The following is a 57,379-nucleotide window of genomic DNA, read 5'->3' as shown; positions in this document are numbered from 1 at the left end:
GGCGTGGACCCCGACCGTCGAGCGCACCGCCAACTACGTGCGCCCCGACGAGATGCACCAGGCGTTCAACTTCCAGTACCTCGGCACCGCCTGGGACGCCGCCGAACTGCGCGCCGTCATCGACACCTCGCTCGACGCGATGCGCCCGGTCGGCGCCCCCACCACCTGGGTGCTCTCCAACCACGACGTGACCCGGCACGCCACCCGCTTCGCCAACCCGCCCGGCCTCGGCACCCAGATCCGCACCCCCGGCGACCGCGAGCTCGGCCTGCGCCGCGCCCGCGCCGCCACCCTGCTGATGCTGGCCCTGCCCGGCTCCGCCTACGTCTACCAGGGTGAGGAACTCGGCCTGCCGGACGTCACCGACCTGCCCGACGAGGTGCGGCAGGACCCGTCGTTCTTCCGCGCCGAGGGCCAGGACGGCTTCCGCGACGGCTGCCGGGTGCCGATCCCGTGGACCCGTGAGGGCAGCTCGTACGGCTTCGGCGACGGCGGCAGCTGGCTGCCCCAGCCCGACGGCTGGGGCGGGCTGAGCGTCGAGGCGCAGACCGGCGTGGCCGGCTCCACCCTGGAGCTGTACCGGGCCGCGATCGCCGCCCGCCGGGCCCACCCCGGCCTCGGCGCCGGCGACGCGGTCCAGTGGCAGGACGCCCCCGAGGGGCTGCTGGCCTTCGCCCGCCCCGGCTTCGTCTGCACCGTCAACACCACCGGCCGCCCGGTACGCCTGCCGGCGCCCGGCGACGTCCTGCTGTCCAGCACCCCGGTCGCCGTCGACGGCGGCACGATCGAGCTGCCCGCGGACACCACGGTGTGGTGGACGGTGTGACCGTCCCCCCGCCCCGGAACGGCCCGGCGGCCGGCGGTGCGCCGAGACTCTCGGACATCGCCGGCCAGGCGGCGGTCAGCGAGGCGACCGTCAGCCGGGTGCTCAACGGGAAGCCGGGCGTCGCGGACCCCACCCGCCAGCGGGTGCTCGCGGCGCTCGACATCCTCGGCTACGAACGCCCCGTACGGCTGCGCAGGCGCAGCGCCGGGCTCGTCGGGCTGGTGACCCCCGAGCTCACCAACCCGATCTTCCCGGCGTTCGCGCAGGCCGTGGAGCAGATGCTGGCCGGGCACGGCTACACCCCGGTGCTCTGCACCCAGCTGCCCGGCGGCGCCACCGAGGACGAGCTGGTCGAACAGCTCGTGGAGCGCGGCGTCGACGGGATCGTCTTCCTCTCCGGGCTGCACGCCGACCTGTCGGCCGACCCGGGCCGGTACGCCGTGCTCGCCGACCGCGGTGTGCCGTTCGTCCTGATCAACGGCTACAACGAGCGGATCAGCGCCCCCTTCGTCTCGCCCGACGACGCCGCGGCCGTGCGGATGGCGGTCGGGCACCTCGCCGACCTCGGGCACAGCCGGGTCGGCCTGGCGATCGGGCCGCAGCGCTACGTTCCCTCCCGCCGCAAGCGCGAGGGCTTCCTCGACGCCTCGGTGAGCCTGCTGGGCCTGGACCGCGCCGAGGCCGAACTGCTCGTCTGCCCGACGCTGTTCAGCGTCGAGGGCGGTCAGGTCGCGGCGGGCGCGCTGCTCGACCGGGGCTGCACGGGCATCGTCTGCGGCAGCGACCTGATGGCGCTGGGCGTGGTGCGCGCGGCCCGGGAGCGCGGGCTCGGGGTGCCGCGCGACGTGTCCGTGGTGGGCTTCGACGACTCGCAGCTCATCGCGTTCACCGACCCGCCGCTGACGACGGTGCGCCAGCCGGTGCAGGCGATGGCGGCGGCCGCGGTCGGCGCCCTGCTGGAGGAGATCGGCGGCAGCCCCGTGCAGCGCACGGAGTACGTGTTCCAGCCGGAGCTGGTGGTACGGGGGTCCACCGCGGCGGTCCGGGGCGTCTGACGCCCCGGCGTACAGGAGAGGCACCGGGAGCCCCGGCCCTGGACGGGCCGCAGCGGGGAGATGGACGGCTCCGGGTGCCTCTCTTGCGCGTGACCGGCCCGGCCGGCCGGGCGCGTGGGGGTCCGGGGTCGCCGGAACCCCCCGGCCGACCGGACCGGAGTCGGGTGAAATGTAACAGCGCTGCAATGCCTTGCGTAAGTCCTTGCAGGCGGAAAACTGCTGCATTTCGTGGAAGTTAGCGGGATGTGTCCAAAGGGTTGACCGGAACCTGACGGGCTCGTACGGTCGTCGGCGCAGCAAGGTTTGCATTCTTGCAGCAAGAACCTTCAGGAGCCTTGAAGGCAGGGCGCGTTGCCGCGCGAGGCTGCACCGTCACCCGCATTTCCCCCCACAGCAGGAGGAAACATGGCACGCAGACCACTGTCCGCGCTGCTCGCCCTGGCGGCCGGAGCCGCCGTCCTGGTGGCCCCCGCCGCCACCACCGCCCAGGCCGCCGCCCCCGGGGAGAAGGACGTCACCGCCGTTCTCTTCGAGTGGAAGTTCGACTCCGTGGCCAAGGCCTGCACGGACTCGCTCGGCCCGGCCGGCTACGGCTACGTACAGGTCTCACCGCCCCAGGAGCACATCCAGGGGAGCCAGTGGTGGACCTCCTACCAGCCCGTCAGCTACAAGATCGCCGGACGGCTCGGCGACCGGTCCGCCTTCGCGGCCATGGTCAGCACCTGCCACGCCGCGGGCGTCAAGGTCGTCGCCGACTCCGTCATCAATCACATGTCGGCCGGATCGGGCACCGGCACCGGCGGCTCCCCGTACACCAAGTACGACTACCCCGGCGTGTACTCCGCCGCCGACATGGACGACTGCACCGCGCAGATCAGCAACTACCAGGACCGCGCCAACGTCCAGAACTGCGAACTCGTCGGCCTCGCCGACCTGGACACCGGCGAGGAGTACGTACGCGGCAGGATCGCCGCCTACCTGAACGACCTGCTCTCCCTGGGCGTCGACGGCTTCCGCGTCGACGCCGCCAAGCACATGCCCGCCGCCGACCTCGCCAACATCAAGTCCCGGCTGAACAAGCCCGGCGTGTACTGGAAGCAGGAGGCGATATACGGCGCAGGGGAGGCCGTCCAGCCCGACGAGTACACCGGCACCGGGGACGTCCAGGAGTTCCGCTACGCCCGCGGTCTCAAGCAGGTCTTCAACAACGAGAACCTCGCGTACCTCAAGAACTACGGCGAGGGCTGGGGCTTCCTCCCCTCGTCGAAGGCCGCCGTCTTCGTCGACAACCACGACACCGAGCGCGGCGGCGACACCCTGAACTACAAGGACGGCGCGAACTACACCCTCGCCAACGTCTTCATGCTCGCCTGGCCGTACGGATCGCCCGACGTGCACTCCGGCTACGAGTGGTCCGACAAGGACGCGGGTCCGCCCAACGGGGGCACGGTGAACTCCTGTTACAGCGACGGGTGGAAGTGCCAGCACGCCTGGCGCGAGATCTCCTCCATGGTCGGCCTCCGCAACACCGCGCGCGGCGAGGCCGTCACGAACTGGTGGGACAACGGCGGCGACCAGATCGCCTTCGGCCGCGGCTCCAAGGCGTACGTGGCCATCAACCACGAGGGCTCCGCGCTGACCCGTACGTTCCAGAGCTCGCTGCCCGCCGGTGACTACTGCGACATCCAGTCCGGCAAGGGCGTCACGGTGAACGGCTCCGGCCAGTTCACCGCGACCCTGGGCGCCAACACCGCCCTGGCCCTCCAGGTCAACGCCCGCACCTGCTCCGGCGGTGGCACCACCGAACCGGGCACCGGCACCTCCGGCGCCTCCTTCGGGGTGAACGCCACCACCCAGCCCGGCCAGAACATCTACGTCACCGGCGACCAGGGCGCCCTCGGCAACTGGAACACCGCCGCCGCCCTGAAGCTCGACCCGGCGGCGTACCCGGTCTGGAAGCTCGACGTGGCCCTGCCCGCGGGCACCTCGTTCGCGTACAAGTACCTGCGCAAGGACGCGAGCGGCAACGTCACCTGGGAGAGCGGGACGAACCGCACCGCGACGGTCCCCGCCACCGGCAGGGTCACGCTGACGAACGACGTCTGGCGCGGCTGACCCCGTCCGCCGGCCCGAACCGCCCCGCCCCGCGATCCACGCCGGGGCGGGGCGGTCCCACAGCCGAACCCACCCGCCTCCGAAACCCCGTACCCGTACGCAAGGAGAACCGCCCCGTGTCCCGTTCCGCCCTCCGGAGAGGAGCCGTCGCCGCACTCTGCGCGGCGCTCCTCCCCGTCGTCCCGGCGGCGTCCGCCTCCGCCGCGCCGAGACCGCCGGCCCCGCCCTCGGACGCGAAGCTCGCCAGGGAGCCCGCCCGCCACGACCTGACGCGGGAGCAGTTCTACTTCGTCATGCCGGACCGGTTCGCCAACGGCGACCGGGCCAACGACCGCGGCGGACTCACCGGCTCCCGCCTGGAGACCGGCTACGACCCCACGGACAAGGGCTTCTACCAGGGCGGCGACCTCAAGGGCCTCACCCGGCGCCTCGACTACATCAAGGGCCTCGGCACCACCGCCATCTGGCTCGCCCCGATCTTCAGGAACCGCCCCGTCCAGGGCACCGGCAAGGACGCCTCCGCCGGCTACCACGGCTACTGGATCACCGACTTCACCCGGGTCGACCCGCACTTCGGCACCAACGCCGACCTGACGAAGCTGATCGACAAGGCCCATGCCAAGGGCATGAAGGTCTTCTTCGACGTCATCACCAACCACACCGCCGACACCGTCGACTACGCCGAGCGGACCTACGGCTACCGCCCCAAGGGCGCCTACCCCTACCTGGACGAGGACGGCCGCCCCTTCGACGACGCCAAGGGCCTCGCGAAGGTGAACGCCGGCTCCTTCCCGTACACCCCGACCACCACCGAGAACGCCGGCGGCAAGGTCCCCGCCTGGCTCAACGACCCGACGATGTACCACAACCGCGGCGACTCCACCTACGCCGGCGAGTCCACCACGTACGGCGACTTCTCCGGGCTCGACGACCTGTGGACCGAACGCCCCGAGGTCGTCTCCGGCATGGAGAAGATCTACGAGAAGTGGGTCCGCGACTTCGGCATCGACGGGTTCCGGATCGACACCGTCAAACACGTCGACCTGGACTTCTGGACCCAGTGGGCCACCGCCCTCGACGCCTACGCGGCCAAGCGCGGACGCGAGGACTTCTTCATGTTCGGCGAGGTCTACTCCTCGGACACCGCCGTCACCTCGCCCTACGTCACCCGCGGCCGGCTCGACGCCACCCTCGACTTCCCGTTCCAGGAGGCCGCCCGCCAGTACGCCTCCCAGGGCGCCCCGGCGGCGAAGCTCGCCGCGGTGTTCGGCGAGGACTACCGCTACACCACCGACAAGGCCAACGCCTACGAGCAGGTCACCTTCCTCGGCAACCACGACATGGGCCGCATCGGGACGTTCCTGAAGCAGGACAACCCGAAGGCCGGCGACGCCGAGCTCCTCGCCCGCGCGAAGCTCGCCAACGAGCTGATGTTCCTCGGCCGCGGCAACCCCGTCGTCTACTACGGCGACGAACAGGGCTTCACCGGCGCGGGCGGCGACAAGGACGCCCGGCAGACCATGTTCGCCTCGAAGACCGCCGACTACCTCGACGACGACCAGCTCGGCACCGACCGCACCCACGCCCTTGACGCGTACGACACCGGCCACCCGCTGTACCGGAACATCGCCGCGCTCTCCGCGCTCACCCGGAACCACCCGGCCCTGCGCGACGGGGTCCAGACCGAGCGGTACGCCGAGGGCTCCGTGTACGCCTTCTCCCGCACCGACCCCGCCAAGCCGTACGAATACCTCGTCGCCTCCAACAACGGCACCGCCCCGCGCACCGTCGAACTGCCCACCGGCACGGCGAACACGGACTTCCGCACCTTGTACGGCGGCTCCGGCACCCTCCGCAGCGGCGCCGACAGGAAGCTCACCGTCACCGTCCCCGCCCTCTCCAGCATCGTGCTCCGCGCCGACAAGCCCCTGGGCGCCCCGGCCACCGGGCCCTCGGTCACCCTGAAGGCCCCGGCCGCCGGAGCCACCGGCACCGTCGAGATCACCGCCGACGTGGACGGCGGACAGCTCAACCGCGTCGTCCTCGCCGCTCAGACCGGCAACGGCAAGTGGGTCACCCTCGGCTCCGCCGACCACGCCCCGTACAAGGTCACCCAGTACCTCGACGACACCGTGCGGGCCGGTACGCCGCTGCGCTACAAGGCCGTCGTCGTCGACCGCACCGGCCGCACCGCGAGCGCCCTCGCCGCCACCACCGCCGGACAGGCCCCCGCCGCACCGAAGCCCGTGGCCGTCGAACGCGACTACGCCGTCGTCCACTACAAGCGCGCCGACGGCGACTACGACGGCTGGAAGCTCCGCTCCGGGGACACCACCGCCGCCTTCACCGGGCGCGACGCCTACGGCGCCTTCGCCTGGATCAAGCCCGGCGAGGGCGCGGCCGACCTCCCGTACACCGTCGAGAAGGACGGCACCGCCGACGGGCCGCAGCGCACCGTCGACCTCGCGCGGACCGGCGAGGTCTGGATCGAACAGGGCAAGGACGGCCAGGCCGACGAGGCCCCCGACGGCGCCCGCCCGCCGCAGGACACCACCAGGGCCGTGCTCCACTACTACCGGCCCGACGGCGACTACGACGGCTGGGGCCTGCACACCTGGACCGGCGCCAAGAACCCCACCGACTGGGCGAAGCCGCTCCAGCCGGTGAAGCGGGACGCCTCCGGCGCCACCTTCGAGGTCCCGCTCGCCGAGGGCGCCACCTCGCTCTCCTACATCCTGCACAAGGGCGACGAGAAGGACCTCCCCAGCGACCAGTCCCTCGACCTCGCCACCTACGGCAACGAGGTCTGGCTGCTCGGCGCCACCCCCGGCTACCTGCTGCCCCAGACCGGCGGCGTCCCCGCCCCCGACCTCTCCAAGGCCGAGGCGCAGTGGATCGACGCCGACACCGTCGTATGGAAGGTGAAGGCCACCGGAGCCACCAGCCAGCAGCTCGTCTACGCCAGGGACGGCGCCATCACCGTCGCCGACGGGGCGCTGAGCGACGAGGGCCAGTGGCTCCGGCTCACCCCCGCCGCGCTCACCGACGCGCAGAAGGCGAAGTACCCGCACCTCGAGGACTACCCGGCGTTCACCGTCGACACCCGCGACCGGGGCCGCGTCCGCGAGGCGCTGCGCGGTCAGCTGATCGCCACCCAGCGCGCCGCCAACGGCGCCCTGCTCGCCGCCACCGGAGTACAGAGCGCGGGCGTCCTGGACGACCTGTACGGGAAGAACGCGGCCGACGCCGCACTCGGCCCGGTCTTCGACACCAAGGGCCGCCCCACCCTCTCCGTCTGGGCCCCCACCGCCCGCACCGTCGCCCTCGAACTCGACGGCCGACGCGTCCCGATGCGCCGCGACGACCGCACCGGAGTCTGGTCCGCCACCGGCACCAGGGGCTGGACCGGCAAGCCCTACCGCTACCTGGTCGACGTCTGGGCCCCCACCGCCGGAGAGTTCGTCACCAACAAGGTCACCGACCCCTACTCCACCGCACTCACCACCGACTCCGCGCGCAGCCTCGTCGTCGACCTCGACGACCCGAAGCTCGCCCCCGCGGGCTGGTCCGGCCTGAAGAAGCCCGCCGCCACTCCGCTGCGCGACGCGCAGATCCAGGAACTGCACATCCGTGACTTCTCGATCGCGGACCGTACCTCGAAGCACCCCGGCGAGTACCTCGCCTTCACCGACACCGGCTCGAAGGGGATGAAGCACCTCAAGAAGCTCGCCGACGCCGGAACCGACTACGTCCACCTGCTGCCCGCCTTCGACATCGGGACGATCCCCGAGAAGAAGTCCGCCCAGCAGCGGCCCGCCTGCGACCTCTCCGTCTACGCCCCCGACTCCGAGGAGCAGCAGGCCTGCGTGACGAAGGCCGCCGCGAAGGACGGCTTCAACTGGGGCTACGACCCGCTGCACTACACCGTCCCCGAGGGCTCCTACGCCTCCGACCCCGAAGGCACCCGGCGCACCGTCGAGTTCCGGCGGATGGTGCAGGGCCTCAACGGCACCGGACTGCGCACGGTCATGGACGTCGTCTACAACCACACCGTCGCCTCCGGCCAGGACGACAAGTCCGTACTCGACCGGATCGTTCCCGGCTACTACCAGCGGCTCCTGGAGGACGGCACCGTCGCCACCTCCACCTGCTGCGCCAACACCGCCCCCGAGAACACCATGATGGGCAAGCTCGTCGTGGACTCGGTCGTCACCTGGGCCAGGGAGTACAAGGTCGACGGATTCCGCTTCGACCTGATGGGCCACCACCCCAAGGCCAACATCCTCGCCGTCCGCAAGGCGCTCGACGCACTCACCGTCGCGAAGGACGGCGTCGACGGGAAGAGCATCATCCTGTACGGGGAGGGCTGGAACTTCGGCGAGATCGCCGACGACGCCCGCTTCGTCCAGGCCACCCAGAAGAACATGGCCGGCACCGGCGTCGCGACCTTCTCCGACCGGGCCCGCGACGCCGTACGCGGCGGCAGCCCCTTCGACGAGGACCCCGGCGTCCAGGGCTTCGCCACCGGCCTCTACACCGACCCCAACACCTCGCCCGCCAACGGCACGAAGGCCGAGCAGAAGGCCCGGCTGCTGCACTACCAGGACCTGATCAAGGTCGGCCTCACCGGCAGCCTCGCCGACTACACCTTCACCGACACCACCGGCCGCACCGTCAAGGGCTCCGAGGTCGACTACAACGGCGCCCCCGCCGGATACGCGAAGGCCCCCGGCGACGCCCTCGCCTACGCGGACGCCCACGACAACGAGTCGCTGTACGACACGCTCGCCTTCAAACTCCCCGCGGGCACCCCGGCCGCCGACCTGGCCCGCATGCAGGTCCTGGCCATGGCCACGGCCACCCTCTCGCAGGGCCCCGCGCTCTCCCAGGCGGGCACCGACCTGCTGCGCTCCAAGTCCCTGGACCGCAACTCCTACGACAGCGGCGACTGGTTCAACGCCCTGCACTGGGACTGCCGCGACGGCAACGGCTTCGGCCGCGGACTGCCCCCGGCCGCCGACAACGCCGACAAGTGGCCCTACGCGAAGCCGCTGCTGGCCGACCCGGCGCTGCGGCCCGGCTGCGCGCAGATCGACGGCGCGTCCGCCGCGTACCGGGACCTGCTCACCATCCGCGCGACGGAGAGGGACTTCTCCCTCGCCACCGCCGGACAGGTGCGGTCCGCGCTGTCCTTCCCGCTCTCCGGGAAGGACGAGACACCCGGCGTGATCACCATGCGGCTCGGGAAACTGGTGGTCGTCCTCAACGCGACCCCCGCCACCACGGCCCAGACCGTTCCGGAACTGGCCGGCCGGCCGTACGCCCTGCACCCGGTCCAGGCGAACGGCGCGGATAGTACCGTCAAGAAGTCCGTGTATGGGAGGAGTTCGGGAAGTTTCACCGTTCCGGGTCGTACGGTGGCGGTTTTCTCCCTGAAGTAGGCCGGAACACCGCTACCTTGAGAGGCAGCACCGTCGGGGACTGCCGCAGTACCGCACCCCCGGCGTACGTCCTCCCACCCCCGGCCGGTCCCGGCCCCTCCCCGGTACGCCGGGCGTCCCCCACACGCCCGTGCCGCACCGGGGCAGGGGCCGGGGCCGGCCGGTCCACCTGTTTCGGCGACGGTGACCATGGCGAGCAACATCCCCGAGGAGACCAGCAGCTTTGTCGGACGGAAGGCGGAGCTCGCCAGGCTGGAGCACACCCTCGCCGCACACCGGCTGACCACGCTCACCGGCCCCGGCGGCGTCGGCAAGACCCGGCTCGCGGTCCGCGCGGCCCGGCAGGCCGCCGCCACGCACCGCGACGGCGCGTGGTGGGCCGACCTGTCCCCCCTCCACGACGACGGTCTGCTCATCGCCACCGTCTCCGACGCGGTCGGGCTCTCCGACCACACCCTGCGCATGCCCATCGACGCCCTGTGCGAATGGCTCGTCGACAAGGACCTGCTGCTCGTCCTCGACTCCTGCGAGCACCTGCGCCCGGCCTGCGCCCACCTGCTCGGCGAGATCCTCACCACCTCACCCGGCCTCACCGTGCTCACCACCAGCAGGGAACCCCTGGGCATCAAGGGCGAGCAGACCATCGAGGTCGATCCGCTCCCCGTGGAGGGCGCGGCCGACGCACTGGCCCTGTTCCGGGACCGGGCCTCGGCGGCCGCCCCCCGGCTCGCCCTTGACGAGCCGGGCAACGCGGAGGCCGCCACCGACATCTGCCGCCGCCTCGAAGGCATCCCGCTCGCCATCGAACTGGCCGCGGGAGCCCTCGGCCGGGAGACCGTCGAGCAGGTCGCCGTACGGATCAGGTCCCGTTTCGACCTGCCGGCCGACGGCTCGCTCTGGCCGCCGCGCCACCGCACCCTGCGCACCGCCATCGGCTGGAGCCACGAGCTGTGCGCCCCGCTGGAACGGCTGCTCTGGGCCCGGCTCACCGTCCTGCGCGGCCCCTTCGACGAGGCCACCGCCCGCCAGGTCTGCGCCGGAGGCCCCCTCACCCCCGACGGTGTGTCCCGGGCGCTGGCCGGGCTGGTCGCCAAGTCCGTCGTCCAGCGCGACGGCACGCGGCACCGCGTGCTCGACACCATCCGCGAGTACGGACGGATGTGGCTCGCCGAGCTCCACGAGGAACGGGCCGCCGCCGACCGGCACGCCGCCTGTTTCCTCGGCCTGGCCCGCGACGCCCACGCGGGCTGGACCGGCGACGACCAGATCAACTGGTACCACCGCATCGCCGAGTCCCACGCCGACCTCTGCGCCGCCCTCGACCACCTGCTGGTCCACGACACCGCGGCCGCCCAGGAACTGGCCGGGCGGATCGGCTTCTTCTGGTGCTGCTGCGGCCACCTCCCGCAGACCCGCGACTACGCCCGCCGCGCCCTGGACGCCGGACCCATCGTGGGCCCGCACCGCACCCGGGTGCTCTGGGTCCTCGGCATGACCCTGATGCTCCAGGGCGACTACCCGGCCGCCCGCCGGATCGGACGGCAGTGCACCAGGGAGGCCGAGCGCGACGGCACCGACGAGGGCGTCCTCGCCGCCGCCTACCTCAGCGGCTTCACCGACCTGATGACCGGCCGCCCCGAGTCGGGCCTGCGCGAGGCCGAAAGGGTGCTGCGGGTGACCGGCACCGACTCCCCGCTGGAGCGCGCCTACCGGCTGCGGTGCCGCCTCATCATCGTCTTCGCGCTGACCGGGCTGGGCCGGCTGGACGAGGCGGCACGGGCGGCGGCGGTGCTCCGCTCCGCCTGCGAGGCCCTGGACGAGTGCTGGACCCGCAGCTACGTCGACTACCAGCTCGCGCTGATCGCCCTGATGCGCGGCGAGGCCCGGGAATCCGCCGCCCACGCCCGCGCGATGCTCGCGGGCAAGCACCGCATGCGCGACCGCTTCGGCATCGCGCTGGGCCTGGACATCCTGGCCGCGGCGATCGCAGCCCAGGGCGCCGGGGCCAGGGCCGCCCGGGTCTACGGCACCGGACAGGTGTACTGGCGCATGGTCGGCCAGCCGCAGCGCGGCACGCCCGAGCTGGGCCCGCTGCGCGAGGCGTGCGAACGCCAGGCCCGCGAGGCCGTCGGTGACGCCGTCTTCCAGCGCGCCTTCGAGCGTGGCCGGAGGGACAACGCGGAGGCGGGCCTCGCGGCCGCGCTCCAGGGCGAACTGCTGCTGTAGACACGGCGGACGGGACGGACGGGACGGACGGGACGGACGGGACGGACGGGACGGACGGGACGGACGGGGCAGACAGGGCGGATGCGGCGCCGGGTCACGGCAGCCGCGGCGCCGGCACCCTCGGCACGGCGGGCACCAGCGCGGACAGCCGCTCCAGCAGCTCCCCGAACGGCCCGTCCGAGGGCTCCTGGCCGAGCACCCGCAGCACGATCCCGGCCATCTCCGGGTCGTACGCGGCGCTCACCGCGGCCAGCGCCGCGAAGTCGTGCACCAGTTGGCGCTCCAGCTCGGCGCGGGGGATCCTCCGGCCGTCCAGCCAGATCAGCGCCGTCGACTCGGCCAGCGACACCCAGGAACGCACCACCAGCTCCAGCCGGGCCGGCGGGTCGTCGACGCCCAGATGCTCCAGGATCTGCGTGCAGGCGGCCTGCCGCACCCCGTCGATCATGGCGTTCGTCGTCGAGGAACCCGCCGCCGGTCCGCCGCGCATCAGCGCCGAGAAGCCGGGGCCGTGCTCGTCGACGAAGTCGAAGAACCGCTCCATCACCCGCAGCAGCCGCGTCCCGAGCGGACCTTCCCTGGGCTCCACGAACCGGGCCGCCAGCTCGTCGGCGGCCCGCCGCAGCGCCGCCTCGTACAGACTCTGCTTCCCCGGGAAGTAGTGGTAGACCAGCGGCCGGGAGATCCCCGCCGCGGCCGCGATCTCATCGATCGACACCTCGTCCGGGGCGCGATGACTGAACAACTCCAGCGCGACACCGATCAATTGCTGTCTGCGCTCCTCGACGCCCATCCTGCGGCGCACCCCGGTCGTCATGGTGCACAGCGTACCGAGTGGGACAGCCGCCGGGCGGCGCCGGGACCGCTCACAGATCCAGCACCAGCCGCGGGCCCCGGCAGCGAGAGACGCAGATCAGCATGGTGTCCGCCCGCTCGGACTCCGTCAGGAGCTCGTCGCGGTGGTCGGCCTCGCCCTCCACGACCCGCTGGCGGCAGGTCCCGCAGAAGCCCTGCTCGCAGGAGTACGAGACGTACGGCACCTCCTCGCGCACCGCGGCCAGCACCGAACGGTCCGCGGGCACCTGGACCGTACGGCCCGAGCGGCGCAGCTCCACCTCGAAGGCCGTGGCGTCCGCCGACGGGCCGGACGCCGTGAAGCGCTCCAGGTGCAGGCTGCGGCCGGGCGGCAGGGCCGCGGCGACCGCGTCCATCAGGGGTTCCGGGCCGCAGCAGTACACCGCCGTGCCCGGTGCGGTGTCCGCCAGGGCGGCGGCGATGTCCGGGCGGCCCGCCTCGTCCTCGGCGACGACCGTCACCCGGCCGCCGTCCGCGTCCAGCCGCCCGATCTCGTCCAGGAACGGCATCGAGGCGCGGGACCGTCCCCCGTACAGCAGCCGCCAGTCGGCGCCCGAGGCGGCCAGGGCGCGCAGCATCGGCAGCACCGGGGTGATCCCGATGCCGCCCGCCACGAACAGGTAGGCGGGCGCCTCGGTCAGCGGGAAGCGGTTGCGCGGCTCGCGCACCTCCACCTCCTCGCCCTCCCGGAGCCGTTCGTGCACCTCGCGGGAGCCGCCCCGGCCGCCTTCCACCAGCCGGGTCGCGATGGTGTACGTGTCCGGGTCGGCCGGGTCGCCGCACAGCGAGTACTGCCGGACCAGACCCGAGGGCAGCAGCACGTCCAGGTGGGCGCCGGGCTGCCAGGCGGGCAGCCCCGAGCCCTTGAGGCGGAGCCGGACGACGCCCTCGGCCGGGGTGCTCCGCTCGGTGACCAGCAGTCGCCACGTGGTCGTGACGCGCCGCTCGGCGTGGCCGGAGACCGGCTCCTCCAGGGCGGGCAGCGGCCACAGGGGGGAGCGCTGGATGCGGCGGTGCAGGGCGCGCCTGGCCAGCAGGGCGGCGCCGGCGACCAGGACGACGGTGCGCAGGCGGGGCCGGGGGAGCGGCATGGTCAGCGGTTTCCCGTCGTACGGGCCTCGGCGGCGGTGGCCGCGGGCGAGTGGGCGAGGTAGTCGACGGCCTGGGCGGTGCTGCCCTCCTGGGAGGGGTGGTAGCCGCGGCTCAGATAGCGGGGGACCGAACGCAGCAGATCGCCGGTGGCGGGCAGGGTGCCGCGCTTGCCGCTCACGTAGAACTCCTTGAACGAGCCCTTGCCGTTCAGCAGGCTCGGGTCGTTCTCCATGAAGAAGCGGATGCCGCGCTGCCAGAGGAAGACCAGCGCGCTGAACGCCGTGGCCCAGGTGCGGGTCCGCCGCCGGTAGCTGCCGTCCACGTGCATGAACACCTCGAAGGCGACCGAGCGGTGCTCGACCTCCTCCGCGCCGTGCCAGCGCAGCAGGTCCAGCATCATCGGGTCGGCGCCCCGCCGGTCCAGCTCCCCGGCGTTCAGCACCCAGTCGCCGAGGAAGGCGGTGTAGTGCTCGATCGCCGCTATCAGCGCCACCCGCTCCATCAGCCACCAGGTGCGGGCCCGGCCCGGCGGCAGCGTCCGGTCGCCGAGCAGCTTCTCGAAGAACCAGTCGACCTGCGCGGTGTACGGCGTCGGGTCGAGCCCCAGCTCCTTCAGCCGGGGCAGCACGTCGTCGTGCGCCTGGGAGTGCACGGCCTCCTGGCCGATGAAGCCGATGACGTCCTGACGCAGCCGCTCGTCGTGGATGTACGGCAGGACCTGCCGGTACACGTGGATGAACCAGCGTTCCCCGGCGGGCAGCAGGAGATGGAGCACATTGATGGTGTGCGTGGTGAACGGATCGCCCGGCACCCAGTGCAGAGGCGTCTTCTCCCAGGAGAAGGAGACCTGACGGGCCTTGAGCGGAATCCGCTCCGACGTGACCGGCGCCGGCTGCGTGTTAGACATGGTGTCAATGTACTGAGAGGTAAGCCCCGGGAACAGGGGCGTGCGAGGAATTCCTGACACCCGCTGAAACCGCTCATCAGCGCAGCCCGCCCACCCGACTGCCGTCCGCCAGCGTCCCGTTCAGCCGGGCCCGGTCGCCCTCCCGGGCCCGCACCGCGAGCAGCCGCCCGCCGGAGCGCCCCTCCACCCCGCCCGACGCGGCCAGCGAGGCGAACTGTTCGCTGCCGGCCGCCAGGACGTACCAGCGGCCGCCCCGCGACCTCCACAGCACCCCCGCCAGCACCCGGGGGTCACGCGCCCCGCAGGCCGGGGTGGACTCGGCGCGGGCCGCGACCGCCCCGGGCGGACCGCCCGTCGCCGCGAGGGGCGCGGACGGCGCCTGGAACTGGGCGAGGACCCGGCTCCCGGCGCCCCGCCAGGTCTCCGCCCGGGTGCAGACCCAGCGCGCCACCCCGTCCCCCTCGGGCAGCGGCTGCTTGGCGAACTGCCAGGAGTTCACCGACCGCACCCCGTGCGAGCGCACCGAGGGCAGCAGACAGGCGGTGCGGGCCCAGCCGTCCCGCTCCGCCCGCCCGGCGACGTCGTGCGGGGCGGACGGCGGGCCCGAGGTCAGCCGGGCCGGGGTCAGTTCGCCGAGATCCGTCAGCAGCCGCACCGCGGCACCGTCGCGCGCCTCGACCGCCGGCCAGGTCCGGCAGCCGGACGCGGTGGCCGGGCCGGTCAGCGCGTCGGTCACCCCGTCGGCGCGGCGCCCCAGCGGCCGCGGGGCGGCGTCCGGCGCCAGCAGGTCCCGCACCGACACCGCGGTCACCCAGGGGGCGGTGAGATAGCGGACACGGCCGCCGGATCGCGTCACGACCAGCGCGGCGGCCGACGCCCGGTCCGCGCCGTCCACCCGGGCGAAATCCAGCACGGGCCCCCAAGCCCGGCCCGCGTCACGGGATTCGGCGTACCGCACCACCCGCAGCCCGTCGTAGAACAGCACGACCACCGCCCCGCCCACCCCGCCCGCGTACAGCAGTTGCGGCGCCCCCATCGGCGGACCGGCCGGGGTGCCCGGGGTCGCCGAGACCCGCACCGCGCCGCCCCGCCGGGCCCAGGCGGCCAGCGCCCGGCGCAGCAGCCCGGTGTCCCCGGCGCGGTCGCCCCGGGTGGGCCAGGCGGTGAAGTCCGTACGCGGGGAGCGCCGCCAGGACACCGCGTCCACCCGGCCCAGCCGCCCCGGCTCCAGGGCCTCGGCAGCGGCGGCCGCCCGCTGGTCCGGCACCCCGCCCCACCGCGGCGCGTGGCTCGCCGGGCCCAGCAGCGCCCCGCACACCAGCAGCGCCGCCCCGGCCGCCAGCGCCGCCTTCGCGTACCGGCGGCGGCGCAGCAGGTCCGGCGGCCGGGCCTGGAGCGAGCAGGGGTCGAACTGCGGGGAGGCGAGGAGCGCGTACGGTGCCGCGACCGCCTCGGCCTCGGCGAGCGCCGCGTGCGGGTCGGCGACCCCGGCCGCCGCCAGGACCCGCCGCACCTCCGCGTCGGCCAGCCCCTCCAGGCCGCGCAGGGCGTGGGCGGCGCGGCCCGGTCCGGAGAGCGCGGCCAGCGCGTTCTCCAGAGCGAGCCCGTCCGCCCCGCCCGAGTGCGGCAGCAGCCGCAGCCCCCACACCAGCGGGAGCGGCGACCGCAGCCGGGCCCGCACGGCGCTGCGGCGCGGCCGCCCCGCCTCCAGGGCCGCCCGGACCACCCGCAGCCGGGCCCATGCGTACTCCGGGTCCACCGCCGCTGCCGCCGGCGGCGGCCCGGTTCCCCGTTCCGCCCGGCGGCCGGGCAGCAGACAGCGCTGGGTCAGCGCGTGCGCCGCCAGCACCCGGCGGTGGCTGCCCGGGGTCGGCGGCAGTACGAGATAGCCGAGCCGGACCAGCCGCGCGTAGTGCTCGACGAGCGCCGTCCCGGCCCGCTCCCCGCCGGGCGCCGGGGAAGGTACTTCAGGCAACGGAGACACGTTCAGCAGAACGAGCGAATCGTGCGATGGTCACCCCAGCCCCGTGCCGCCGGGCGCCTCCGCCACCGCTGCCGCGCGCCGGATCCGCCCCTACCGCAGCTGCCAGGCGCTGAACTCGGCCGTGCCGCGCAGTGCGCTGCCGCCGTTCGTCGCGGTCATGAAGAACCCGACGTCCTGGACCGCGGCCGGGCCCGGCACCGTCACCGTGCCCACCTCCCGCCAGACCGCCCCGCCGTCGGTGGAGCAGGAGGCCGTGCACGCGCCGCCGGACCGGACCAGCCGCAGCAGCACCGGGGCCTTGATCCCGGTGAGCCGCAGGTACGCGTCCAGGGTGCCGTCGCCGTTGGTGTCGTACGAGAGCACCACCCCGTTCGACGGGGTCACCGCCAGGTTCAGGAAGCCGCCGGAGCCCGGCGTGGCAAGGGAGTCGCGGACCACGAGCCCGGCCCGCGCCCACCCCCCGGTGTTCTCCTGCGCGTCGACCCGCACGGTCACCTCCGCGCCGTCCGTCCACGCCCCCGTCCGGTATGCGGTGCCGAACTGGCTGGTGCCCTTCCACAGGTCCTGGCCCGCCCCGTTGACCGCGTACCGCCCGGCCAGCTGCCCGAAGACCGCCGCGTTCGAGGTGTACGTGCGCCACCCCGGCTCCAGCGGCGCCGCCAGGTACACCGCGCCGCGCCGCACCTCGGTCACCCGCTCCTCACCGAGCGGCCCGTAAGCGGTGCTCAGCTCGTACGGCATCGGCCGCAGCGGCCCGGTCAGCGGCTCGGGCGGTGCGGTGACCCGCCAGCCCACCGCGCCGGAGCCGCCCGCCGCGACCCCGTCGAGCGAGGTGGCGCCCGTCGGGGCCGCGGTGAGGCCGGTGAGCGCGAAGTCGACCCGGCCGGTGGCCCGCAGCCCGTTCAGGTTGCGGAAGACGGCCTTCACCGTGCCGGTGCTCCCGGGCGTGAACGTCACCGGCTCGGCGGTGACCGTGATGCCGCCCTGGTACGGAGCGGTGGACAGGGTCTCGAAGACCCGCCGGGCGGTGCGGTACGCGTCGCCGGTCGGCCGCACCGGGAGGCGGTCGGTCCGCCGGGTCCACTCCTCCTCGCCCGGGTACCAGTCGAACGCCTTCGCCGCCCGCCCCTCCGCGAGGGCGTCGGTCAGCTCGTCCAGGTACGCCTGCCACTGCGGGAGATGGACCTCGGCCAGCAGCCCGTGCCAGTCCCGGTTGGCGTAGTTGCTCAGCGCGTCGGCGGCCGCCCGGTCCGCCCAGGTGGTGACCAGGGTGCGCGCCGTCCACTCCAGCCGCACCGCCTCGGCCGGACTCGTCGCCAGCCGCCGGGCGTCCTCCAGCCACGGCCCCAGCAGGAACGACCGGTGGCAGCCCGCCACCGTGTCCGCCAGCCGCATCAGCCTTAGCCAGAGCGCGGCGAGCACCCGGAAGCGGTCCACGTCCCCGTCGTCCCGCGCCGCCCGCAGCCGGGGCAGCAGGGTGCGGGACCGGTCGGCGAGCGCCTGCCGGGCCAGATCGGTCAGGTCGTGGCGGTAGCTGTCCGAGTCGCGCAGCGCCGGGCGTACGTCCAGGAACGCCGCGAACGCCCGGTCGAAACCGGCCGGGTCGAAGGCGGTGTTCACCGAGGCGGTGATGTTCGGCCGCCGGGAGAAGAGCGAGTCGACGGGGCGGCCGTCGGTGCTGGTCAGCCGGTATGCGGTGGTGGCCAGCGCGGCGAAGGCCGATTCCGCGGCACGGTCGCGCCCGCCGTAGCGGAACGCCGGATACGCCCGGAACCACGCCTCCCGGTCCACCTTCTCCGTCCGCCAGGCCAGTTCGCCGAAGAGCTCGAAGGCCGCCGGGTCGCGCTCGGTGGCCTCCGGCATGTACGCGGTGCCCGCCAGGGCGCTGCCCGGCTTGTCGCGCCAGGCGGTGAACTTCTCCGTCCAGCGGTCGGTGTTGGCGCCGATCGTCGTGCGGCCGCCGAAGTTCGGGATGGTGCCGAAGGCGTACGGGGTCCCGCCCCAGTCCCGCTCCCGGTCGGTGACGGTGTCCAGGTCGGAGAGGCCGTCCACGATCAGCATCCGGCCGGTGTCGACCGCTTCCAGCAGCGCGGGCCGGGGGTTGGCCTGCCAGCCGAGGATCACCCAGGTCGCGCCGGGGTGCGCGGTGCGCAGCGCCGACTCCACGGCGCGGGCGGCGTCGGGCACCGGGACGTCCCCGGCGGTGCCGCCCTCGTGCAGCAGATCCATCTTGAAGTGGGCCGCCGGGCCGAACAGATCCTCCTGGTGCCGGTAGAAGGCGGCGGCCACCTCCGCGAAGACAGGGGTGCGCGGGTCGAGCCAGTCCGGCCGGCGCAGCCCGTTCCAGGTGCCCTGCGGCACCACCCGGGCCCCCGGATTGCGCGCCGTGAAGCCGTCCGGGACGGTGCCGAAGTAGCCGGGGAGCACCGGCGCCATGCCCAGCTCCCGCATCCGGCCGGCGATCCGGCGGCCCAGCTCCGCGCGGCGCGCGATGAGTTCGGGGCCGAGCGGACCGCCGTAGCCGCTCATGTTCTGGAGCAGCCACCACGGCTGGTGGGAGGGGGCCGGCAGCCAGGCACGGGCCTCGGTGTCGCTGTAGCCGAAGTCCTGGAGCAGCCGGTGGTAGACGGCCTCCTGCCCGGCGGTGACCAGGACTTCGTTGCAGCCGTGCAGGGCGAGCACGTCGAGCATCCGCTCCCAGCGCGGCCAGTCGGCGTACGGGGCGGTGTACCCGTCGTGGGTGTCGTTGAGCGCGAACCGGTGCGGGACGGTCGCCGAGCGCTCCACGGGCGTGCGGGGCGCGGGCAGCCGGGCGGGCAGCCCGGCGATGTTGCTGCCCGCCCAGGAGATGACGGCGTCGCAGGTGTACTTGAGGTACCAGTGTGCCCCGGTCAGGGCCGCCGCCGGGGTGGTCGCCGCGATCTCGATCCGCCCGGTGGTGCCGGTGACCCGGAAGCGGTCCGGCGCGCCGCCGCCCCGGGGCAGGGCGCGGAGCCGGAACTGGTCCGCGTGGTCCGGCAGCAGCCGGCGCAGCGCCGCGCCCGCGGCCGCCAGGTCTCCGGCCGCGACAGCCGCGGCGGCCGGAGCCGCCGGAGCGGGGGAGGCGGCGAACGCGGGGGAGGCCGCCCCGAGCGCGGCGGCGGCGCCGACGGCCCCCGCGGAGCCCAGCAGCGTACGCCGCGTCGGCCCGGCGGAGCCGGAGGGGCCGGAGGAACTGAAGGGCAGGGAGGGTTCCGTCATGATCCGCACTCCTCGGCGTCGTTCATGGTGGCGCATGCGACAACAGGTGCGTGCGGAGCGCACGCTAACGACGGGTGAGGGGGCGGGCAATGGCGCGGTCCCGGCGAGTTGTGCCGATCCAGCCGTTCGGCCGCACGGAGCCGTACCGTCCGGGCCTCCGTACCGCCGCGCGGCGCCGGATCGGCCGGGCTCAGGCGTACGCGGCCATCGCGGCGTCCACCGGCGCCCCGGTCATCCGGTTGGCCAGCGTCGACATCGTGTAGGCGCCGATGCCCAGGACCACTTCGAGGGCGTTGCGGGCGGTGTAGCCGTGGCCGAGGAACGCCCGGAGCGTCCCGTCGTCCACGGCCCCGCCCGACGCGAGTACGGCCAGGGTGAACTCCCGTACCGCCTCGAGCCGTTCGTCCGGGAGCGGGCGCGCCTCGCGCAGTGCGGAGACCAGCGCGGGGTCCGCGCCGAGCCCGGTGAGGCGCGCGGTGTGCATCGCCACGCAGACATGGCAGTCGTTGCGGGTCGCCATCGTCATGATCAGGACCTCGCGGGACAGCGGGTCCAGGGTGGTGGACTCGAAGGCGGCGCTCGCCCGCAGGAAGCCGTCGAGCGTCTCCGGCGAGGTGGCGAGCCGGGCGACGGCCGCGGGCAGGTAGCCGCTCTTCTCCGTCACCGCCGCCATGGTGCGACGGGCGGCCGCGGGGGCCGATTCGAGGGTGTGGTCGGGGAAAGGGGTGGGCTCGGGCAGAGCGGAAGCAGGCATGGGAGGCCTTTCCGGAAGGGCGGACAGGGCTAAACTCGTCAACGTGATTGACGAAAAGGTAAACCTGGTTGTCGAGTTTTGCAATGGCTGAGCGCGGGACGGGGGCGCCCGAGGGGGACCGGCCGGGGTTCGAGCTGCCCCTGCTGCTGTTCGCCGGATTCCGTTCGATCATCGACGAGTTGCACCGCGACCTCGCCGAGCAGGGGCACGCCGGTGTCCGTCCCGCGTACGGCTACGCGCTCCAGGCCGTGGGCCGCGACGGGGCCACGGCCAGTGAGATCGGCCGACGGCTCGGGGTCTCCAAGCAGGCCGCGGGCAAGACCGTGGAGCGGCTCGAGGGGCTCGGCTACGTGGAACGGGTGGACGACCCCCAGGACGGGCGGCGCAAGCTGGTCCGGCTGACCGCGCGCGGCATCGACGTCCTGGTCAGATCGGCCGAGGGCTTCGACCGGCTGCGGGCGCGGTGGGTCGAGGCGCTCGGCGCGGACCGGGTGCGCGCGATGGAGGACGACCTGCGCGCGATGGTGTCCCCGGGCGCGCTCCGGCTCGACGCGCAGAGCTGGTTCGCCGGCTGAGGCGCCCGGGGGATCCCGTACCCGCCCCGGTCAGCCCCGGTCCAGATAGGCCAGCACCGCCAGCACGCGGCGGTTGTCGTCGTCGGAGGGCGGCAGACCGAGCTTGGCGAAGATGTTGGAGGTGTGTTTGGCCACCGCCCGCTCGGTCACCACCAGCTGCGAGGCGATCGCCGTGTTCGAACGGCCCTGCGCCATCAGCTCCATGACCTCCAGCTCGCGCGGGGTGAGCCTGCCCATCGGCTCGTCGTGCGAGCGCCGGGTCAGCAGCTGCGAGATCACCTGCGGGTCCATCGCCGTGCCGCCCGCCGCGACCCGGCGCACCGCGTCCACGAACTGCCCGGCGTCGAAGACCCGGTCCTTGAGCAGGTAGCCGATGCCCCCGTCGCCGTCCGCCAGCAGTTCGCGCGCGTACAACTGCTCCACGTGCTGCGAGAGCACCAGCACCGGCAGCCCCGGCTTCGCCCGCCGGGCCGCCAGCGCGCACTGGAGTCCCTCGTCCGTGTGCGACGGCGGAAGGCGTACGTCGACGATCGCGACGTCCGGCTCCGACTCGGCGAAGGCGCGGGTCAGTTCGGGCCCGCTCTCCACGGCGGCCGCGATCTCGAAGTCGTACGCCTCCAGCAGCCGGACCAGCCCGTCGCGCAGCAGGAAGAGGTCTTCGGCTAGGACAACTCGCAAGGAATCTCCATGGTCACCATGGTGGGGCCGCCGACCGGACTGCTGACGGCCATGACGCCGTCGAATGTACCGAGTCTGCGTTCGATTCCGCTGAGCCCCGAGCCGCCGCCGACCACCGCGCCGCCCCGCCCGTTGTCGATGACGGTGATCCGCAGGGCGGAGTCCGAGTGGCGGATGTCCACCTGGACCCGGTCCGCCTGCGCGTGCTTGGCCGCATTGGTCAGTGTCTCGCTCACCGCGAAGTAGGCCGCCGACTCGACGGCCGCGTCCGCCCGGCCGCCCAGCTCGGCCCCGACCTCCGCCGTGAAGGGCATGCGCAGCGCCAGCGCCCGTACCGCGTCCCCGAGTCCGCGCTCGGCGAGGACCGGCGGATGGATGCCCCGGACCAGGTCGCGCAGCTCGGCCAGCGCCTCGGCGGACGACTCCCGGGCCATGGCGAGGACCTTCTTCGCCTGCTCCGGGTCCTTCTCGATCAGCGCCTCCACCGCGCCCAGGCTCATGCCCATCGCGACCAGCCTGGCCTGTGCCCCGTCGTGCAGATCGCGCTCGATGCGCCGCAGTTCGAGGGCGGCGGTGTCCACCGCCTCGTGCCGGGTCTCGGTCAGCCGGTCGATGCGCCGGGCCAGTTCCTCCTGCGTGGTGGGGGACAGGACGGCGCGGGCGATCAGGAAGTGCGCCCGCAGCAGCCGCTCGTTCACCAGCACCCCGACCCCGAACAGCACCAGGCCGAGCCCGGCGGCGGCCAGCCCGGTCGCCTGGTCGGTGACCGGGACGAAGCCGTACCAGTAGCGGTCGTCGGTGAAGACCCGCCACAGGCCCGCCGCCAGGACGAAGCCCTCCAGCGGGTAGACGACCAGCGCCGCCGCCAGCGTCGACACCAGGTACCCGGCCGTCGCGTCGACCAGCAGCCACCGCAGATCCCGCCAGGTCGCGGGGTCCTTCAGCAGCAGCCCGGTCCGCTGCACCCGCCCGGTGAGACCTTTCCGCAGATCCTCCGGGAAGGGGCGGTACGTGACCGGGATGCGGACCCCGGCCCAGTCCGCCGCGAGCAGCCGCCGCCGGTTGGCGTGCTTGCGGACCAGCTCCAGCGCACCGGGGGTGGTGAGGGCCCCGATGCCCACCGGGACGCACACGATCGACAGCACCGCCCACACCAGCAGGGTGAGCGAGCCGCACAGACCCGCGATCGACAGCAGGAGCCCCCGCCAGGCGGCCAGTGTCGAGCCGCGTATCCGTCGCCTTGCCGCGTTCATCCCGGTCCGTCCCCCCTTACCGGGCCTTCCGTCCGGGCCCGTTCCGGGGGACAGTCTCACCCGGAACGGGCCCGGGACATCAGCCGGGCCGCCACCTGGACGGGGTGTACCCAGCACCACCCCCGGCGGCCGCTGCCGGTCAGGGGGTGTACTTGTAGCCGACCCGTCGTACGGTCTGGATCGAACGGCGGTGCTCGGCGCCCAGTTTGCGGCGGAGCCGGGCGATGTGGACGTCCACCGTGCGGCCGTCGCCCACGTGCCCGTAGCCCCAGACCGTGGTCACCAACTGGTCGCGGGTGTGCACCCGGTGCGGGTGCGTCACCAGGTGGGCGAGGAGCTCGAACTCCAGGTACGTGAGGTCGAGGGCGTTCCCGTCGACCGAGGCGGTGCGCTGTACGGGGTCTATCCGCACCGGGCCCGCCTCCGGGGCGGGCTCCGGCGCCGACACCACGAACTGGGCGCCCGGGGCGCCGGCGACGGGCTGCTGATCGGCCGGTACGAGGACCAGGTACCCGATCATCGGCGGCTGCCCCGGCAGTGCCGGAACGGTGTGCTGGGGCGCGGGCAGCCAGGTGGCGCCCGGGGGCAGGAGGGCGGCCGCGTCGGCGAGCCGGCCGGCCTCCTCGGAGGTGACGGCCCGCAGCCGGTGGCGGTTGGGCGGGAGCGTACGGGCGGAGGTGGTGGCCGCAGCGGGGGCCGGGGACGCCGAGGTGGCGGCGGCCGCGACGGAGAAGGTACGGGTGTTCGCCATGAGGGTCAGCTCTTTCGCGCGAAGGAGTCGTCGGTGGACGGACTTGCTTGCGCGCGGGCCGAAGGCCGGGGTGAGCGGCTTTAGAGGGCCTGCGCGTTCGACGCGCGACAACACACCCGGTCGAAGTCGTGGTGCTGACGGGACGGCCAGAACGGTTCGAGGTCGCTGCGACCGGTCGAGGTGTGCTGGAGGCTGGCCATGGGCCCCATTGAACCAGACAACCAGGCGGCGCAGCAGACCCCTTCCATCCGTCGGGACGGCCCGGCCATCGTTTACCGGGACTCTTGCAGAAAGCCCTGGCGTTCACGCCGGGGATGAATGCATCTCAAGGCTGCTCTGGCGTGCACTTCAGAGCGGACGTTTTTGCTGCTCGATGTACTGGTGGACGATCGCCCTCGTGCTTCTCCGCCGCACGATGCAGAGAAGCACGAGGGCGACCACAGGTGCCCGTGCGTGATGGCGCGGTTGATCCGGCCGGTGAACTCCTGTCGTATCCGGCGAGCGGAGACGCCCTTGAGGCTGTTGACCAGCTTCGAGACGGCGACTTTGGGCGGGTAGTGCACCAGAAGGTGGACGTGATCGCGTTCGCCGTTGAACTCTTTCAGCTCTGCTTCGAAGTCCTCGCAGACCTTGCGCATGATCATGCATCGCCGAAACGACATGCCCACCACGTCTGTAATCGTTCTGCCCGTCCATGAGACCAATCGCAGTAGGGTCCTGGGTGTGCAGCTCCGCTACAACTACCGGGCCTACCCGGACGCCTCCCAGCGCCGTGCGCTGGCCAGTGCGTTCGGGTGTGCCCGCGTGGTGTGGAACGACTGCCTGCGCGACCGGAAGGAAGCACACGCGGCGGGACTGCCGTACGTGAAGTCGGCCGAACTGTCCCGGCTTCGCATCACCCAGGCCAAGCTGACCGAGGAACGTGCCTGGCTCGCCGACGTGTCGGCGGTCGTCCTTCAACAGTCCCTGCGGGACCTGGACACCGCCTACAAGAACTTCTTCGACTCGGTCAAGGGCAAGCGGCGGGGCCGCAAGGCCGGCCCGCCCCGCTACAAATCGAAGAAAGACACCCGGCAGTCGATCCGCCTCAACACCAACGCCTTCTCCCTGAAGGGCGACGGCACGGTGTACGTCGCCAAGGTCGGCGACCTCAAGGTCAAGTGGTCCCGCCGGCTTCCGGCCGCACCCACGTCCCTGACCGTCACCAAAGACAGCTGCGGCCGGTACTTCCTCAGCTTCGTCGTGGACACCGAGCCGGACACCCTCCCGGAGGTGGAGGCGGAGACCGGTATCGACCTCGGCCTGTCCGCCTTCGCGGTCCTGTCCGACGGCAGCAAGATCGACAGTCCTCGCTTCCTGCGCCGGGCGGAGAAGAAACTCGGGCGTCTTCAGCGTGAGCTGTCCCGCAAGGCCAAGGGATCGAAGAACCGGGCCAGGGCCCGCATCAAGGTCGCACGCCAGCACGCCAAGGTGGCGGACCGGCGCCGGGACTGGCACCACAAGGTATCCACACGGATCATTAGCGACAGCCAAGCGGTGTATGTGGAAGACCTCGCGGTGTCCGGCCTCGGGCGCACCCGGCTCGCCAAGTCCGTGCACGACGCGGGATGGTCCGCGTTCGTCGGCATGCTGGAGTACAAGGCGGCTCTGCACGGCCGCACCTTCGCCAAGGTGGACCGTGCTTTCCCGTCCTCCCAGGTCTGCTCGGCCTGCGGATTCCGGGACGGCCCGAAGCCCCTGCACGTCCGGGAGTGGACGTGCGGGGCCTGCGGTACGGTCCACGACCGCGACTGCAACGCAGCCCGCAACGTCCTCTTCGAAGGACGCCGCGTCGTCGCCGCCGGACGGGCGGAGACACTAAACGCCTGTGGAGCGCAGGTAAGACGGGCACATGTGCCCGCACAGCGCGTTGAAGCAGGAAGCCCCCGGAAGGGTCAGACGACCCAGGCCGGAATCCCTGGACTTTAGGCCAGGGAGCACGTCAACAGTCAGGTATCGCCGGCGACACGGCCGGGTTCCAGGCCCCGGGCGGACCGGGATTCGGCGCGCAGCCGCCGGCCGGTTACGGGTACCCCGGTGGCGCCGCGCTGCCCAGCGGCAAGGCCACCGCCTCGATGGTGCTCGGCATCCTCGGCCTCGTACTCATCCCGATCATCCTGCCGATCATCGCGCTGGTCCTCGGCACCTCCGCCAAGCGGATGGCCGACCGGGGCGAGGGCGGCGGCCGCGGCCAGGCGGTCGCGGGCATCGTGATGGGCTGGGTCGGCGTCGGGTTCGCGCTGCTCGGCGTCACCGTGGCCACGATCCAGGGCATCGGCGCGATGTAACGGGCGGCCCACCGACCGGCCCACCGGCCGCGCCGAGGAACCGTACGATCCGGTTCCCCGGCGCGGCTTTCGCGTACCGGCGGGCGGCTCCCGCACGGTCCGGCGGGCGGCTTTCGCGTACCGGCGGGCGGCCGTCGCGCACCGGCTCCATGTGCGGTGGCCACATGCGGATCGGGCCAGGTGGGGCGCCCGGCACCATATCGACGGCGGCGCGCTGTTCATACGGTTCGGCGACATCACAGGAACACGCCGAGGAGCCGGTCACCATGCGTCGCAGAGCCACGGGCACCCCCCGTCATCGCGGATCCCTCTCCACCGCCCTGTCACTGGCCTGCGCCGGTCTGCTGCTGGCCGGGTGCACCGCCGCCGGGAAGGCCGGCGAGGGCGGCGGCGACGGGGACGCGAAGGACGGCACCGTGAAGGTGGGCCTCGTCTACTCGCGGACCGGGCTGCTCGCGGACTACGGGAAGCAGTACCGGGACGGCTTCATGGCCGGCCTGGACCACGCCACGAACGGCACCCGCGAGGTGGCCGGGCACCGCATCGAGGTCGCCGAGCAGGACGACGCGGGCGACCCCGGCAAGGCGGTCGCCGCGGCCAAGACCCTGATCGGCAAGGGCTACAAGGTGCTGGCCGGCACCACCGACTCCGGGGTGGCGCTCCAGATGGCGCCGCTCGCCGCCCAGAACAAGGTCCTCTACATCAGCGGACCGGCCGCCACCGACGCGGTGACCGGCATCAACGACTACACCTTCCGATCGGGCCGCCAGTCCTACCAGGACATCCTCACCGCCGGGTCGATGCTCGGCGAGGCCAGGGGCAAGAAGGTCACGGTGCTGGCCCAGGACTCCACGTTCGGCCAGGCCAACGTCGCCGCGGTGAAGGCGGTCCTCGGGGCCGGGGGCGCGAAGGTCGGCTCCGTGCTGGCCCCGCCCAGCGCCACGGACCTCACCCCGTTCGCCCGGCAGGTGAAGGCGGGCCGGCCCGATCTGGTCTTCGTCGCCTGGGCGGGCTCGACCGCGCCGGCCCTGTGGACCGCGCTGGACCAGCAGGGCGTGCTGGAGGCGGGCAAGGTCGTCACCGGGCTCGCGGGGACGGCCTCGTACCCGGTCTTCGGGGACGCCGGGACGAAGGTGTCGTTCCTGGCGCACTACTTCCCCGGGGCCGGCGGCGGCAACGCCGTGGAGAAGTCCATGCTCGACGCGGTCACCAAGGCGGGCGGCACCCCCGACCTGTTCACCCCCGACGGCTTCACCGCCGCGCAGATGGTGGTGCGGGCGATCGGCAAGGGCGGCGCCACCGACACCGCCGCCATGGTGAAGGCCCTGGAGGGCTGGAGCTTCGACGGGGTGAAGGGCACGGAGCAGGTCCGGGCCGAGGACCACGCCCTGGTGCAGCCGATGTTCGTCGCGAAGCTCAGGGGGAAGGGCGCCGACGCCGCCCCGGAGCTGGTGGACACCGTACCGATGGCCGAGGTCGCGCCGCCCGCGAAGCCCGCGGCGGGCTGACCGATGGCCGCACCGGACACCACCGCGCCGCGCGCGGAACGGGCCCCGGACACCGCCCCGGTGCTCCGGCTGGCCGGCATCGGCTGGAGCGTCGGCGGGGCGACGATCGTCGAGGACGTCTCACTGAGCGTCCGCGAGGGCGAGTTCCTGGCCTTCATCGGCCCCAACGGGGCGGGCAAGACCTCCCTGTTCAACCTGATCAGCGGGGTCACCACGGCCACCTTCGGCACCATCGAGCTGGACGGCACCGACCTGACCGGCCGGCCCGCCCACGCGCGGGCCCGGCTCGGCCTCGGCCGCACCTTCCAGACGTCCAGCCTCTGGCCGGCCATGAGCGTCGCCGAGCACGTCCGGCTGGCCGCGCAGGCCGCCAGGGGCGGCTCCCACCGGCTGTGGCGGCGGGCCCCCCGCTTCACCGCCGAGGTCGACGGCGTACTGGAACGCACCGGCCTCGCCCACCGGGCCGGGGCCACCGCCGCCGAACTGTCGCACGGCGAGAAGCGGAAGCTGGAGCTGGCCGTGCTGCTGGTGGGCGAGCCCCGGCTGATGCTGCTCGACGAGCCGATGGCCGGGGTCAGCGCCGAGGAGGTCCCCGCGCTCACCGAACTCATCCGCACCCTGCACCGGGACGAGGGGCGCACCGTCCTGATGGTCGAGCACCACATGGACGTGCTGCTGGGGCTGGCCGACCGGCTCGCCGTGATGCACCACGGCAGGCTGCTCGCCCTGGACACCCCCGAGGCGGTCACCGCCGACCCGACCGTCCAGCAGGCCTACCTCGGGGAGGGGCTGTGACGGCCGGACCCCTGCTCGCCGTACGGGACCTGCGGGTCCTGATCGGCGGGCGGCACATCCTGCACGGCATCGACCTGGACGTCGCCCGCAACGGCGTGACCGCGCTGCTCGGCCGCAACGGCGCCGGGAAGACCACGACCGTGCGCGGCGTCCTCGGTCTCGTCCCGCGCACCGGCAGCGTCCGGCTGGACGGCGAGGAGACCGTGGCGATGCCCACCCACACCGTGGTGCGGCTCGGCATCGGCTACGCCCCCGAGGACCGGGGGATCTTCGCCGGGCTGACCGTCGCGGAGAACCTGCGGCTGGCCGAACGGCGCGGCGCCGAGGGGCCCGCGTACGGGCTCGTCCACGAGCTGTTCCCCGAACTGGAGCGCCGGTCCTCGCAGTTGGCGGGGACACTGTCCGGCGGGCAGCAGCAGATGGTGGCGATCGGCCGGACCCTGCTCAACGGCAACCGGCTGATCATCGCCGACGAGCCGACCAAGGGCCTGGCGCCCAAGGTGGTCACCGAGGTCGCCCAGGTGCTGGAGCGGGCCGCCGAGGCGGTGCCGGTGCTGCTCGTGGAGCAGAACCTCGCCGTGGTGCGGCGGCTGGCCCGGCACTGCGCGGTGCTCGCGGACGGCCGCACCGCCCACCAGGGCCCGGCCGCCGGACTGCTCGACGACCCGGAGACGGCCCGGCGGCTGCTGGGCGTCGGACACGGCCCGGCCGCCGAACCCGCCGGGCACGGGGCGACGGCCACGACTGCCGGGCGCGGACCGGCCACCGACGCACCGTCGCGGGAGGCGGATTCCTGATGTCCACCGTCGTACTGCTCACCATGACCGGTCTCGGTCTGGGAGCCCTCTACTTCCTCATCGCCTCCGGCCTGTCGCTGATCTTCGGCCTGATGGACGTGCTCAACTTCGCGCACGGGGCCCTGCTGTCGATCGGCGCGTACGGCACCTGGTGGGCGGCCAGCGGCCATCTGCCCGGCGCCGGACCCGGCGGGGCGGGCTTCGCCCTCGCGGTCCTGTTCGGTACGGCGGTGGGCACCGCGGCCGCCGTGCTGCTGGAACTCGCCGTCGTCCGCCCGCTCTACACCCGGCCGCGCGAGCAGGTGCTCGCCACGGTCGGGGTGGGGCTGGCCGTCCCCGCGCTGCTGTCGGGGATCTGGGGCTCGGACGCCCGCACCTTCCCCGGGCCGAAGGCGCTGTCCGGCACGTTCGGGCTGCTCGGCGCGCAGGTGCCGGTCAACCGGCTGGTGCTGGTCGCGGCGGCCGTGGTGGTGCTGGTGGCGCTGAAGCTCTTCCTCGGCCGCACCCGGCACGGCCTGGTCGTACGGGCCGGGGTCGAGGACCGGGCGATGGTCACCGCGCTCGGCATCGACGTACGGAAGGCGTTCACGCTCGTCTTCGCGATCGGCGGCTGTGTCGCCGCGCTCGGCGGGGCGCTCGGCGGGCTGTACTTCGGCTCGGTCGACCCCCGGCAGGGCACCTCGCTGCTGATCTTCGCGTTCGTCGTGGTGGTCACCGGCGGCATGGGTTCGGTGAGCGGCGCCGCCGTGGCGTCCGTCGTCATCGGCCTGGTCCAGCAGTTCGCCAACTACTACACCGCAGCGGGCCTCGGCGATCTGGCCGTCGTGGTCCTGCTCGCCGCGCTGCTGCTCGTCCGGCCGCGCGGACTGACCGGGAGGCTCGCGTGAGCACCGTCACCGAGACACGTCACCGCACCGGCGAGGAGGCCGCCGCCGGGCACGCCCCGGGGAGCGCCGCCCGGCTGCTGCGCCGCTGGTGGCCGGCGGCCGCCCTGCTGGTGCTGGCCGTCGCCCCGTTCAGCGCGCTGCCGCTGCCGGGGCTGCTGGACGGGCCGCTCGGCAGCCCGGGGAGCCTGCAACTCCTCGCCACCTGCCTGCTGTTCGGGGCCCTGGCGACCGGCTACGACCTGCTGCTGGGCCGTACCGGGCTGCTCTCCTTCGGGCACGCGCTGTACTTCGCGGCCGGCAGCTACGCCACCAACATGTTCCTGCTGGAGACGGGGCTGCCGTTCGCGGTGTCCGCGCTGCTCGGCGTCGGCTGCGGGATCGGTCTCGCGCTGGCGCTGGGCTCGGTGAGCCTGCGGGTCACCGGGATCGGCTTCTCCATGGTGACGCTGGCGTTCGCGCAGGCCGGGTCGATCCTGGTCTCCCGCAACCCCGGCGGGCTGACCGGCGGCGAGGAGGGCCGGGCGGCCCCGGCCGAGCTGCTGCCGTCCGGGCTCGTCGGCATCGGGAACACCGCGAACCTGTACTGGCTGGCCCTCGGCTACCTCGTCCTCACCCTCGCCGTCGTCCACTGGGCGGCGGGCTCCGCCACCGGGCGGGTCTGGGAGGGCATCAAGGAGAACGAGCGCCGGGTGGAGGTGCTGGGGCTGAAGCCGTACGGGTTCAAGCTGACGGCCTTCGTGCTGGCCGGGGCGCTGGCCTCGCTGGGCGGCCTGGTGCACCTGCTGCTCACCGGCGGCTCGACCCCGCAGACCACCACCTCCGACTTCACCCTGTCGCTGCTGGTGATGGTGGTGCTGGGCGGCTCCGGCACCCGGTGGGGGCCGATGGCCGGGGGCATCCTCTACACCTGGGCCGACCACCGGCTCGGCGACCTGGCGGGCTCGGGCGCGGTCGCCGGCCTGCCTGCGGTGCTGCGGGTGCCGCTCTCGCAGCCGCTGTTCCTGCTCGGTGTGGTGTTCGTGGCCGTGGTACACCTGCTGCCCGGCGGTCTGGCCCGGCTGCCGTCCCGGCTTTCCGCGCTGCGCCGCAGCCGTACCGCCGACACCCCCGCACACCGCGGGGCCCGGAAGGAGAACGCACGTCCATGACCGCGTACGAAGAGATCCGAGTGCCCGTGACCGGGGGCGAGCTGGCGGTACTGCGGTGGCCGGCCCGGGAGCCCGGCGCCCCCGTCGTCGTCGCCCTGCACGGCATCACGGCCAACGCCCTGTCCTGGGGCCGGGTGGCCCGGCTGCTGGACGGCCGGGTCACCCTGGTCGCCCCCGACCTGCGGGGCCGGGCCGGGAGTTCGGCGCTGCCGGGCCCGTACGGGATCGCCGCGCACGCCGACGACGCGGCGGCGGTGGCCGACGCGGTGGCGGGGCCGGGCCGGGTGGTGCTGGCGGGCCATTCGATGGGCGCCTTCGTGGCGGCGCTGGCCGCCGTACGGCACCCGGAGCGGTTCGGGCCGCTGCTGCTGGCGGACGGCGGGGTCGGCTTCCCCGCGCCCACCCACCTCTCCCCCGACGAGCTGCTGACCGCGGTGATCGGCCCGGCCATGGACCGGCTGTCGATGACCTTCCCGGACCGGGCCGCGTACCGCGCGTTCTGGCAGGCGCACCCGGCGTTCGCGCGCGACTGGTCGGCGGAGGTGGACGCGTACATCCAGCGCGACCTGACCGGGGACGAGCCGGAGCTGCGCTCCTCCTGCCGGATCGAGGCGGTGCGGGCCGACGGGATCGGCCTGTTCGGCGAGGAGGTGCTGGCGGCGGTGCGGCGGCTGCCCGTGGAAGCGACGCTGCTGTGGGCGCGGCGCGGCCTGATGGACGAGGACCAGGGGCTGTACGACGAGGCGCGGCTGGCAGTGGCGGACCTGGGCGGTACGCGGGTGACGCCGGTGCCGGTCCCGGACGTCAACCACTACACGCTGCTCACCGGGGAGGCGGGCGGCGCGGAGATCGCCGAGCGGCTGGTGGCGGCCGCCCTACATCCGGCGCCCGGTCAGCAGGTGGAGGCGTAGGGCCAGTTGGAGTTCGAGGGCCCGGTCCGGCGCGTTCCAGTCGTGGCCGAGCAGCACCTGGACCCGGTCCAGGCGTTGCACCACCGTGTTGACGTGGACGTGGAGTTCGTCCTTGGCCCGGACGAGGCTGCCCCCGGAGCCGAAGTAGGCGGCGAGCGTGCGGACCAGGTGCGTGCCGCGCTGCGCGTCGTACTCCAGGAGCGGCCCGAGGGTGGCGGTGACGAAGCCCTCGACGTCCTGGGCGTTGCCGAGCACCACGCCCATGAAGCCGAGTTCCTCGACGCAGGCGCCCTGGCCGGTGCGGCCGAGGACCCGCATCGCGCGCAGGCAGCGGGCGGCCTCCCGGTGGGCGGCGGCCAGTTCCCGGGCGCCGCGCGCCGGGCCGGTGGCGGCGACGGTGACGGGGGCCTGGGCGAGCTGGCCGAGCTGGGCCGCCGCCGCGCGGGCCGCGTCCCCGGCGGCCGGGGCACGCTCGCCGGCGGCGATCAGCAGCACCACGGTCCCGGAGTGTTCCGCGCTCACCCCGTGGACGTCCCCGCCGAACAGGTAGCGCACCGCGGCGGGGGCCAGCCGCTCCCGGGGGCCGCCCTCGGCGACCAGCAGCAGGTGCGGGCGGTCCAGGTCGATGCCGAGGCGGCGGCCGCGTTCGGTGAGCCCGGCCGGGTCGCGGTCGGCGTCGGTCAGCAGATCGGTGATCAGCTCGCCGCGTACCCGGTTCTCGGTCTCGGCGACGGTGCGCCGCAGCAGCAGGAGGAGCCCGGTCACCACCGAGGCCCGTTCGAACAGCCGCCGGTCGGAGTCGTCGAGCGGTCCGCGCCGGTGCAGGACCAGCCCGGCCAGCAGCTCCCGCCCGGCCAGCACCGCGCAGATCCACCGGCCGTCGCGCTGCACGGCGCGGGCGCCGGTACGGGACTCCTCGGCGGTCTCGGCCAGCCAGCCCGCGTCCATGCTGTCGGCGGCGAAGTCCCCGCCGTCGGGCCGGACCGCGGCCAGCGGGCGTCCGGCCGGGTCGTGGATGGTCAGCGGGGAGTCCAGCAGCCCGGCGACGGCGGACGCGACATCGGTGACGTCCCGGCCGCGCAGCACCAGGTCGGTGAGCCGGTCGTGGGACTCCTCGGCCCGTCGCATGGCCGCCGAGTGGGCCCGTACCGCCGCGTTGGCCTCGGCCAGTTCGGCGTTGGCCCCGGCCAGTTCGTCCAGGGCGGAGCGGGTGTCGGCCAGCGCGCGGGCGGTGTCGATGGCGATCGCGGCATGCGCGGCGAGCGAGCAGAGCAGCGCGACCTCGTCGGGGCTGAAGACCCGGGGCGCCCGGTCGGCGGCGAAGAGGACGCCGATGACCTTGCCGGTGCCGCCGCGGCTGGAGCCGAGCAGCAGCGGTACGCCGAGGATGGCGACGAGCCCCTCGTCGAGCACCCCGGCGTTGATGTTGCGGGTGTGGTGGAAGCGGTCGTCGGTGCGGTAGTCGGGGGTGGCGTACGGGCGGGCGGTCTGCGCGACCAGGCCGCCCAGCCCGTGGCCGAGCTCCAGCCGCAGCCGCTGGAAGACCACCGAAACGGAGCCGTCGGTGACCCGCATGTAGGTGTCGCCCGCCTCCTCGTCGGGGAGCGTGAGGTAGGCGGTGTCCGTGCCGAGCAGCATCCTGGCCCGGCGGACGATCGCCTTCAGCACCTCGTCCAGGTCGCGGGAGGCGGCCAGGTCGCCCGCGGTGTCGAAGAGCGCGGTGAGCTGGAGCTCGCGGCGGCGGTGCTGGCGCAGGGCGCCCCTGATCCGCAGCGCGGTGGCGGTCGCCCGCTCCACCTCCGCCAGATCGCCCGCCGCCACCCCGGCGGCGCGCGCCCGCGAGGAGACGGCGCCCAGCGCCTCGGCGGGGGCGTCGTCGGCCAGCAGGTCGAGCAGGTGGCGCAGATGGGGTGCGGCGGAGGCGGGCGGTTCAGACATGAGGGGCCGGTCTTCTTCGGGGGCGGGGGTCAGTTGGCGGTCCAGCCGCCGTCCAGGGAGAGCGAGGTGCCGGTGATGTGTCCGGTACGCGGCCCGCAGAGCCACAGCACGGCCCCGGCGACGTCCTCGGGCTCGATCAGCCGCTTGATCGCGCTGCGCTCCAGCATGACCCGGCCGACCACGTCCTCCTCGGAGATGCCGTGGGTGCGGGCCTGGTCCGCGATCTGGTTCTCGACCAGTGGGGTGCGTACGTAGCCGGGGCAGACGCAGTTGCTCGTCACCCCGTGCTCCGCCGCTTCGAGCGCGACCACCTTGCTGAGTCCCTCCAGTGCGTGCTTGGCCGTCACATAGGCCGATTTGTAGGGGCTGGCCCGCAGGCCGTGCACGGACGAGATGTTGACCACGCGCCCCCAGCCGCGTTCGTACATGCCCGGCAGGGTCCGGCGCAAGATGCGGAACGGGGTCTCCACCATGACGCGCTGGATCAGCGCGAACCGGTCCGGCGGGAAGGTGTGCACCGGGGCGACGTGCTGGAGCCCGGCGTTGTTGACCACGATGTCCGCGTCGGCGGGCAGCGTCTCCACCACCTCCGGGTCGGCGAGGTCGGCCACCCACGCCGTCCCGCCGATCGCCTCCGCGACCCGCGCGGCCTCCTGCGCCTTGTCCACCACGTGGACCCGGGCGCCCGCCGCCGCCAGGGCCTCGGCGCAGGCCCGCCCGATCCCGCTCGCCCCACCGGTGACCAGGGCGGTGCGCCCGGTCAGGAACCGGTCGGCGGGCGAGGGCGCGGCGCCCGGGGCGGGCGGCGGGACGGTGAGCGGGGCGGCCCGGTTCTCCGGGCGCTGGGGAGTCTCCATGGCCGTCACGGTAGGAAAGCCGGGGCCCGCGTCACACGGGGCCGGTGCACACACCGTCGTACCCGGGCATGGTGGCGGGCCACATGGTGCGGGGGCGGGGGCCGCCCGGCGGCACGCGCCGGGGGCGTCCCCGGCGCGCGCCGCCCGGCACTCCCGCGCCACGGGCCGTCAGTACGCCGCGTCCAGCACCGCCCGCTGCTCCGCCGTCAGCTCCAGGTCCACGGCGGCCAGGCTCTCGTCCAGCTGGGCGACCGAGGAGGCGCCGACCAGCGGGACGAACGGGACGTCGCCGCCGATGAGCCAGGCCAGCACCACCTGGTTGACGCTCGCCCCGGTCTCCTTGGCGACCTTGCGCAGCGCGGCCTGCCGGGCGGCGGTGCCGGGGTGGTCGTACTCCGGGCCCAGCGGCTTGTCGGCGCGGACGTAGGCCCCGGACAGCAGCGGGGAGTACGCCACCGGCACGAGCGCGGGCTCGGCCCGCAGATAGCTGAGCAGGTCTCCGCAGACCACGCCCTCCTGGCCGTCTGGGGAGCGCCAGCTGGGCTGGTCGGTGCGGCGGCGGAGGTAGGTGTGGTGGTACTGGAGGACGTCGTAGCCGGGCAGGTGGGCGTCCGCCGCGATCCGGCGGGCGCGCTCCACCTGCCAGGCCCAGTGGTTGCTCACCCCGAGCAGTCCGACGGTGCCCTCGGCGACCAGCTCCGCGAAGGCCCCGACGGTCTCCTCCAGCGGCACGCCCGGGTCCTGGACGTGGGCGTACAGCAGGTCGATCTTCTCCACGCCGAGGCGTTCGCGGCTGCGCTCCGCCGACTCGCGGACCACCTTCGCGGAGAGGCCCACGATGCCCTTGGTGAAGTCGGTGGCGGGGACGGAGGGCCGGGCGCCGAGCTTGGTGGCGATGACGATCGCATCGCCGACGCCCCGGCTGCGGCGCCAGCGGCCGAGCAGTTCCTCGCTCTCGCCGCCGCGGGTGCCGTTGACCCAGAACGCGTAGTTGTCGGAGGTGTCGATGAACGTTCCGCCCGCCTCGGCGTACCGGTCGAGGATGGCGAAGGAGGTCGCCTCGTCGGTGCGGGTGCCCATCAGCATGGCGCCGAGGCTGATCACGCTCACCTCCCGGCGGGTGGCGGCGTCCGTGCCGATCGTGCGGTATCGCATGGTGGTCCCCTCGTCAACAGCCCGTTCCGGTCAGGGCGTTGAGCGGGAGTCTGTCCGTTGGAGTGCACTCCAGGTCAAGGGCGTGCGCCCCGGGCCCCCGCGGCCGCGCAACGGGGGCGGCGCACACTGCCGGGGCCGGGGAGTGGCCGCCGGGCCCATGGGCCCGCGCCGCCCCGGCCCGTAGCGTCCGCGCATCCCACCCGCACCGTCCGCCGGGCCGCGGCCTTCCCCGGGCCGCGCCCGTCCCCCCACAGGAGGCATCCGTGCGCCCACCGATCCTGCGACGCCTGCTCGGGCGCGTCGCGTCCACCGCCGCGCTGGCGCTCGTCGCCGCGCTGCTGAGCGTGGCCGGAACCGCGCGACCGGCCACCGCCGCCGCCGGTCTGCAACAGGTCACCGGCTTCGGCGCGAACCCCGGCAACCTCCAGATGTACGCGTACGTCCCCGACGGGCTGCCCGCGAACGCCCCGCTGGTGGTGGCGCTGCACGGCTGCACCCAGACCGCAAACGACTACTACACCGGGTCCGGCTGGCCGAAGTACGCCGACCTGTGGGGCTTCGCCGTGGTGTTCCCGCAGACCACGGCCGCCAACAACGCCCTGTCCTGCTTCGGCTGGTTCGACCCGGCCGAGAGCGGGAGGGGCCGGGGCGAGGCCGCCTCGGTCGCGCAGATGGTGGAGTACGCGAAGCGGACGTACGGCTCGGCCGGCGACCGGGTGTACGTCACCGGCCTGTCGGCGGGCGGCGGCATGGCGGCCGATCTGCTGGCCGCCTACCCGGACGTGTTCGCGGGCGGCTCGATCGCCTCGGGGCTGCCCGCCCAGTGCGCGACCAGCCAGGCCGGCGCGTCCTCCTGCCAGTCCGGCACGGTGAGGCTGACGCCCGCGCAGTGGGGCGACAAGGTCCGCGACGCCTACCCCGGCTACACGGGCCCCCGGCCCCGGGTGGCGATCTGGCAGGGCACCGCCGACTACACGGTGAACCCGGCCAACGCCACGGCGCTGCGCGACCAGTGGACGGACGTGTGGGGCATCGGCCAGACCCCCTCGGCCACCGACACCCTGCCCGGCAGCACGACGCGCAGCACCTACGACGACGCCTCGGGCAGGCCCGCGGTGGTGACGTACTCGGTCTCCGGGATGGGCCACGGCCTGCCGGTGAGCCCCGGCTCGGGCACCGACCGGTGCGGGGCGAGCGGCGCGTACTTCCTGAACACCGTCTGCTCGGCGTACCACACGGGCGTCTTCTGGGGCCTGGACCAGGACGTCCCGGGCGGGGGCGGTGACGGGCTGCCCGCCCCGTCCGGGCTGCGGGTCGCCGGGGTCACGGCGGACAGCGTCTCACTGGCCTGGGACCCGGTCGAGGGCGCGGCCTCCTACGCGGTCGGCCGGGACGGGACCCGGATCGCCTCGCCCGTCACGGCCTCGTACACCGACACCGGTCTCGCCGCGGGCAGCAGCCACCGCTACACGGTGACGGCGCTCGACGCGGCGGGCACCCCCGGCACCGCGTCGGCCGCGGTGACGGCGGTCACCACCGGCACCGCCCCGGCCCGCTGCTTCACCGCGACCAACTACGCGCACGTGGCGGCCGGACGGGCGCGCACCACGGGCGGGCTGGTGTACGCCGAGGGCTCGGGCCAGGCGATGGGCCTGTACAACGTGTTCGTCGCCCACACCCTGCGCGAGTCCCCGGCGGGGTACTTCACCCTCGCCGACAGCGGGTGCACCGCCTGAGCACTCAGGATTTACGCAGGTCGGGGGCTGGTGCGCCGATGAGCAGCCGGCGCACCGCGTCCCACGCGGCGCGGGTCGCGCGGCCCAGGGCGGGCGGGTCGCCGCCGAGGATCCGCACCCAGGCCCCGCAGTCCTCGGGCAGGGTGCTCACCCCGAAGAGCACCCCGGCCGGTCCCAGCGCCCCGTGCAGCACGTCGGCGATCCGCCCGGCCGGGGCGAGCGGGCTGACCACGTACAGCGTGGCCATCAGGTCGTGACCGGCGAAGACGGCCGGGCCGGTGACCCCGCCGGGCCCGTACGGATCGAGGCGGACGCTGTCGACGGCCAGCGGCGTCCCGTCCGGGCGGAGGATCTCCAGGTCGCTGAAGAGCATCCGGTAGGCGTGCCGTTCGCCCCGGGCCAGCCGCCCGGCCGCGATCGTCTCGCCGAGCAGCAGGGTGGCGGTCGGGTCGACCGTCGCCCGGGTGTGCTGGTAGAAACGCGCGTCCCGGTAGGGGATCACCGGGTCCGGCAGGTACTCGACGTAACTCCCCTCACCCGCCGACAGGTTGACGACCTGGGTGGCGTGGTCGAACTCCATCCGGTGCACCTTGGTGGCGGCCTGGGTGGTGAGGTGCGCGCAGGTGCCGGGGCCGCAGTCGATGTCGATCCGGTTGCGGTCGGCCTGCACGATGCCGCCGCCGGTCGACATCAGGTACGTCACCGGGAGGTCCGGCCGCTCCGGGTCGATGTAGAGCGGGCGCATGATCTGGAGCGGCGACTTCTGGTACCGGTCGACGAGTTCGGTGCGCCCGTCCACCCGGGCGTAGCGCAGTTCGAGCAGGCCGACCTTGCCGGGGCGCCCGGCGGCCAGGGTGTCCGGGGTGCCGGTGAGGTCGCGCATCCGGGCCGGGACCCGGCTCGGTTCGTAGTGCGCGGGGTCCAGCCGCGCGGGCGCCCGGGTCATGCGGAGGCCGTCTCCTGGGCTGCCTCGTGCCCCTGGGCCGCCTCGTGGGCGAGCAGGAAGTCGGCGATGGTGCCGAGCCCCTCCCCGGTGAGCGAGTTGGTCAGCACCACCGGCCGTCCCTCCCGTACGCGGTGCGCGTCGGACTCCATGACGCCGAGGTCGCAGCGGACGTAGGTGGCGATGTCCACCTTGTTGATGACGAGCAGGTCGGACTCGGTGATGCCGGGGCCGCGCTTGCGGGGCATCTTGTCGCCCTCGGCGGTGTCCAGCACGAAGAGGAACAGGTCGACGAGGGCCGGGCTGAAGGTGAGGGTCAGGTTGTCGCCGCCGCTCTCGAAGAGCAGGGTGTCCACCTCGGGGAAGCGCTCCATGAGTTCGTCGGCGGCGGCCTGGTTCATCGTCGGGTCGTCGCGCACGGCGGTGTGCGGGCAGGCGCCGGTCTCCACGCCGACGATCCGGTCCGCGTCGAGGATTCCGGCGAGGGTGCGGCGCACATGTGCGGCGTCCTCGGTGGTGAAGATGTCGTTGGTGATGACGGCGGGGGTCCGGCCGCGCTCGATCAGTACGGGGACGAGCGCCTCGATCAGCGCGGTCTTGCCGGAGCCGACCGGTCCGGCGACGCCGACGCGCAGCACGCCGTCCTTCGGCCGCCGCATGAGCTCGTCGTGGTCGTGGTGGTGGTGTCCGCGGGCCTGCATGGGGTCGTGCATGGTGTTCCTGTCCTGGTGCGGAGGGGGAGGGTGGTCTCAGCTGGCGAAGAGGCGCGCCTCGGCGCGTTCGTGGCGGCCGGACATGATGTCGGCGACCGGGACGCAGCCGCCGAGATCGGCCGCTTCCCTGGTCAGGGCGGCTTCGACGGTCTCCTCTATCACGGGGGCCGCGCCGTGCAGCACGACCTGCGCCCGGCGGTGGTCGGCCAGCCGCAGCCGCAGGGCGGCCCCCACGAAGCTTGCCGCGAAGGCGAACAGCTCGCAGGTGACCGCCTGGCGGACCGGCAGTCCGTTGCCCGCGTGGACGACGGCGGCGACGACCGGCTGGCAGCCGGGTACGGTCCCGTCCCGGTGGAGGGCCCGGTACCGCTCGATCGGCTCGGTGGCGTACACCTCGGCGGCCAGGTCCAGCAGTTGCCGGCCGGTGCGGACGGCGGCCTGCCGGGCCTCCCGGCCCAGCTTGGTGGCGTGCAGCCGCCGCTCCACGGCCACCAGTTCCGCCCAGTCGCCGGCGGTGACCGCGCGGTGGGCGAGGGCGAGGGCGGTGGCGTCGGCCGGGCCCACGCCGTGCCGCAGCAGGTCGTGCAGGAGCGCCGGCAGTCCGCCCGGGGTGACCGCGCGGGCCTGCTGGAAGCCCTCCAGACCGTGCGAGAGCGTGTAGTAGCCGCTGGGGAAGGCCGAGTCGGTGAGCTGGAGCCCGGTCAGCAGGGCCGGGATCGGTATCGGGTCGTTCACACCGGTTCACCGTTTCCGTTCGGGCGATTGGTTCTCAGACGATGTAGAAGAGGTGGTTGAGCGGGAGCCGTTCGGCGGGCTCGATCGTGGCGGGCTCGCCGTCCACGGTGACCTTGTACGTCTCCGGGTCCACCTCGATGCGCGGCAGCGCGTCGTTGCGCACCATGTGCTGCTTGCCGATGGTCCGGCAGCCCCGCACGGGCTCGATGCGGCGGCCGAGGCCCAGCTCCTCTGGGACCCCGGCGGCGATGGACGCCTGCGACATGAACGTCACGTTGGTGCGCTGGGCCGCGCGGCCGTGGGTGCCGAACATCGGCCGGTAGTAGACCGGCTGGGGGGTCGGCAGCGAGGCGTTGGGGTCGCCCATCAGCGCCCAGTTGACCATGCCGCCCTTGATGACGAGCCTCGGCTTGGCGGCGAAGGAGTGGATCGGCCACAGGACGATGTCGGCGAGCTTGCCGGGTTCCAGGGAGCCGATCACGTCCGCGGCGCCGACCGCCCGGGCGGGGTTGATCGTCAGCTTGGCGAGGTAGCGCAGGACGCGGGCGTTGTCGTTGCGGGAGCTGTCCTCGGCGAGCGGGCCGCGCATGTCCTTGCAGTGGTGCGCGGTCTGGAAGGCGCGCAGGAAGGACTCGCCGACCCGGCCCATGGCCTGGGAGTCGGAGGAGAAGATGCTGATGACACCGAGGTCGTGCAGGACGGTCTCGGCGGCGATGGTCTCGGCGCGCACCCGGCTGTCGGCGAAGGAGACGTCCTCGGGGATGTCGCGGGAGAGGTGGTGGCAGACCATCACCATGTCCAGCAGCTCGTCCACGGCGTTGACCGTGTACGGGAGGGTCGGGTTGGTGGAGGCGGGCAGCACGTTGGCCTCGCCGGAGACCCGGATGATGTCGGGGGCGTGGCCGCCGCCCGCGCCCTCGGTGTGGAAGGTGTGGATGGTGCGGCCGTCGATCGCCGAGAGGGTGTCCTCGTAGAAACCGCCCTCGTTGAGGGTGTCGGTGTGGATGGCCATCTGTACGTCGTACTCGTCGGCGACCCGGAGCGCGGTGTCGATGGAGGCGGGGGTGGCGCCCCAGTCCTCGTGGACCTTCAGCCCGGCGACGCCCGCCTCGACCTGTTCGCGCAGGGCCTCGGGGAGGCTGCCGTTGCCCTTGCCGAGGAGGCCCACGTTGACCGGCAGGTCCTCGACGGCCTCCAGCATGCGGTGGATGTTCCAGGGGCCGGGGGTGCAGGTGGTGCCGTTGGTGCCGTCGGTGGGGCCGGTGCCGCCGCCGAAGAAGGTGGTGATGCCGTTGGAGAGGCCCTCCTGGGCCTGCTGGGGCGCGATGAAGTGGATGTGGGTGTCGACGCCTCCGGCGGTGGCGATGAGGTGTTCGCCGGATATCACCTCGGTGCCGGGGCCGATGACGAGCTTGGGGTCGACGCCGCTCTGGAGGTGCGGGTTGCCCGCCTTGCCGACGCCGACGATGAGCCCGCCGCGGACGCCGATGTCGCCCTTGACGACGCCGAGGACCGGGTCGAGGACCACGACGTTGGTGATGACGAGGTCGAGCGCGCCCTCGCGGTTGAGCGCGGCGGGGTCCTGGGCCATGCCGTCGCGGATGGCCTTGCCGCCGCCGTAGACCGCTTCCTCGCCGTAGGAGCCGGCGTTGTGGTCGTACTCGACCTCGACGACCAGGTTGGTGTCGGCCAGGTGGAACCGGTCGCCCACGGTGGGACCGAACAGGTCCGTGTACTGCTTGCGCGGGATGATGGCCATCAGATCCGGTCCTCTTCGTTGTTCTCGGCGTTCTCGGTCGCGGACCCGGGGTGTACGAAGCCGAGTTCGGCGGCGCGGCGCAGCGCCCTGCGCCGGGTGTCGGGGGCGCTCAGGCCGCCGTCGACGAGTCCGGCGAATCCGACGAGCCGCCCGGTGCCCGCGAAGGCGCACAGCTCGACCTCGCGGGTGTCGCCGGGCTCGAAGCGCACGGCGGTCCCGGAGGGGATGTCGAGCCGCATGCCGTAGGCGGCCTCGCGGTCGAAGCGCAGGGCGCGGTTGATCTCGAAGAAGTGGTAGTGCGAACCGACCTGTACGGCCCGGTCACCGGTGTTGGAGACGGTGATCCGGGCCTTCGCCCGGCCCGCGTTGATCTCGACGGGGTCGTCCCCGTAGAGGTAGTGGGCTCCGCCCGACATGGGTATCTCCTCGTGGTCGTGGGGCGTCTCAGAGCCTGTCGGGTGACCTTCGACCGATGGGCGGACGCGGTCTGGTGCGTGTGATTCCAAGGCGCCGGGATGTCCTTGTAGCGGAGCTACTCGGGCATTCCGGCAACGCCGGAAGCGCGCGTGCCAGGACGTGGCGGCCCGGTCAGAGGTCGCCCGACAGGCCCTCAGGCGCTGATCGGGTCGTGGCAGGTGACGAGCTTGGTCCCGTCGACGAAGGCCGTCTCGACCTGGAGGACGGTGAGCATCTCCCGTACGCCGGGCATCACGTCGTCCCGGGAGACGACCTGGCGGCCCAGCTCCATGCACTCGGCGACGGTGTGCCCGTCGCGGGCCGCCTCCAGGACGGCCTCGGTGATCAGGGCGGCGGCTTCGCTGTAGTTGAGCTTGGTCCCGCGGTCCCTGCGGCGGCGAGCCAGGTCGGCGACCACGTAGACGTGGAGTTTGTCGATTTCCCGCGGTGCGAGGTTCATGACGTCACGTCGCTTTCTCGAAGGAGATGCCGGGCCGGTCCAGTACCGGTCCCGCGGCCAGGAAGAGCCAGGTCGTCACGGTGAACGGCCAGGTGAAGGGGGTGGTGCCGAACGACTGGGCGAACACTTCCCAGGCGGCGGCGAAGGGGACCGAGGCAGCGGCGGCGAGTGCCGCGTACCCGGCGGTCCAGCGGGTGGGGGTCAGGAGGACGGCGCTCAGGGCGATGGCGCAGAGCACCGCGTTGTAGCCGTACAGCCCGTCGGCGATCGAGGCGGCGGGCAGTCCGGCCGCGCAGGCCGTCACCAGTGCGACGGCGCTGCCGGCCACCGCGGCGAGCGCCACGGTCCGGGAGGCGACGAGCAGTCCGGCGAGCACGATCAGGCCCGCGTACCACGTGTCGAGGAAGAAGATCTGGCCGATGTTGGCGCAGAGCGCCCGCCCGGCTTCGGCGGCGGTCAGCTCCGTGAATCCCGGCACGCGCGCGGTCGCGCCGACGGTGACCGGGCCCTTCGACAGGGCGACCGTCAGGACGCTGACGACCAGACAGTACGGAGCCGTCAGCACGGGCAGCCCGAGGGGGGTGAGCAGCCGGGCCGCCGCCCCGCTCAGCACGGCGCAGACCGCCGCCGCGAGCACGACCAGCACGGCCGTCCGCCACGAGGCGCCGAGCCGCAGCACCAGGGCGAGGCCGGTCAGGCAGCCGCAGTAGCCCTGGAGCCCCTGCGCGACGCCCTTGCGATCGGCTCCGAGCAGCACCGCGGCCCCGGTCGACGCGGCGGTCCCGAGCAGCCCGAACACCCCGAGCCGCCACCCGCCGGTGAACAGTGCGACGGCGAACAGGAGCCCGGACCACGGACTGCCGACGAGCACCACCTGCGCGATGCCGCGCAACTGCGCCGCCGCGGCCCCGGGAACCGCCCCTCCTCCGGAAAATACCCGGCCCCGTATTCGCACCGCCTGTTCCGCTGCGGGCACGCCTTCTCCTTTGAGACATGACGAATGAGGGCACGTCGAATTCATCCCCACCGCCCGCATTCCGGCGATGTGGATCTTGATCAACAATCTGTTGAGACGGTACGCCCGGAAGTGACGCAGGAGTGTCGGCAAGGAAGATCAACGAAGCGCGACACCTCACCCACCGTCAGCAATACTCCCAGCTCAGAACGCCATCGACCTACCCCGAAAGCCGCCCGGAACATTCCTCGCCGCGGAATCCTTGGCCAGAGGTTGAACATTCCCCATCCACTTTTTGACCGAACGATAAGCTTCACAAAGCCACTTCACCTCTTTCCGAAGAACCCCGGAAGCGCGCACACCCCACGAAACTCCCACCACAACCTCATGCATGATGCATGTATAAAATTCGACAAGAAAATTGGGGCGAATTCCGGCACAAGGGAGCCGACCCGGCATTCTGCGCGGAAGCCCGGCGTACTCTGCGCCCCTCCCGCCGGGACAAAGGCTGTTCGTGAGTGAATGAGCGGCATGCTCTCCGACTTCACGCACGACCACGACGGCGAACGGCTCATCGGTGTGCACGGCGGTGAGCCGTCCGGACCCACCGTCGTACTGCTGCACGGCGCGGGCACCGGCAGCAAGGAGCGACTGCGGCCGCTGGTGCGGGAGTTCGTGGCCCGTGGCTGCCGCGGGATCGCCTTCGACTTCTCCGGGCACGGCGAAAGCACCGGGAAGCTCGGCGAGCTGAGCCTGCGCCGACGCTTCGAACAGGCCCGGTCCGTGATCGACACCCACGCGGCGGCGGACGGGCCGCTGGTCCTGGTCGGGTTCAGCATGAGCGGGCAGACGGTGGCCGATCTCGCCCGGCACTACGGGGACCGTGTGGTGGCGCTGGGGCTGTGCGCCCCTGCCGTGTACGCCGCCGAGGCGTGGGACGTGCCCTTCGGGGACGGGAACGGCCGGTTCAGCGGGATCATCCGGCGGCCGGACAGCTGGCGGGGAACGTCCGCGCTCGACGTGCTGCGGGCGTACGAGGGCCGGGCCGTGCTCATTGCGCCGGGCACGGACGCGGTGATCCCGTCGGCGGTGACCGAGGCCGTGCAGGAGTCGCTGGCCGCTCGCGCCCAGTACACCCGGTTGGACCTGCCGGACGCGACGCACCAGCTGGGCCTGTGGTTCCGCGACCACGGCGACGACCGGCGGGCGTTCGCACAGGCCGTGCTGACCGGGCTCGACGACCGGGGCTGGACGGCGACGCGCAGCTGGGTGGCCAAGCAGCTCGCCCCCGGCCGCACGGTCACCGGCTCGCGGCTCCTGTCCGGCGGCTGGAGCTCCCAGATGCGCCGCCTCACCCTCGACGACGGCACGGACCTGGTGCAACGCGCCTTCGTCAAGCCGTTCTTCCGCCGCCACGGGCCCGGACTGCTGAACCGCGAGGCGTCCGTCCTGGCCCTGCTCGCCGAGGAGAACGGCATTCCCGCGCCCGTCCTCGTCGCCGTGGACGCCACCGCCGGACACTGCGACCACCCGACGCTGCTGATGTCCGCGCTGCCGGGCCGGGTCCGCGTCGACGAGGACGACCTCGACCGGCGGCTCGACCTGCTCGCGGCCCAACTCGTCCGCGTGCACGGCGTCGTACCGCCCGAACGGCCGCGCACGTACCAGGCGTGGACGCCCCCCGAGCGCGTCCGCACCCCGGACGGCCCCCTGTGGGAACGGGCCGTGGACGTGATCCGCCGCGACCCGCCGCCGTACGAAGGCCGCTTCCTGCACCGCGACTTCCACCCGGGGAACGTGCTGTTCTCAGGGGCCGGGCCCGAGCTGCGGATCACCGGGGTCGTCGACTGGGTCGAGACCTCCTGGGGCCCCGCCGACCTGGACGTGGCGCACTGCTCCACCGCCCTCGCCCTGCTGCACGGACCGGCGTACGGCCTGGACTTCCGCGACCGCTACGAGGCCCGAGGCGGCCACGGCCTCGCCGACGGCCCGGACCACCTGTACTGGTGCCTGCTCGACGCCCTGCACTACTGCCCCGACGCGGCGAAACTGGCCTGCCCCTGGCACGAGTTGGGCCGGACCGACCTGACGCCCGAGGTACTGGCGGCCCGCCTGAAGGCGTACGTGGAGGGCCTGTTGAACCGCTGCGCCTGACCGGGCGGCAACCGCCTCACGCCTTGGCGTGCTGGGCGCGCACCACGGCGCGGGCCTCGGCGAGAAGTCGGAGGGAGTGCTCCCGGTCCTCCTTCAGCGTGTGGTCCACGCCGTCGACGGTGACCGTGAGCAGCGCCGTCCCCTCGTCGGCGTACGCCTGAAGCCTGCCGCCGACCAGGGCGGCGTCGGGGGGCTCCGCCCGGTAGACGACGCAGGTCTTCCCGGGCCCCCGGAAGGTCTTGGTGACCCCCGCGGCGGTCGTGTCACGGCAGTACTCGTCGGCGTAGCTCGCCGGGCCGACGCGACGTTTCCAGTCCTGTATCTCCAGCGAGACCCGCGCGGCCGTACGATGCGGCCCGTCCGTCCCGTACCCCGCCTCGGTGGCCGAGATGAACACCACGCACGACCCCTTGCCGCCCTTGAAGCCCCCGACGGCCTGGTCGAACTTCTCCTTGCCGAGCGCCTCGGCGACCGTTTCCGGCTTGAGGTAGTGACCGCACCGCTTGTTCACGCCCCGGACCAACGCCTTGCTCACCGCGGGCTCCGCGTCCCCGCCCCCTCCCCCGCACCCGGCCAGCAGCACCGACACCACGGCCACCGCCCCACCCCGGACCAGTCCCCTGCGAGCCATCCCGACTCCCCCTGCCGTCCCGTGCATGCCACAACTCCCCCATCATGACGGCAGGCACCGACAGGCCCGCCCGGCGGGCCGTTGACCGCCGGGCGCACCACGAGCCCCGGGACCTTTACCGCACCCACATCAGCAAGTGGCACGTTCTCCACGCTTACACGCCAGCTTCAGGAAGAGATCTGGGCACTCTTGTCGCATTTTTGCGCCAGATAGCGCGTATCCAGTAGGCGAATTCAAGCCATTCAGCCGTGACCCGAATATCCACCAACAGCACCATCCACACACATTCCTCACTCTTTCCACACCTCCTAGGGTGCATATCGACCAGACCAGGAGGGGGCTTCGCTTCATGCAACTTTCCAGAGGGAAATCCCGACGGACCACCACGAGGAACGTGACCGCCTCACTGGCGTTCGCGCTGGCGCTCGGGCTCGCGCTTCCGCAGCACGCGGCGGCGGCCGGCGGCGCACCGGACAGGAGCACGTCCGGGAACGGCCGGGCTTCCGCGTACGGCACCGCGCCCGGCGCCCCGACCGGCCTGGACACCGGCCCCGGCTCGGGCGGCTGCCGGACCTCGGCCCCGTTCGTCTCCCTCGGCAACACCGACGTGATGCTCAGTGCCGCGGTCGACGACCCCGACGGCGGCACTCCGAGCGCCCGGTTCCAGCTGTGGGCGACGGGCCACCACCCGGACGAGGACCCGGACGGGACCCTGATCGTCGACAGCACGCTCTCGGCGACTTCCGGAACGGTGGCCGCGCTCAGGGTGCCGAAGGAGACCCTGCGACAGCACCTCACCACCGCCGACGGCAACTTCTCCTGGCGGGTCCGGGCGGAGGACGGCACGTCCCGGTCCGCGTGGGTACCGGCCGGGGACGGGGCCGGCTGCCGGTTCGTCTTCGACCCCGTCCGACCGGACGCACCGCCGACCGTCAGGTCGACCGACTTCCCCGACGGTTCGCAGGGCTGGCCGTCAAACACGGGAGAGGCCCGGAAGCCCGGCACGTTCGTCGTCGGCGACGGCGGTGTCGACGACGTGACGTCGTACGAGTACTGGACGGACTTCGCTCCCGGCCCGCGCCCCGTCACGCCCACCACCGATCTCGACGGCGACGGGCGGAAGGACGGCGAGATCACGCTCGTTCCGCCGACGGCCGGCCCGCACACGCTGAGCGTCCGCAGCCTCGACGCCGCCGGGAACCGGTCGGACGTCACCCAGTACCGCTTCTACGCCAACGCCCCCACCACCCCGGACGGGCCCGGGGACCTCGACGGCGACGGAATCGCCGACCTCTACGGCGTACGTGCCGACGGCACACTGGTACTCCACCCCGGCCTGGGGGACGGCCGGGTCGGAGCCGCCACCGTGGCCGGCAGCACCGACTTCGACGGAGCCGGGATCACCCGTCGCGGTGACTGGACGGGGGACGGCTACGAGGATCTGATCGCCCTGCTTCCCGGCGACGGCGGGAAGTCGCTGTACCTGTTCCCCAACAACGGAACGGGCTTCGCCTGCACGAACCGCGGCGAACAGCCCGACGAGCAGTCCCCGCCCTGCGCCGAGGACGCGCAGCGGCTCGACGTGTTCGACGAGAGGAACAACCACTGGGCGGCGGCCGACCAGATCCTCGCGATCGGGGACGTCGACGGGCCGCAGGACATCGACGGCGACGGCACGGCGGACGTTCCGGGCTTCCCCGACCTCCTGGTCAAGGAGGGCAACCGGCTCTGGCTGTACTTCGGCTCCCCGTCCCACTACCTCGACGCGGAACGGGAGCCGGTCCTGCTCGGTGAGGGCCCCTGGGCCGGCCTCGACCTCGTCGCGCCCGGTGACCTCACCGGGAACGGGTACGTGGACCTCCTCGCCCGCGACCGGAACACCGGCCGGCTGCACCTGTTCGAAGGGACGGGACACTCCGGCGAGGGGCTCGGCTCCGAGTCGGCGTCCGTCGTCCTCGACACCGGCTGGACCCCCGCCGACCGGCCGCTGCTCACCGCCGCCCCGGATGCGGCCGACGGCTCCGGGGCCGGTCTCTGGGCGACCGGCGGCGACGACCGGCTCCGCTTCTACCCGGTCGTTCCGGGCGACGGGACCACCGTGGGCACCGAGGGCTGGCTGGGACTCCAGGCACTGAGCTGACCCCGGCGGCACGGAACCGAGAAGGAGGCCCGTACCGGACGCGTCCCGGTGCGGGCCTTCCCCGTGCGCGGGCGTCCCGACGGCGGGGCTAAGGTCCTTGATCATGGACGCGCACACGGGCACGGGAGCCGAGCTGGTCGACATCCCGCCGGGGACGGTGACGCTGACGGACCGTCGTACGCGACGCAGTTGGGCCGTCGAGGTGGCCCCGTACCGGCTCGCGCCCGTGCCCGTCACCCGGGCGCTGTACGAGGAGATCACCGGCGACCGGCCGGGCGCCGCCTGCGGGGACCGGCTGCCCGTCGAGTCCGTGTCCTGGTGGGACGCGGTGCGGTTCTGCAACGCGCTGTCCCTGAGCCGGGGGCTGGCCCCCGCGTACCGCTTCCCCGACGACTCCGAGGAGCACGTCGAGTGGGACGGGACCGCCGACGGCTACCGGCTGCCGACCGAGGCCGAGTGGGAGCACGCCTGCCGCGCCGGCACGACCGGTCCGCACCACGGCGAGCTGGACGCGATCGCCTGGTACCGCGACAACGCGCACGACCGCGTCCACGAGGTGGGCGGCAAGCAGCCCAACGCGTGGGGCCTGCACGACATGCTCGGCAACGTCTGGGACTGGTGCTGGGACGTCTACGACGCCGAGGTGTACGGCGGCTACCGGGTGCTGCGCGGCGGCGGCTGGTTCGACGAGCACTGGAGCTGCCGCGCCTCCGCCCGCCGCCGCAGCCACCCGGCCTTCCGCGTCGACGACGTGGGCTTCCGCCTCGCCCGCTCGGGCACGGGCCGACCGCCGCCTACTCCTCCGGCGGGAACACCACCTCGTCCGAACCGGTCAGGGTGATCGTGATCGCCTCGACCGGGCAGCCCTCGGCCGCCGTGAGGACCTTCTCGTCGGCGTCGGTCTCCGCCTCCACCGGACGGGACTGGCGGGCGGTGTCCAGCGCGAAGCGGCCCGGGGCGTGGTTCAGGCACAGGCCGGAGCCGATGCAGACGCCCCGGTCGACCTCCACGGACCAGCGGTCCCCCATCACGCCTCCCCGTGTCCGGCCGGCAGGTGGATCATCTTGTGCTCGAAGAACTCACCGTACCCCTCGGGGCCGAACTCCCGGCCCAGGCCGGAGTTCTTGTACCCGCCGAACGGGCCGAGCATGTCGAGGCTGAAGGTGTTCACGCTGTACGTGCCGGTCCTGACCCGGCGGGCGATGTCGATGCCGTGCTCGGTGTCGGCGGTCCAGACGCTGCCGCTCAGGCCGTACTCGGAATCGTTGGCGATCCTGACCGCCTCGTCCTCGTCGCCGTACGGCAGCAGGCAGATGACCGGGCCGAAGATCTCCTCGCGGGCGATGCGCATGGAGTTGTCGACGTCCCCGAAGAGGGTCGGCTCGACGTACCAGCCGCGCTCCTGGGAGGCCGGGCGGCCGCCGCCGGTGAGGATCTTGGCGCCCTCGTCCTGCCCGGCCCGGATGTAGTCGAGGGAGCGCTGCTGCTGGCGCCGGGCGACCAGCGGGCCCAGTTCGGTGGCGGGGTCGAGCGGGTCGCCGACCTTCAGCGCGCCCGCCGCGGCGGCGAACGCCCCGGCCGTCTCGTCGTAGCGGGAGCGCGGCACGAGGATGCGGGTCTGGGCCACGCACGCCTGGCCGTTGATCATCCAGGCGAAGGGGACGATGCCCGCGACGGCCGCGTCCAGGTCGGCGTCGGGCAGGATCACGGCGGCGGACTTGCCGCCCAGTTCCAGGGTGACCCGGGTGAGGTTGCGGGAGGCGACCTCCATCACCCGGCGCCCGGCCGCCACCGACCCGGTGAACGACACCTTGTCGACGTCCGGGTGCCCGACCAGGTACTCGCTGACCTCCCGGTCGGCGGGCAGGATCGACAGCACCCCCTCCGGCAGCCCGGCGTCGGCGGCGATCTCCGCCAGCAGATAGGCGTCCAGCGGGGTCTCCGGGGAGACCTTGAGCACGGCGGAGCAGCCGGCCAGCAGGGCGGGCGCGAGCTTGGCGGCGGCGGTGAACTGCGGGACGTTCCACGGCACCACGGCCGCGACCACCCCGACCGGCTCCCGGCGCACCAGCAGCGGCCCGAGCGCCCCGGCCCGCCGCTCCTCGTACGGGAAGTCGCGGGCGACGGTGAGCGCCGAGTCCCACACCATCATCGCGGCGAGCGCCTGCACCATGACGCTGGACGTGTACGGGGTGCCGTTCTGCGCGCTGATGACCCGGGCGAACTCCTCGTACCGCGCGGCGAACGCGTCCTTGATCCGGGTCACCACCGCGATCCGCTCGGCCAGGCTCGTCCGCGGCCACGGCCCCTCGTCGAACGCCCGCCGCGCGGCGGCGACGGCCCGGTCCACGTCTGCCTCGCTCGCGTGCGGCACCCGGCCGATGACCTGCTCGGTGTGGGGCGAGACGACCTCGATCACGTCCCGGCCCAGCGGATCGACCAACTCACCGCCGATGAACAGCTTTCCGTGTTCGACTAGCTCGGTCATGGCCTGCCGCCTCCCGCGAACCGGTGCGATAACTGATTGCTCGTCAGAACTGATACCAGTTCCAGTTCCAGGAGTCCACGGCCGCGTCCGCCGACGATGGTCGGTCGACCGGGGCTACTACTGGAACAAGTTCTCGTTACAGTGGGGGTGTTGGGCCCGACAGGCGGTGGGGCGGGCGGTTCGCCGTGGCCCGCCGGGAGAGATGGGGGACCGCATGACGCAGGTGACCGACCACGGCGGGGGCGTGCACAGCATCAAGGTGCCGATCCCGGACAATCCTCTCGGCCATACGCTCGTGCACGTCCTGGAGACCGGCCGGGGTCCGGTGCTCATCGACACCGGCTGGGACGATCCGGAGGCGTGGGACACCCTCGTCGCCGGGCTCGAAGCGGTCGGCACGGAGATGGCGGAGATCCACGGCGTGGTCGTCACCCACCACCATCCCGACCATCACGGGCTCTCCGGGCGGGTGCGCGAGGCGTCCGGGGCGTGGATCGCCATGCACGCGGCGGACACCGCGATCGTGCGCCGCACCCGGGCGTCCCGGCCCGGCACGTGGATGACGTATCTCGTGGCCAAGCTGACCGCGGTCGGTGCGCCCGAGGAGCATCTCGCGCCCTTGCGGGAGGCGGCGGCCGCCGGGGAACGGATGCGTACGCTGCCGGGGCTGCGGGCCGCCGTGCCGGACCGGGAGATCGTGCCGGGCGAGCTGCTGGACCTCGCGGGGCGCAGCCTGCGGGCGATCTGGACGCCGGGGCACACGCCGGGGCACGTCTGCCTGCATCTGGAGGAGGAGCATCCGGGGAACCTGCCGGGCCGGGGGCGGCTCTTCTCCGGCGATCACCTGCTGCCGGGGATCAGCCCGCACATCGGGCTGTACGAGGACCCGGACGACGCCACGGTCACCGACCCCCTCGGCGACTACCTCGACTCACTGGAGCGGATCGGCAGGCTGGGCGCCGCCGAGGTGCTGCCCGCCCACCAGTACGCCTTCACCGACGCGGCGGGGCGGGTGCGGGAGCTGCTGGCCCACCACGAGGAGCGGCTGACCGGGCTGCTCGGGCTGCTGGCCGGGCCGCTGACGCCGTGGCAGCTGGCCGAACGGATGGAGTGGAACCGGCCCTGGGACCGGATTCCGCACGGTTCGCGGAACATCGCGGTCTCGGAGGCCGAGGCACATCTGCGGCGGCTGGTGAAGCTGGGGCGCGCGGAGGCGGTGGCGGGGAGCGAGCCGGTGGCGTACATCGCGGTGTGAGCACGCCTCCGGGACGCTCCCCGGACGGCCGGGGCTACTGGCCCACGCGGCCGTCGATGCACTCGCGCAGCAGGTCCGCCTGGCCGCAGTGGCGGGCGTACTCCTCGATGCGGTGCACCAGGAGTTCCCGGACCGAGATCCGGTTCCTGCCGAGCCGCTCGCCGAGGTCCGGGTGGGCGGCCAGGGCCGCGTCGGTCGCGGCCTGCTCGCGCTCCAGGTCGGCGTGGGCGGCGTCGATCACGGCCCGGTCGGCCACGGCCCCGTCGAAGTCGGCGTCGCGTTTCCCGTACAGCTTCGGGAGCGGGTCGCCGTCGCTGATCCAGTTGCGCCAGTCCCGCTCGTCCTCGGCGAGGTGGCGGAGGAGGCCGAGCAGGGAGAGCGTCGAGGGCGGGACGGAGCGGCGGGCCAGCTGCTCCGGGTCCAGGCCCTCGCACTTCATCGTCAGGGTCAGCCGGTAGTCGTCCAGGAACTGCGTGAGCGTCGCGAGCTCACCCTCCGGGGTCGCCCCCTCCGCGCTGCGGGGGTCGTCGTCCGGGTCCACCCACATGTCGGGGTAGACGGTGGCCCTGGTCCAGCGTGCGGGTTGATCGCTCATGCGCGTCATCGTGGCCCCCGAGGGCGTGAGCATGCCAGCGAATTACGGCCCTGAACCGGCTCCGGGGCCGCCCGGTAGAGTGGGCGGGTCGTCATCATGCCCGTTCAGGGGGAAGCCGGTGGAAATCCGGCGCTGACCACGCAGCCGTGAGCCGTCGCCGACGGCGAGTCGGAATGCCCTGTTCCCGGTCGTGACCGGCTCGGACCACCGGACCCCCGGTGGTCGGCACCGTCGAGGTATACGGAGCCGGAGCCTGGTGCCTGAGCGTGCCTGTGCCCGGTCACCCCGCAGGAGAGGCACCGCCCGCCATGACCGTACGCCGCAGCGCAGCAGCGCTCGCCGCATCCGCCGCCGTGCTCTGCGCGGCCGCCGCGCCGGCCGCGGTCGCTGCGCCGTCCCCGACGCCCTCGCCGTCCGCCGCCCTGCCCGCCGGGCTGTACGGCACGAAGGACCCCACCTACGACGGGGTGTGGCGGCAGTCGCTGTCGTTCCTGGCGCAGAAGCTCGAAGGCGTCACCCCGGCCGCGAAGTCGGTGGAGTGGCTGATCGGCCAGCAGTGCGCAGACGGCTCGTACGCCGCCTACCGGCCCGACGCCTCCGTGCCGTGCGACGACAAGACGGTGCGGGACACCAACGCCACCGCGGCCGCCACCCAGGCGCTGGTCGAGATCGGCGGCCACGTGGACATCGTGAACAACGGGGTGCGCTGGCTGAAGTCCGTGCAGAACGAGGACGGCGGCTGGGGCTACACCGCGGGCGCGCCCAGCGACGCCAACTCCACCTCCCTGGTGATCGGCGCCCTCGCCCGGCAGGGGCAGCGGCTGCCCGACATCACGACCCCGGGCGGCAAGACTCCGTACGACCCGCTGCTCGCGCTGGCGATACCGTGCGACGGCAGGAGCGAGGACGGCGGCGCCTTCGCGTACCAGCCGGACAAGAAGGGGAAGCTCGTCGCGAACGCGGACGCCACCGCGGCGGCCGTGCTCGGCGCGATGGGCAAGGCCCTGGCGGTCGGGAACAACGCCGCCGGGAAGGCGCCCGTCTGCCGCCCCGGTGCCGTGCGCACCCCCGAGCAGGCCGCGCAGAACGGCGCCCACTACCTCGTCGGCGCCCTCGCGAAGACCGGCCACCTGAACCAGCCGCCGATGCCCGGTGCCGACGACACCACGCCGCTGCCCGACGTCGGCAACACCGCGGACGCGGTCGTCGCGCTCTCCGCCTCCGGCCACCAGGACAAGGCGGCCGGGGCCCTCGCCTGGCTGAAGAAGAACTCCGCGGACTGGGCGGCGCAGAGCGGCCCGGCCGCCTACGCCCAGCTGATCCTGGCCGCCCACGCGACCGGCGCGAACGCCCGGGACTTCGGCGGCGTCGACCTGGTCGCCCGGCTGAACGCGACCGGTCCCGCCCCCGCCTCCGTCGTCACCCCCGACCCGTCCGCCGACACCGGGTACGTCTCCACGGAGAAGGACCAGGTGCACAGCGGCGACGACGTGATCGGCGGCGTGTGGTGGTACGTCGGCATCGGCCTGGTCGTCGCGGCGGGCGCGTTCTTCGTGATCAGCGGCCGTCGGAAGAACCAGCAGTCGTGAGGCGCGCGGGAAGCGCCGCCGCGCTGCTGGTCCTGGGCGCCGTGCCGGCCGTGCTCGGCGCGGCACCGGCCCAGGCGGCCGGTTACCGCTACTGGTCGTTCTGGGAGGGCTCCGGCTCCGGCTGGTCGTACGCCGCCCAGGGCCCGTCGCTGGCTCGGCCCGACGACGGGGAGGTGCAGGGTTTCCGGTTCGCGGTGAGCGAGGACTCCCGGAACGCGGCGAAGCCGCGCCGGGCCCCCGCCTTCGCGGAGATCTGCGGGGACACCCCGGCGAAGTCCGGCACCAAGCGCGTCGCGGTGGTCATCGACCCGGGCACGGCCTCGGACGCCCCGGACGGCACGGCCCCGCCCGCGCAGCGCGCCGCGTGCGCCCGGGTCGCCCCCGACGCCAGCGCGGCACAGGCGCTCGCCGAGGTCGCCGAGCCGCTGCGCTACGACAGCAACGGGATGCTCTGCGGCATCACCGGCTACCCGGCCGCCGGCTGCGGCGAGCAGGTGTCCGGCGACGGGCACTCCGCCCCGGACTCCGCGGCCCCCGACCCGTCCCCGGCCTCCTCCGCCGCCGGGTCCGCGGCCGACGGCGGCTCCGGCGGCCCGTCCGCCGGGGTGTACGTCGGTGTCGGCGCCGTGTTCCTCCTCGGCATCGCCGCGGTCGTCCAGGCCCGCCGCCGCCGCGGATGACCGCCGCCCCGACCGGCGGCACGCTCCTGACGCGCCGCCCCGGTCCGCTGCGTGCCCCCGAGGCGACCCGGAGCAACGCGCTGCCCGCCGGGGCGTGGTGGCTGTGGGCCCTGGGCCTGGCCACCGCCGCGTCCCGGACCACCAATCCGCTGCTGCTCGGGCTGCTGGTGGGGGTGGCCGGCTATGTCGTGGCGGTGCGGCGCACGGACGCGCCGTGGGCCCGGTCGTACGGGACGTTCGTGCGGATCGGGCTGTTCGTCATCGGGGTGCGGCTGGTCTTCTCGGCGTTCCTCGGTTCGCCGATCCCCGGTACGCATGTGCTGTTCACGCTCCCCGAGGTGCCGCTGCCCGACTGGGCGCAGGGCATCCGGCTCGGTGGCCGGGTCACCGTGGAGCAGCTGGTGTTCGCCCTGTACGACGGGGCGAAGCTGGCCGCGCTGCTGATCTGCGTCGGTGCGGCGAACTCGCTGGCCAACCCGGCCCGGCTGCTGAAGTCGCTGCCGGGCGCGCTGTACGAGGCGGGGGTGGCGGTGGTCGTGGCGATGACGTTCGCCCCGAACATGGTCGCCGATGTGCTGCGGCTGCGTACCGCCCGCCGGCTGCGGGGCCGTCCGACCGGGGGGATCAAGGCGGTCCTCCAGATCGGGCTGCCGGTGCTGGAGGGCGCGCTGGAGCGCTCGGTGGCGCTGGCGGCGTCGATGGATGCGCGCGGGTACGGGCGCACCGCCCGGGTTCCGCGCGCCGTCCGGCACACCACGAACGTGCTGACCCTCGGCGGGCTGCTGGGGGTCTGCGCCGGCACGTACGGGCTGCTGGCCGCGCAGGGTGCGGTGTACGGGCTGCCGCTGGTGGTCGTCGGGCTGGTCGCGGCGATGGCCGGGCTGCGGCTCGGCGGGGCGCGTTCGGTCCGTACCCGCTACCGGCCCGACCGGTGGGGTGTGCGGGCCTGGCTGGTGGCGGGGTCGGGGGTCGTGGTGGCGGTGTCGATGATCTGGGCGGGCGCCGTCGACGGGGAGGCGCTGCACCCGGGTGTGGTGCCGCTGGTCGCGCCGGTGCTGCCGTTGTGGCCCGCCGCGGCGGTGCTGATCGGGCTGCTGCCCGCGGTGGTGGCCCCGGCCCCGCCGGTGGTGGGCGGTCCGCGTTCCAAGGAGTTGCGGTGATCCGGTTCGAGCAGGTCTCGGTACGTTACGAAGAGGAGGAGCGCCCCACCCTGTCGGGGGTCGATCTGACCGTCCCGGAGGGTGAGCTGGTGCTGCTGGTCGGCCCGTCCGGGGTCGGCAAGTCGACCCTGCTGGGCACGGTCTCCGGTCTGGTGCCGCATTTCACCGGCGGCACGCTGGGCGGCCGGGTCACGGTCGACGGGCGCGACACCCGTACCCACCGGCCGCGCGAGCTGGCCGATCTGGTGGGCACGGTGGGCCAGGACCCGCTCTCCCACTTCGTCACCGACACGGTCGAGGACGAGCTGGCGTACGGCATGGAGTCGCTGGGCCTGGCCCCGGACGTGATGCGGCGCAGGGTCGAGGAGACCCTGGACCTGCTGGGCCTGGCCGAGCTGCGCGACCGGCCGATCGCCACGCTCTCCGGCGGCCAGCAGCAGCGGGTCGCGATCGGTTCGGTGCTCACCCCGCACCCCAAGGTCCTGGTCCTGGACGAGCCGACGTCCGCGCTGGACCCGGCGGCGGCCGAGGAGGTGCTGGCCGTGCTGCAGCGGCTGGTGCACGACCTGGGGACGACGGTCCTGATGGCGGAGCACCGGCTGGAGCGGGTGGTGCAGTACGCGGACCAGGTGGTGCTGCTGCCGTCGCGGGGCGCCGCCCCGGTGATGGGCGCGCCCGCGGACGTGATGGCGGTCTCCCCGGTGCATCCGCCGGTCGTGGCCCTGGGGCGGCTGGCGGGCTGGGAGCCGCTGCCGCTCACGGTGCGCGACGCGCGGCGCCGGGCGGGCGGGCTGCGGGAGCGGCTCGCCGGGGCGGAGCCGCCCGCCCCGGGGCCTGTGGCCGCCGCGGCTCCGT

Annotated in this window: 46 protein-coding genes, 1 pseudogene and 1 riboswitch (1 of these 48 cut by a window edge); of the genes and pseudogenes, 23 read left to right on the top strand and 24 right to left on the bottom strand. The window is 73.5% G+C overall.

Annotated features, from left to right (window positions below; genetic code table 11):
- From ACFCV8_RS02630 to ACFCV8_RS02610, 5 genes are all read left to right on the top strand, one after another.
- Positions 1-826 carry the 3' end of an alpha-amylase family glycosyl hydrolase gene (locus ACFCV8_RS02630; RefSeq protein ID WP_376683410.1) on the top strand. The gene continues 851 nt to the left of window position 1, outside the view, so 826 of the gene's 1,677 nt are visible here — the last part of the coding sequence; the start codon falls outside the window, past its left edge; it ends in the stop codon at positions 824-826.
- A complete protein-coding gene (locus tag ACFCV8_RS02625) occupies positions 811-1,881 on the top strand; it encodes a LacI family DNA-binding transcriptional regulator (protein ID WP_376683409.1) in 1,071 nt (356 codons plus the stop codon). The genes ACFCV8_RS02630 and ACFCV8_RS02625 overlap by 16 nt, the downstream gene beginning before the upstream one ends.
- Positions 1,882-2,286: 405 nt before the next feature.
- Complete coding sequence (locus ACFCV8_RS02620; protein WP_376683408.1) at positions 2,287-3,996, top strand: carbohydrate-binding module family 20 domain-containing protein; 1,710 nt, start codon at positions 2,287-2,289, stop codon at positions 3,994-3,996.
- 116 nt (positions 3,997-4,112) lie between these two features.
- Entirely contained in the window at positions 4,113-9,437 is a 5,325-nt protein-coding gene (pulA, locus tag ACFCV8_RS02615; protein WP_376683407.1) for a pullulanase-type alpha-1,6-glucosidase, read from the top strand.
- 189 nt (positions 9,438-9,626) lie between these two features.
- Positions 9,627-11,663, top strand: coding sequence for an NB-ARC domain-containing protein (locus ACFCV8_RS02610; RefSeq protein WP_376683406.1), 2,037 nt, complete (start codon positions 9,627-9,629; stop codon positions 11,661-11,663).
- 94 nt (positions 11,664-11,757) lie between these two features.
- Here ACFCV8_RS02610 and ACFCV8_RS02605 read toward each other — a convergent pair whose 3' ends face one another.
- The 6 genes from ACFCV8_RS02605 to ACFCV8_RS02580 form a co-directional block, all read right to left on the bottom strand.
- On the bottom strand, positions 11,758-12,480 hold the full coding sequence (locus ACFCV8_RS02605) for a TetR/AcrR family transcriptional regulator (RefSeq protein ID WP_376683405.1): 723 nt from the start codon (positions 12,478-12,480) through the stop codon (positions 11,758-11,760).
- A 49-nt stretch (positions 12,481-12,529) separates the two neighbouring features.
- The gene (locus tag ACFCV8_RS02600) at positions 12,530-13,609 is read right to left on the bottom strand and encodes a PDR/VanB family oxidoreductase (RefSeq protein ID WP_376683404.1); all 1,080 of its coding nucleotides are present in this window, start codon (positions 13,607-13,609) and stop codon (positions 12,530-12,532) included.
- A gap of 2 nt (positions 13,610-13,611) precedes the next feature.
- The gene (locus ACFCV8_RS02595; RefSeq protein ID WP_376683403.1) at positions 13,612-14,517 is read right to left on the bottom strand and encodes a metal-dependent hydrolase; all 906 of its coding nucleotides are present in this window, start codon (positions 14,515-14,517) and stop codon (positions 13,612-13,614) included.
- A gap of 76 nt (positions 14,518-14,593) precedes the next feature.
- A complete protein-coding gene (locus ACFCV8_RS02590; RefSeq protein ID WP_376683402.1) occupies positions 14,594-16,501 on the bottom strand; it encodes a hypothetical protein in 1,908 nt (635 codons plus the stop codon).
- 90 nt (positions 16,502-16,591) lie between these two features.
- Entirely contained in the window at positions 16,592-19,741 is a 3,150-nt protein-coding gene (locus ACFCV8_RS02585; protein WP_376683401.1) for an alpha-N-acetylglucosaminidase, read from the bottom strand.
- Between the two features lie 190 nt (positions 19,742-19,931).
- A complete protein-coding gene (locus tag ACFCV8_RS02580; RefSeq protein ID WP_376683400.1) occupies positions 19,932-20,495 on the bottom strand; it encodes a carboxymuconolactone decarboxylase family protein in 564 nt (187 codons plus the stop codon).
- Positions 20,496-20,578: 83 nt separating this feature from the next.
- Here ACFCV8_RS02580 and ACFCV8_RS02575 point away from each other — a divergent pair, with 83 nt between their 5' ends.
- Positions 20,579-21,070 carry a MarR family winged helix-turn-helix transcriptional regulator gene (locus tag ACFCV8_RS02575; RefSeq protein ID WP_376683399.1) on the top strand — a complete coding sequence of 164 codons (492 nt, stop codon included), beginning with the start codon at positions 20,579-20,581 and terminating at the stop codon, positions 21,068-21,070.
- A gap of 30 nt (positions 21,071-21,100) precedes the next feature.
- On the opposite strand, the gene ACFCV8_RS02570 is transcribed toward ACFCV8_RS02575, so the two are convergent.
- From ACFCV8_RS02570 to tnpA, 4 genes and pseudogenes are all read right to left on the bottom strand, one after another.
- Positions 21,101-21,748, bottom strand: coding sequence for a LuxR C-terminal-related transcriptional regulator (locus tag ACFCV8_RS02570; protein WP_376683398.1), 648 nt, complete (start codon positions 21,746-21,748; stop codon positions 21,101-21,103).
- Complete coding sequence (locus tag ACFCV8_RS02565) at positions 21,733-23,001, bottom strand: sensor histidine kinase (RefSeq protein ID WP_376683397.1); 1,269 nt, start codon at positions 22,999-23,001, stop codon at positions 21,733-21,735. The genes ACFCV8_RS02570 and ACFCV8_RS02565 overlap by 16 nt, the downstream gene beginning before the upstream one ends.
- Positions 23,002-23,140: 139 nt before the next feature.
- Positions 23,141-23,752, bottom strand: coding sequence for a winged helix-turn-helix domain-containing protein (locus tag ACFCV8_RS02560; RefSeq protein WP_376683396.1), 612 nt, complete (start codon positions 23,750-23,752; stop codon positions 23,141-23,143).
- 348 nt (positions 23,753-24,100) lie between these two features.
- Positions 24,101-24,448 (bottom strand): annotated as a pseudogene (tnpA, locus tag ACFCV8_RS02555) (IS200/IS605 family transposase).
- A gap of 27 nt (positions 24,449-24,475) precedes the next feature.
- On the opposite strand from tnpA, the gene ACFCV8_RS02550 reads away from it, so the two are divergent.
- From ACFCV8_RS02550 to ACFCV8_RS02515, 8 genes are all read left to right on the top strand, one after another.
- Positions 24,476-25,720, top strand: coding sequence for an RNA-guided endonuclease InsQ/TnpB family protein (locus ACFCV8_RS02550; protein WP_376683395.1), 1,245 nt, complete (start codon positions 24,476-24,478; stop codon positions 25,718-25,720).
- A gap of 146 nt (positions 25,721-25,866) precedes the next feature.
- Positions 25,867-26,079, top strand: a complete 213-nt coding sequence (locus tag ACFCV8_RS02545) for a DUF4190 domain-containing protein (protein ID WP_376683394.1) — start codon at positions 25,867-25,869, stop codon at positions 26,077-26,079.
- A 266-nt stretch (positions 26,080-26,345) separates the two neighbouring features.
- On the top strand, positions 26,346-27,587 hold the full coding sequence (locus tag ACFCV8_RS02540) for a substrate-binding domain-containing protein (protein WP_376683393.1): 1,242 nt from the start codon (positions 26,346-26,348) through the stop codon (positions 27,585-27,587).
- Positions 27,588-27,590: 3 nt separating this feature from the next.
- Positions 27,591-28,382, top strand: coding sequence for an ABC transporter ATP-binding protein (locus ACFCV8_RS02535; protein WP_376683392.1), 792 nt, complete (start codon positions 27,591-27,593; stop codon positions 28,380-28,382).
- A complete protein-coding gene (locus tag ACFCV8_RS02530; protein ID WP_376683391.1) occupies positions 28,379-29,179 on the top strand; it encodes an ABC transporter ATP-binding protein in 801 nt (266 codons plus the stop codon). The genes ACFCV8_RS02535 and ACFCV8_RS02530 overlap by 4 nt, the downstream gene beginning before the upstream one ends.
- Complete coding sequence (locus ACFCV8_RS02525) at positions 29,179-30,066, top strand: branched-chain amino acid ABC transporter permease (RefSeq protein WP_376683390.1); 888 nt, start codon at positions 29,179-29,181, stop codon at positions 30,064-30,066. The genes ACFCV8_RS02530 and ACFCV8_RS02525 overlap by 1 nt, the downstream gene beginning before the upstream one ends.
- Positions 30,063-31,214 (top strand): branched-chain amino acid ABC transporter permease, encoded by a 1,152-nt coding sequence (locus ACFCV8_RS02520; protein WP_376683389.1) that lies wholly within the window; start codon positions 30,063-30,065, stop codon positions 31,212-31,214. The genes ACFCV8_RS02525 and ACFCV8_RS02520 overlap by 4 nt, the downstream gene beginning before the upstream one ends.
- The gene (locus ACFCV8_RS02515; RefSeq protein WP_376683388.1) at positions 31,211-32,125 is read left to right on the top strand and encodes an alpha/beta fold hydrolase; all 915 of its coding nucleotides are present in this window, start codon (positions 31,211-31,213) and stop codon (positions 32,123-32,125) included. Before ACFCV8_RS02520 ends, ACFCV8_RS02515 begins: the two co-directional genes overlap by 4 nt.
- Here the strand turns inward: ACFCV8_RS02515 and ACFCV8_RS02510 are convergent.
- From ACFCV8_RS02510 to ACFCV8_RS02500, 3 genes are all read right to left on the bottom strand, one after another.
- The gene (locus ACFCV8_RS02510; protein ID WP_376683387.1) at positions 32,090-34,063 is read right to left on the bottom strand and encodes a helix-turn-helix domain-containing protein; all 1,974 of its coding nucleotides are present in this window, start codon (positions 34,061-34,063) and stop codon (positions 32,090-32,092) included. The two genes, ACFCV8_RS02515 and ACFCV8_RS02510, sit on opposite strands and share 36 nt — an antisense overlap.
- Positions 34,064-34,092: 29 nt before the next feature.
- Positions 34,093-34,920 carry a 3-hydroxybutyrate dehydrogenase gene (locus ACFCV8_RS02505; RefSeq protein ID WP_376683386.1) on the bottom strand — a complete coding sequence of 276 codons (828 nt, stop codon included), beginning with the start codon at positions 34,918-34,920 and terminating at the stop codon, positions 34,093-34,095.
- A 168-nt stretch (positions 34,921-35,088) separates the two neighbouring features.
- Complete coding sequence (locus ACFCV8_RS02500; protein WP_376683385.1) at positions 35,089-36,075, bottom strand: aldo/keto reductase; 987 nt, start codon at positions 36,073-36,075, stop codon at positions 35,089-35,091.
- Between the two features lie 263 nt (positions 36,076-36,338).
- Between ACFCV8_RS02500 and ACFCV8_RS02495 the strand changes: the two genes are divergently transcribed.
- Positions 36,339-37,811, top strand: a complete 1,473-nt coding sequence (locus tag ACFCV8_RS02495) for a PHB depolymerase family esterase (RefSeq protein ID WP_376683384.1) — start codon at positions 36,339-36,341, stop codon at positions 37,809-37,811.
- A gap of 4 nt (positions 37,812-37,815) precedes the next feature.
- On the opposite strand, the gene ACFCV8_RS02490 is transcribed toward ACFCV8_RS02495, so the two are convergent.
- The 7 genes from ACFCV8_RS02490 to ACFCV8_RS02460 all read right to left on the bottom strand — a co-directional run bounded on the left by ACFCV8_RS02490 (position 37,816) and on the right by ACFCV8_RS02460 (position 43,769).
- Positions 37,816-38,757, bottom strand: a complete 942-nt coding sequence (locus tag ACFCV8_RS02490) for an urease accessory protein UreD (RefSeq protein ID WP_376683383.1) — start codon at positions 38,755-38,757, stop codon at positions 37,816-37,818.
- Positions 38,754-39,413, bottom strand: a complete 660-nt coding sequence (ureG, locus tag ACFCV8_RS02485; RefSeq protein WP_376683443.1) for an urease accessory protein UreG — start codon at positions 39,411-39,413, stop codon at positions 38,754-38,756. The genes ACFCV8_RS02490 and ureG overlap by 4 nt, the downstream gene beginning before the upstream one ends.
- A gap of 90 nt (positions 39,414-39,503) precedes the next feature.
- A complete protein-coding gene (locus ACFCV8_RS02480) occupies positions 39,504-40,202 on the bottom strand; it encodes an urease accessory protein UreF (RefSeq protein WP_376683382.1) in 699 nt (232 codons plus the stop codon).
- Positions 40,203-40,236: 34 nt separating this feature from the next.
- A complete protein-coding gene (ureC, locus tag ACFCV8_RS02475; RefSeq protein ID WP_376683381.1) occupies positions 40,237-41,961 on the bottom strand; it encodes an urease subunit alpha in 1,725 nt (574 codons plus the stop codon).
- The gene (locus tag ACFCV8_RS02470; protein WP_376683380.1) at positions 41,961-42,377 is read right to left on the bottom strand and encodes an urease subunit beta; all 417 of its coding nucleotides are present in this window, start codon (positions 42,375-42,377) and stop codon (positions 41,961-41,963) included. The genes ureC and ACFCV8_RS02470 overlap by 1 nt, the downstream gene beginning before the upstream one ends.
- Before the next feature lie 194 nt (positions 42,378-42,571).
- Positions 42,572-42,877, bottom strand: a complete 306-nt coding sequence (locus tag ACFCV8_RS02465) for an urease subunit gamma (protein ID WP_352279394.1) — start codon at positions 42,875-42,877, stop codon at positions 42,572-42,574.
- Between the two features lie 4 nt (positions 42,878-42,881).
- The gene (locus tag ACFCV8_RS02460) at positions 42,882-43,769 is read right to left on the bottom strand and encodes an urea transporter (protein ID WP_376683379.1); all 888 of its coding nucleotides are present in this window, start codon (positions 43,767-43,769) and stop codon (positions 42,882-42,884) included.
- A gap of 594 nt (positions 43,770-44,363) precedes the next feature.
- Between ACFCV8_RS02460 and ACFCV8_RS02455 the strand changes: the two genes are divergently transcribed.
- Positions 44,364-45,986, top strand: coding sequence for an alpha/beta fold hydrolase (locus tag ACFCV8_RS02455; protein ID WP_376683442.1), 1,623 nt, complete (start codon positions 44,364-44,366; stop codon positions 45,984-45,986).
- Between the two features lie 16 nt (positions 45,987-46,002).
- On the opposite strand, the gene ACFCV8_RS02450 is transcribed toward ACFCV8_RS02455, so the two are convergent.
- Positions 46,003-46,617: a hypothetical protein gene (locus ACFCV8_RS02450; protein WP_376683378.1), complete on the bottom strand. Its 615-nt coding sequence runs from the start codon at positions 46,615-46,617 to the stop codon at positions 46,003-46,005.
- 394 nt (positions 46,618-47,011) lie between these two features.
- Here ACFCV8_RS02450 and ACFCV8_RS02445 point away from each other — a divergent pair, with 394 nt between their 5' ends.
- Both ACFCV8_RS02445 and ACFCV8_RS02440 read left to right on the top strand, forming a co-directional pair.
- The gene (locus ACFCV8_RS02445) at positions 47,012-48,757 is read left to right on the top strand and encodes an FG-GAP-like repeat-containing protein (protein ID WP_376683377.1); all 1,746 of its coding nucleotides are present in this window, start codon (positions 47,012-47,014) and stop codon (positions 48,755-48,757) included.
- Between the two features lie 103 nt (positions 48,758-48,860).
- Complete coding sequence (locus ACFCV8_RS02440; protein ID WP_376683376.1) at positions 48,861-49,598, top strand: formylglycine-generating enzyme family protein; 738 nt, start codon at positions 48,861-48,863, stop codon at positions 49,596-49,598.
- On the opposite strand, the gene ACFCV8_RS02435 is transcribed toward ACFCV8_RS02440, so the two are convergent.
- The gene (locus ACFCV8_RS02435; protein ID WP_376683375.1) at positions 49,552-49,785 is read right to left on the bottom strand and encodes a ferredoxin; all 234 of its coding nucleotides are present in this window, start codon (positions 49,783-49,785) and stop codon (positions 49,552-49,554) included. The genes ACFCV8_RS02440 and ACFCV8_RS02435 overlap by 47 nt on opposite strands.
- The gene (locus tag ACFCV8_RS02430; protein WP_376683374.1) at positions 49,785-51,245 is read right to left on the bottom strand and encodes an aldehyde dehydrogenase; all 1,461 of its coding nucleotides are present in this window, start codon (positions 51,243-51,245) and stop codon (positions 49,785-49,787) included. The genes ACFCV8_RS02435 and ACFCV8_RS02430 overlap by 1 nt, the downstream gene beginning before the upstream one ends.
- A 214-nt stretch (positions 51,246-51,459) precedes the next feature.
- On the opposite strand from ACFCV8_RS02430, the gene ACFCV8_RS02425 reads away from it, so the two are divergent.
- Positions 51,460-52,500, top strand: coding sequence for an MBL fold metallo-hydrolase (locus ACFCV8_RS02425; protein WP_376683373.1), 1,041 nt, complete (start codon positions 51,460-51,462; stop codon positions 52,498-52,500).
- Positions 52,501-52,534: 34 nt separating this feature from the next.
- Here ACFCV8_RS02425 and ACFCV8_RS02420 read toward each other — a convergent pair whose 3' ends face one another.
- Complete coding sequence (locus ACFCV8_RS02420; protein WP_376683441.1) at positions 52,535-53,104, bottom strand: DUF664 domain-containing protein; 570 nt, start codon at positions 53,102-53,104, stop codon at positions 52,535-52,537.
- A 97-nt stretch (positions 53,105-53,201) separates the two neighbouring features.
- Positions 53,202-53,274: riboswitch (cobalamin riboswitch) on the top strand.
- Between the two features lie 129 nt (positions 53,275-53,403).
- On the opposite strand from ACFCV8_RS02420, the gene ACFCV8_RS02415 reads away from it, so the two are divergent.
- The 4 genes from ACFCV8_RS02415 to ACFCV8_RS02400 all read left to right on the top strand — a co-directional run.
- A complete protein-coding gene (locus tag ACFCV8_RS02415; protein ID WP_376683372.1) occupies positions 53,404-54,684 on the top strand; it encodes a prenyltransferase/squalene oxidase repeat-containing protein in 1,281 nt (426 codons plus the stop codon).
- Positions 54,681-55,364 carry an SCO2322 family protein gene (locus tag ACFCV8_RS02410; RefSeq protein ID WP_376683371.1) on the top strand — a complete coding sequence of 228 codons (684 nt, stop codon included), beginning with the start codon at positions 54,681-54,683 and terminating at the stop codon, positions 55,362-55,364. The genes ACFCV8_RS02415 and ACFCV8_RS02410 overlap by 4 nt, the downstream gene beginning before the upstream one ends.
- Entirely contained in the window at positions 55,361-56,524 is a 1,164-nt protein-coding gene (locus ACFCV8_RS02405; RefSeq protein WP_376683370.1) for an energy-coupling factor transporter transmembrane protein EcfT, read from the top strand. Before ACFCV8_RS02410 ends, ACFCV8_RS02405 begins: the two co-directional genes overlap by 4 nt.
- On the top strand, positions 56,521-57,379 hold an 859-nt coding region (locus tag ACFCV8_RS02400), incomplete at its 3' end, for an ABC transporter ATP-binding protein (protein WP_376683369.1). The genes ACFCV8_RS02405 and ACFCV8_RS02400, both read left to right, overlap by 4 nt.

Source organism: Streptomyces sp. NPDC056347, assembly GCF_042262625.1.
Lineage (GTDB): Bacteria > Actinomycetota > Actinomycetes > Streptomycetales > Streptomycetaceae > Streptomyces.
This window is presented reverse-complemented; position numbering and strand designations above follow the sequence as displayed.

What these genes read in the sequence shown, in the direction of transcription:
- ACFCV8_RS02585 (WP_376683401.1), bottom strand. Translation starts at nt 19,741, where the DNA reads ATGACGGAACCCTCCCTGCCCTTCAGTTCCTCCGGCCCCTCCGGCTCC.
- ACFCV8_RS02580 (WP_376683400.1), bottom strand. Translation starts at nt 20,495, where the DNA reads ATGCCTGCTTCCGCTCTGCCCGAGCCCACCCCTTTCCCCGACCACACC.
- ACFCV8_RS02510 (WP_376683387.1), bottom strand. Translation starts at nt 34,063, where the DNA reads ATGTCTGAACCGCCCGCCTCCGCCGCACCCCATCTGCGCCACCTGCTC.
- ACFCV8_RS02435 (WP_376683375.1), bottom strand. Translation starts at nt 49,785, where the DNA reads ATGGGGGACCGCTGGTCCGTGGAGGTCGACCGGGGCGTCTGCATCGGC.
- ureC (WP_376683381.1), bottom strand. Translation starts at nt 41,961, where the DNA reads ATGGCCATCATCCCGCGCAAGCAGTACACGGACCTGTTCGGTCCCACC.
- ACFCV8_RS02620 (WP_376683408.1), top strand. Translation starts at nt 2,287, where the DNA reads ATGGCACGCAGACCACTGTCCGCGCTGCTCGCCCTGGCGGCCGGAGCC.
- ACFCV8_RS02425 (WP_376683373.1), top strand. Translation starts at nt 51,460, where the DNA reads ATGACGCAGGTGACCGACCACGGCGGGGGCGTGCACAGCATCAAGGTG.
- ACFCV8_RS02610 (WP_376683406.1), top strand. Translation starts at nt 9,627, where the DNA reads ATGGCGAGCAACATCCCCGAGGAGACCAGCAGCTTTGTCGGACGGAAG.
- ACFCV8_RS02515 (WP_376683388.1), top strand. Translation starts at nt 31,211, where the DNA reads ATGACCGCGTACGAAGAGATCCGAGTGCCCGTGACCGGGGGCGAGCTG.
- ACFCV8_RS02450 (WP_376683378.1), bottom strand. Translation starts at nt 46,617, where the DNA reads ATGGCTCGCAGGGGACTGGTCCGGGGTGGGGCGGTGGCCGTGGTGTCG.
- ACFCV8_RS02595 (WP_376683403.1), bottom strand. Translation starts at nt 14,517, where the DNA reads ATGTCTAACACGCAGCCGGCGCCGGTCACGTCGGAGCGGATTCCGCTC.
- ACFCV8_RS02560 (WP_376683396.1), bottom strand. Translation starts at nt 23,752, where the DNA reads ATGGCGAACACCCGTACCTTCTCCGTCGCGGCCGCCGCCACCTCGGCG.
- ACFCV8_RS02565 (WP_376683397.1), bottom strand. Translation starts at nt 23,001, where the DNA reads ATGAACGCGGCAAGGCGACGGATACGCGGCTCGACACTGGCCGCCTGG.
- ACFCV8_RS02440 (WP_376683376.1), top strand. Translation starts at nt 48,861, where the DNA reads ATGGACGCGCACACGGGCACGGGAGCCGAGCTGGTCGACATCCCGCCG.
- ACFCV8_RS02415 (WP_376683372.1), top strand. Translation starts at nt 53,404, where the DNA reads ATGACCGTACGCCGCAGCGCAGCAGCGCTCGCCGCATCCGCCGCCGTG.
- ACFCV8_RS02540 (WP_376683393.1), top strand. Translation starts at nt 26,346, where the DNA reads ATGCGTCGCAGAGCCACGGGCACCCCCCGTCATCGCGGATCCCTCTCC.
- ACFCV8_RS02525 (WP_376683390.1), top strand. Translation starts at nt 29,179, where the DNA reads ATGTCCACCGTCGTACTGCTCACCATGACCGGTCTCGGTCTGGGAGCC.
- ACFCV8_RS02405 (WP_376683370.1), top strand. Translation starts at nt 55,361, where the DNA reads ATGACCGCCGCCCCGACCGGCGGCACGCTCCTGACGCGCCGCCCCGGT.
- ACFCV8_RS02500 (WP_376683385.1), bottom strand. Translation starts at nt 36,075, where the DNA reads ATGCGATACCGCACGATCGGCACGGACGCCGCCACCCGCCGGGAGGTG.
- ACFCV8_RS02575 (WP_376683399.1), top strand. Translation starts at nt 20,579, where the DNA reads ATGGCTGAGCGCGGGACGGGGGCGCCCGAGGGGGACCGGCCGGGGTTC.
- ureG (WP_376683443.1), bottom strand. Translation starts at nt 39,413, where the DNA reads ATGCGGCGGCCGAAGGACGGCGTGCTGCGCGTCGGCGTCGCCGGACCG.
- ACFCV8_RS02420 (WP_376683441.1), bottom strand. Translation starts at nt 53,104, where the DNA reads ATGACGCGCATGAGCGATCAACCCGCACGCTGGACCAGGGCCACCGTC.
- ACFCV8_RS02535 (WP_376683392.1), top strand. Translation starts at nt 27,591, where the DNA reads ATGGCCGCACCGGACACCACCGCGCCGCGCGCGGAACGGGCCCCGGAC.
- ACFCV8_RS02505 (WP_376683386.1), bottom strand. Translation starts at nt 34,920, where the DNA reads ATGGAGACTCCCCAGCGCCCGGAGAACCGGGCCGCCCCGCTCACCGTC.
- ACFCV8_RS02545 (WP_376683394.1), top strand. Translation starts at nt 25,867, where the DNA reads ATGGTGCTCGGCATCCTCGGCCTCGTACTCATCCCGATCATCCTGCCG.
- ACFCV8_RS02470 (WP_376683380.1), bottom strand. Translation starts at nt 42,377, where the DNA reads ATGTCGGGCGGAGCCCACTACCTCTACGGGGACGACCCCGTCGAGATC.
- ACFCV8_RS02605 (WP_376683405.1), bottom strand. Translation starts at nt 12,480, where the DNA reads ATGACGACCGGGGTGCGCCGCAGGATGGGCGTCGAGGAGCGCAGACAG.
- ACFCV8_RS02455 (WP_376683442.1), top strand. Translation starts at nt 44,364, where the DNA reads ATGCTCTCCGACTTCACGCACGACCACGACGGCGAACGGCTCATCGGT.
- ACFCV8_RS02600 (WP_376683404.1), bottom strand. Translation starts at nt 13,609, where the DNA reads ATGCCGCTCCCCCGGCCCCGCCTGCGCACCGTCGTCCTGGTCGCCGGC.
- ACFCV8_RS02430 (WP_376683374.1), bottom strand. Translation starts at nt 51,245, where the DNA reads ATGACCGAGCTAGTCGAACACGGAAAGCTGTTCATCGGCGGTGAGTTG.
- ACFCV8_RS02490 (WP_376683383.1), bottom strand. Translation starts at nt 38,757, where the DNA reads ATGACCCGGGCGCCCGCGCGGCTGGACCCCGCGCACTACGAACCGAGC.
- ACFCV8_RS02465 (WP_352279394.1), bottom strand. Translation starts at nt 42,877, where the DNA reads ATGAACCTCGCACCGCGGGAAATCGACAAACTCCACGTCTACGTGGTC.